54 protein-coding genes and 1 riboswitch (1 of these 55 cut by a window edge) are annotated in these 57,259 nt (G+C 71.9%); of the genes, 41 read left to right on the plus strand and 13 right to left on the minus strand.

The genetic code is table 11. The features are described 5' to 3' along the window. Positions 1-288 precede the first annotated feature (288 nt). Positions 289-1,122, minus strand: a complete 834-nt coding sequence (locus tag ABZ404_RS37255) for a methyltransferase domain-containing protein (protein ID WP_358835123.1) — start codon at positions 1,120-1,122, stop codon at positions 289-291. 165 nt (positions 1,123-1,287) lie between these two features. On the opposite strand from ABZ404_RS37255, the gene proS reads away from it, so the two are divergent. The 18 genes from proS (at position 1,288) to ABZ404_RS37345 (ending at position 16,927) form a co-directional block, all read left to right on the plus strand. After that, positions 1,288-2,700, plus strand: coding sequence for a proline--tRNA ligase (gene proS, locus ABZ404_RS37260; RefSeq protein WP_358835124.1), 1,413 nt, complete (start codon positions 1,288-1,290; stop codon positions 2,698-2,700). A gap of 260 nt (positions 2,701-2,960) precedes the next feature. Further along, positions 2,961-3,554 carry a hypothetical protein gene (locus ABZ404_RS37265; RefSeq protein WP_101390352.1) on the plus strand — a complete coding sequence of 198 codons (594 nt, stop codon included), beginning with the start codon at positions 2,961-2,963 and terminating at the stop codon, positions 3,552-3,554. A gap of 270 nt (positions 3,555-3,824) precedes the next feature. Beyond that, positions 3,825-4,265, plus strand: a complete 441-nt coding sequence (rpsP, locus tag ABZ404_RS37270) for a 30S ribosomal protein S16 (RefSeq protein WP_358835125.1) — start codon at positions 3,825-3,827, stop codon at positions 4,263-4,265. Between the two features lie 2 nt (positions 4,266-4,267). Further along, positions 4,268-4,507 carry an RNA-binding protein gene (locus tag ABZ404_RS37275; protein ID WP_358835126.1) on the plus strand — a complete coding sequence of 80 codons (240 nt, stop codon included), beginning with the start codon at positions 4,268-4,270 and terminating at the stop codon, positions 4,505-4,507. Positions 4,508-4,651: 144 nt separating this feature from the next. Next, positions 4,652-5,287, plus strand: a complete 636-nt coding sequence (gene rimM, locus ABZ404_RS37280) for a ribosome maturation factor RimM (RefSeq protein WP_358835127.1) — start codon at positions 4,652-4,654, stop codon at positions 5,285-5,287. Beyond that, on the plus strand, positions 5,287-6,108 hold the full coding sequence (gene trmD / locus ABZ404_RS37285) for a tRNA (guanosine(37)-N1)-methyltransferase TrmD (protein ID WP_358835128.1): 822 nt from the start codon (positions 5,287-5,289) through the stop codon (positions 6,106-6,108). Before rimM ends, trmD begins: the two co-directional genes overlap by 1 nt. Before the next feature lie 164 nt (positions 6,109-6,272). Further along, positions 6,273-6,623, plus strand: coding sequence for a 50S ribosomal protein L19 (rplS, locus tag ABZ404_RS37290; protein ID WP_358835129.1), 351 nt, complete (start codon positions 6,273-6,275; stop codon positions 6,621-6,623). Positions 6,624-6,701: 78 nt separating this feature from the next. Continuing rightward, entirely contained in the window at positions 6,702-7,475 is a 774-nt protein-coding gene (gene lepB, locus ABZ404_RS37295) for a signal peptidase I (RefSeq protein ID WP_358835130.1), read from the plus strand. Continuing rightward, positions 7,468-8,898 (plus strand): signal peptidase I, encoded by a 1,431-nt coding sequence (gene lepB, locus ABZ404_RS37300; RefSeq protein ID WP_358835131.1) that lies wholly within the window; start codon positions 7,468-7,470, stop codon positions 8,896-8,898. The genes lepB (ABZ404_RS37295) and lepB (ABZ404_RS37300) overlap by 8 nt, the downstream gene beginning before the upstream one ends. Beyond that, positions 8,789-9,736, plus strand: a complete 948-nt coding sequence (gene lepB, locus ABZ404_RS37305; RefSeq protein WP_358835137.1) for a signal peptidase I — start codon at positions 8,789-8,791, stop codon at positions 9,734-9,736. The genes lepB (ABZ404_RS37300) and lepB (ABZ404_RS37305) overlap by 110 nt, the downstream gene beginning before the upstream one ends. Positions 9,737-9,827: 91 nt before the next feature. Beyond that, complete coding sequence (gene lepB, locus ABZ404_RS37310; protein WP_358835132.1) at positions 9,828-10,565, plus strand: signal peptidase I; 738 nt, start codon at positions 9,828-9,830, stop codon at positions 10,563-10,565. Positions 10,566-10,638: 73 nt separating this feature from the next. Continuing rightward, a complete protein-coding gene (locus ABZ404_RS37315) occupies positions 10,639-11,166 on the plus strand; it encodes an NUDIX hydrolase (RefSeq protein ID WP_358835133.1) in 528 nt (175 codons plus the stop codon). A 13-nt stretch (positions 11,167-11,179) separates the two neighbouring features. Further along, complete coding sequence (locus ABZ404_RS37320) at positions 11,180-11,488, plus strand: DUF2469 domain-containing protein (RefSeq protein WP_003965949.1); 309 nt, start codon at positions 11,180-11,182, stop codon at positions 11,486-11,488. Between the two features lie 254 nt (positions 11,489-11,742). Then, positions 11,743-12,138: a YraN family protein gene (locus tag ABZ404_RS37325; protein ID WP_358835134.1), complete on the plus strand. Its 396-nt coding sequence runs from the start codon at positions 11,743-11,745 to the stop codon at positions 12,136-12,138. Beyond that, complete coding sequence (locus tag ABZ404_RS37330; protein WP_358835135.1) at positions 12,139-13,755, plus strand: YifB family Mg chelatase-like AAA ATPase; 1,617 nt, start codon at positions 12,139-12,141, stop codon at positions 13,753-13,755. A gap of 275 nt (positions 13,756-14,030) precedes the next feature. Further along, positions 14,031-15,200, plus strand: a complete 1,170-nt coding sequence (dprA, locus tag ABZ404_RS37335) for a DNA-processing protein DprA (RefSeq protein ID WP_358835138.1) — start codon at positions 14,031-14,033, stop codon at positions 15,198-15,200. A gap of 241 nt (positions 15,201-15,441) precedes the next feature. Then, a complete protein-coding gene (gene whiG, locus ABZ404_RS37340) occupies positions 15,442-16,284 on the plus strand; it encodes an RNA polymerase sigma factor WhiG (RefSeq protein ID WP_358835136.1) in 843 nt (280 codons plus the stop codon). 85 nt (positions 16,285-16,369) lie between these two features. After that, positions 16,370-16,927 carry a helix-turn-helix domain-containing protein gene (locus ABZ404_RS37345; RefSeq protein WP_358835139.1) on the plus strand — a complete coding sequence of 186 codons (558 nt, stop codon included), beginning with the start codon at positions 16,370-16,372 and terminating at the stop codon, positions 16,925-16,927. Between the two features lie 79 nt (positions 16,928-17,006). Here ABZ404_RS37345 and ABZ404_RS37350 read toward each other — a convergent pair whose 3' ends face one another. After that, complete coding sequence (locus ABZ404_RS37350; RefSeq protein WP_358836276.1) at positions 17,007-17,630, minus strand: M23 family metallopeptidase; 624 nt, start codon at positions 17,628-17,630, stop codon at positions 17,007-17,009. Positions 17,631-18,009: 379 nt separating this feature from the next. Between ABZ404_RS37350 and rpsB the strand changes: the two genes are divergently transcribed. From rpsB to ABZ404_RS37395, 9 genes are all read left to right on the plus strand, one after another. Further along, on the plus strand, positions 18,010-18,936 hold the full coding sequence (gene rpsB, locus ABZ404_RS37355) for a 30S ribosomal protein S2 (protein ID WP_358836275.1): 927 nt from the start codon (positions 18,010-18,012) through the stop codon (positions 18,934-18,936). A gap of 119 nt (positions 18,937-19,055) precedes the next feature. Further along, positions 19,056-19,892 carry a translation elongation factor Ts gene (gene tsf, locus ABZ404_RS37360; RefSeq protein ID WP_358836274.1) on the plus strand — a complete coding sequence of 279 codons (837 nt, stop codon included), beginning with the start codon at positions 19,056-19,058 and terminating at the stop codon, positions 19,890-19,892. A gap of 159 nt (positions 19,893-20,051) precedes the next feature. Next, positions 20,052-20,831, plus strand: a complete 780-nt coding sequence (gene pyrH, locus ABZ404_RS37365; protein WP_358836273.1) for a UMP kinase — start codon at positions 20,052-20,054, stop codon at positions 20,829-20,831. Positions 20,832-20,949: 118 nt separating this feature from the next. Next, on the plus strand, positions 20,950-21,507 hold the full coding sequence (frr, locus tag ABZ404_RS37370) for a ribosome recycling factor (protein ID WP_358836272.1): 558 nt from the start codon (positions 20,950-20,952) through the stop codon (positions 21,505-21,507). Next, positions 21,507-22,628: a phosphatidate cytidylyltransferase gene (locus ABZ404_RS37375; RefSeq protein WP_358836271.1), complete on the plus strand. Its 1,122-nt coding sequence runs from the start codon at positions 21,507-21,509 to the stop codon at positions 22,626-22,628. The genes frr and ABZ404_RS37375 overlap by 1 nt, the downstream gene beginning before the upstream one ends. A 102-nt stretch (positions 22,629-22,730) precedes the next feature. Continuing rightward, a complete protein-coding gene (gene rlmN / locus ABZ404_RS37380; protein ID WP_358836270.1) occupies positions 22,731-23,837 on the plus strand; it encodes a 23S rRNA (adenine(2503)-C(2))-methyltransferase RlmN in 1,107 nt (368 codons plus the stop codon). A gap of 32 nt (positions 23,838-23,869) precedes the next feature. Next, positions 23,870-23,979, plus strand: a riboswitch (TPP riboswitch). A gap of 76 nt (positions 23,980-24,055) precedes the next feature. Continuing rightward, a complete protein-coding gene (locus tag ABZ404_RS37385; RefSeq protein WP_358836269.1) occupies positions 24,056-25,153 on the plus strand; it encodes a thiamine ABC transporter substrate-binding protein in 1,098 nt (365 codons plus the stop codon). A 53-nt stretch (positions 25,154-25,206) separates the two neighbouring features. Beyond that, complete coding sequence (locus tag ABZ404_RS37390; protein WP_358836277.1) at positions 25,207-26,817, plus strand: iron ABC transporter permease; 1,611 nt, start codon at positions 25,207-25,209, stop codon at positions 26,815-26,817. Continuing rightward, entirely contained in the window at positions 26,817-27,839 is a 1,023-nt protein-coding gene (locus ABZ404_RS37395) for an ABC transporter ATP-binding protein (RefSeq protein ID WP_358836268.1), read from the plus strand. The genes ABZ404_RS37390 and ABZ404_RS37395 overlap by 1 nt, the downstream gene beginning before the upstream one ends. A gap of 592 nt (positions 27,840-28,431) precedes the next feature. On the opposite strand, the gene ABZ404_RS37400 is transcribed toward ABZ404_RS37395, so the two are convergent. From ABZ404_RS37400 to ABZ404_RS37425, 6 genes are all read right to left on the minus strand, one after another. Then, on the minus strand, positions 28,432-29,355 hold the full coding sequence (locus ABZ404_RS37400; RefSeq protein ID WP_358836753.1) for a hypothetical protein: 924 nt from the start codon (positions 29,353-29,355) through the stop codon (positions 28,432-28,434). A 143-nt stretch (positions 29,356-29,498) separates the two neighbouring features. Beyond that, on the minus strand, positions 29,499-30,620 hold the full coding sequence (locus ABZ404_RS37405) for a Rossmann fold nucleotide-binding protein (protein WP_358836752.1): 1,122 nt from the start codon (positions 30,618-30,620) through the stop codon (positions 29,499-29,501). Positions 30,621-30,679: 59 nt separating this feature from the next. Next, a complete protein-coding gene (locus ABZ404_RS37410) occupies positions 30,680-31,831 on the minus strand; it encodes a hypothetical protein (RefSeq protein ID WP_358836751.1) in 1,152 nt (383 codons plus the stop codon). Further along, the gene (locus ABZ404_RS37415) at positions 31,813-32,553 is read right to left on the minus strand and encodes an ATP-binding cassette domain-containing protein (RefSeq protein WP_358836750.1); all 741 of its coding nucleotides are present in this window, start codon (positions 32,551-32,553) and stop codon (positions 31,813-31,815) included. Before ABZ404_RS37415 ends, ABZ404_RS37410 begins: the two co-directional genes overlap by 19 nt. Positions 32,554-32,751: 198 nt before the next feature. Next, a complete protein-coding gene (locus tag ABZ404_RS37420; RefSeq protein ID WP_358836749.1) occupies positions 32,752-34,131 on the minus strand; it encodes an aspartate aminotransferase family protein in 1,380 nt (459 codons plus the stop codon). Next, positions 34,116-34,607, minus strand: coding sequence for an Lrp/AsnC family transcriptional regulator (locus ABZ404_RS37425; RefSeq protein WP_188275329.1), 492 nt, complete (start codon positions 34,605-34,607; stop codon positions 34,116-34,118). Before ABZ404_RS37425 ends, ABZ404_RS37420 begins: the two co-directional genes overlap by 16 nt. 179 nt (positions 34,608-34,786) lie before the next feature. Between ABZ404_RS37425 and ABZ404_RS37430 the strand changes: the two genes are divergently transcribed. The 3 genes from ABZ404_RS37430 (at position 34,787) to ABZ404_RS37440 (ending at position 38,172) form a co-directional block, all read left to right on the plus strand. Further along, positions 34,787-36,226, plus strand: a complete 1,440-nt coding sequence (locus ABZ404_RS37430; RefSeq protein ID WP_358836748.1) for a gamma-aminobutyraldehyde dehydrogenase — start codon at positions 34,787-34,789, stop codon at positions 36,224-36,226. A 161-nt stretch (positions 36,227-36,387) separates the two neighbouring features. Further along, positions 36,388-37,575 carry a spermidine/putrescine ABC transporter substrate-binding protein gene (locus ABZ404_RS37435; RefSeq protein WP_358991580.1) on the plus strand — a complete coding sequence of 396 codons (1,188 nt, stop codon included), beginning with the start codon at positions 36,388-36,390 and terminating at the stop codon, positions 37,573-37,575. 63 nt (positions 37,576-37,638) lie between these two features. Next, entirely contained in the window at positions 37,639-38,172 is a 534-nt protein-coding gene (locus ABZ404_RS37440) for a hypothetical protein (RefSeq protein WP_358837823.1), read from the plus strand. Positions 38,173-38,178: 6 nt separating this feature from the next. Here the strand turns inward: ABZ404_RS37440 and ABZ404_RS37445 are convergent, their stop codons facing one another. Both ABZ404_RS37445 and ABZ404_RS37450 read right to left on the minus strand, forming a co-directional pair. Beyond that, positions 38,179-38,871, minus strand: coding sequence for a glycerophosphodiester phosphodiesterase (locus tag ABZ404_RS37445; RefSeq protein ID WP_358991583.1), 693 nt, complete (start codon positions 38,869-38,871; stop codon positions 38,179-38,181). 20 nt (positions 38,872-38,891) lie between these two features. Further along, entirely contained in the window at positions 38,892-39,923 is a 1,032-nt protein-coding gene (locus ABZ404_RS37450) for an adenosine deaminase (protein WP_358835092.1), read from the minus strand. Between the two features lie 128 nt (positions 39,924-40,051). On the opposite strand from ABZ404_RS37450, the gene ABZ404_RS37455 reads away from it, so the two are divergent. Continuing rightward, positions 40,052-40,681: a DUF4190 domain-containing protein gene (locus ABZ404_RS37455; RefSeq protein ID WP_358835091.1), complete on the plus strand. Its 630-nt coding sequence runs from the start codon at positions 40,052-40,054 to the stop codon at positions 40,679-40,681. Positions 40,682-41,288: 607 nt separating this feature from the next. On the opposite strand, the gene ABZ404_RS37460 is transcribed toward ABZ404_RS37455, so the two are convergent. Further along, complete coding sequence (locus ABZ404_RS37460) at positions 41,289-41,837, minus strand: NADAR family protein (protein ID WP_358835090.1); 549 nt, start codon at positions 41,835-41,837, stop codon at positions 41,289-41,291. 181 nt (positions 41,838-42,018) lie between these two features. On the opposite strand from ABZ404_RS37460, the gene ABZ404_RS37465 reads away from it, so the two are divergent. The 8 genes from ABZ404_RS37465 (at position 42,019) to ABZ404_RS37500 (ending at position 51,871) form a co-directional block, all read left to right on the plus strand. Next, a complete protein-coding gene (locus ABZ404_RS37465) occupies positions 42,019-43,536 on the plus strand; it encodes a gamma-aminobutyraldehyde dehydrogenase (protein ID WP_358835094.1) in 1,518 nt (505 codons plus the stop codon). A gap of 81 nt (positions 43,537-43,617) precedes the next feature. After that, positions 43,618-44,868, plus strand: coding sequence for a spermidine/putrescine ABC transporter substrate-binding protein (locus tag ABZ404_RS37470; RefSeq protein WP_358835089.1), 1,251 nt, complete (start codon positions 43,618-43,620; stop codon positions 44,866-44,868). Between the two features lie 57 nt (positions 44,869-44,925). Next, the gene (locus ABZ404_RS37475; protein ID WP_358835088.1) at positions 44,926-46,080 is read left to right on the plus strand and encodes an ABC transporter ATP-binding protein; all 1,155 of its coding nucleotides are present in this window, start codon (positions 44,926-44,928) and stop codon (positions 46,078-46,080) included. Further along, positions 46,077-46,997 (plus strand): ABC transporter permease, encoded by a 921-nt coding sequence (locus tag ABZ404_RS37480; RefSeq protein WP_358835087.1) that lies wholly within the window; start codon positions 46,077-46,079, stop codon positions 46,995-46,997. Before ABZ404_RS37475 ends, ABZ404_RS37480 begins: the two co-directional genes overlap by 4 nt. Beyond that, positions 46,997-47,791, plus strand: coding sequence for an ABC transporter permease (locus ABZ404_RS37485; protein ID WP_358835086.1), 795 nt, complete (start codon positions 46,997-46,999; stop codon positions 47,789-47,791). The genes ABZ404_RS37480 and ABZ404_RS37485 overlap by 1 nt, the downstream gene beginning before the upstream one ends. Before the next feature lie 38 nt (positions 47,792-47,829). Beyond that, complete coding sequence (locus tag ABZ404_RS37490; RefSeq protein WP_358835085.1) at positions 47,830-49,251, plus strand: FAD-dependent oxidoreductase; 1,422 nt, start codon at positions 47,830-47,832, stop codon at positions 49,249-49,251. Positions 49,252-49,425: 174 nt separating this feature from the next. Next, entirely contained in the window at positions 49,426-49,884 is a 459-nt protein-coding gene (locus ABZ404_RS37495; RefSeq protein WP_358835084.1) for a hypothetical protein, read from the plus strand. Between the two features lie 154 nt (positions 49,885-50,038). Then, positions 50,039-51,871: a glycoside hydrolase family 18 protein gene (locus tag ABZ404_RS37500; RefSeq protein WP_358835083.1), complete on the plus strand. Its 1,833-nt coding sequence runs from the start codon at positions 50,039-50,041 to the stop codon at positions 51,869-51,871. Here ABZ404_RS37500 and ABZ404_RS37505 read toward each other — a convergent pair. Both ABZ404_RS37505 and gabT read right to left on the minus strand, forming a co-directional pair. After that, complete coding sequence (locus ABZ404_RS37505) at positions 51,822-52,634, minus strand: phosphatase PAP2 family protein (protein ID WP_358835082.1); 813 nt, start codon at positions 52,632-52,634, stop codon at positions 51,822-51,824. The genes ABZ404_RS37500 and ABZ404_RS37505 overlap by 50 nt on opposite strands. A 102-nt stretch (positions 52,635-52,736) precedes the next feature. After that, positions 52,737-54,071: a 4-aminobutyrate--2-oxoglutarate transaminase gene (gene gabT, locus ABZ404_RS37510; protein ID WP_358835081.1), complete on the minus strand. Its 1,335-nt coding sequence runs from the start codon at positions 54,069-54,071 to the stop codon at positions 52,737-52,739. Positions 54,072-54,452: 381 nt separating this feature from the next. Here gabT and ABZ404_RS37515 point away from each other — a divergent pair, with 381 nt between their 5' ends. Next, the gene (locus ABZ404_RS37515) at positions 54,453-56,822 is read left to right on the plus strand and encodes an ATP/GTP-binding protein (RefSeq protein WP_358991586.1); all 2,370 of its coding nucleotides are present in this window, start codon (positions 54,453-54,455) and stop codon (positions 56,820-56,822) included. Positions 56,823-56,923: 101 nt separating this feature from the next. Then, a protein-coding gene (locus tag ABZ404_RS37520) for a PucR family transcriptional regulator (protein WP_358991589.1) crosses the window boundary here: on the plus strand, positions 56,924-57,259 show its 5' portion. It continues 1,194 nt past the right edge of the window; 336 of the gene's 1,530 nt are visible here — the first part of the coding sequence; it begins with the start codon at positions 56,924-56,926; its stop codon lies off the right edge, out of view.

Here is a 57,259-nt window from a genome sequence, read left to right on the forward strand (position 1 = left end):
GCTGGAGGGCCCGATAAAAAAAAAAAAAAGGAATTGGGGGGTTTGCGGGGGGGGGGGGGGGCCCCGCCCCCCCCCCCCCCCCCACCCTCTGTTGTCCCACGGCCCCTTCGGCCCACCCGGAATGCCCCGCTCCGCCCGCTCTGGCGATAATCGCCGTACCGGCCGGCCACCGGCTCGACGCGCTCGCCGAGGCGCTGCCGAAGAACGAGACGCTGGAGGAGGAGGCCGCCTACCGCGCGGCGGGCATCGCGCGCGCGGCCGGGGCCGGCCTCTGAACGCCCCGGGGACTCAGGGCGTACGGGCGATCAGATAGCGGAACACGTTCGCCATCCACACCGTGCCGTCCGCGCGCAGATGCGGATGCAGCGCCTCCGTCAGCTCCTTCTCGACCTGGACCTGGTCGGTGGCCCGGGCCGCCGCGTCGAACAGGCCCGTCGAGAGCAGCCCGCGCACCGCGCTGTCGATGTCCGCGTAGCCGAAGGGGCACGCCACCCGCCCCGACCCGTCGGGCCGCAGACCGGCCCGCGACGCCAGGTCCTCCAGATCGTCGCGCAGGCTCGGCCGCCAGCGCGGGGAGTCGGTGAGCCGGGCCGCCACCCGCAGCACGCCCGAGGTCGCACACCGCTCCGGCGGACCCCAGCCCGCCAGCACCACCGTGCCACCGCGCTCGGCGAGCCCCACCGCGGCCTCCAGCGCCGTCCCCAGGCCGTCCGCGTCGCCCGCCGCACAGCCCACCGGCTCGAACGCCGTCACCAGGTCGTAGCGGGCCGCCGACGCGTCGGCGGCGGCCTCCGGGCCGCCCTCCAGGAGGCGGGCCCCGTCACGGCCCCACACCCCCTCCGGGCGCAGCCGCTCACGCGCCAGCGCGAGCCGCTCCGGCCGGGTGTCGACACCCGTCACGCGCGCGCCGCGCGTGGCCGCCATCAACAGGGCGAGCCCGGAGCCGCAGCCCAGGCCGAGCAGCCGGGTGGCGGCTCCCACCTCCAGCCGCTCGTACACCGCTTCGTAGAGCGGTACCAGCATCCGCTCCTGGATCTCCGCCCAGTCGCGCGCGCGGGCATACGCCTGCGCGGGCGGGGCCGAGGCCGCGGGGGACTGGTGCCGGACGAGCGTAGGTGTCATGGAAAGCGCCCCAATCCGCAGAAGACGTCAGCTGTGCGCTGATGGAAAGCCCCCGTGCACGTGCGGTCGCACTCCCCCCGTATGCCAGGGAACTCCGCATCCGCCATCCCGTCCAGAGGGAGGGCGATTCACGTTCGGGGCCACCGGGCCCGTACCATTCGCGCCATGGCAAAGGCACCCGTTCTCACGCCCCAGGCGGAAGACTTCCCCCGCTGGTACCAGGATCTGATCAACAAGGCCGAGCTCGCGGACAACGGTCCGGTGCGCGGCACCATGGTGATCCGACCGTACGGCTACGGCCTGTGGGAGCGGATGCAGCAGGAGATGGACGCACGCATCAAGGACGCCGGCGCCCAGAACGCGTACTTCCCGCTGTTCATCCCCCAGTCTTACCTGACTCGCGAGGCTGAGCACGTCGAGGGCTTCGCGCCCGAGCTCGCGGTGGTCACGCACGGTGGCGGCAAGGAGCTCGAAGAGCCCGTGGTGGTGCGCCCCACCTCCGAGACGATCATCAACGACTACTTCTCCAAGTGGGTGCAGAGCTACCGCGACCTGCCCCTGCTCATCAACCAGTGGGCCAACGTGGTCCGTTGGGAGATGCGCCCGCGCGTCTTCCTCCGTACGAGTGAGTTCCTCTGGCAGGAGGGCCACACCGCGCACGCCTCCTACGAGGACGCCCGCGACTACGCGGCGCGCATCCACAAGGACGTCTACGCGGACTTCATGGTCAACGTCCTGGGCATCGACGTCGTCCTGGGCCGCAAGACGGCCAAGGAGCGGTTCGCCGGCGCCATCAACACCCTCACGCTCGAAGGCATGATGGGCGACGGCAAGGCCCTCCAGCTGGGCACCAGCCACGAGCTCGGCACCAACTTCGCCAAGGCCTTCAACACCCAGTACCTCTCCAAGGAAGGCAAGCAGGAGCTGGTCTGGCAGACCTCGTGGGGCGTCTCCACCCGCATGGTCGGCGGTCTGATCATGTCGCACGGCGACGACAACGGCCTGCGGGTGCCGCCGCGCCTCGCGCACGTCCAGGTCGTCGTCATGGCGATCAAGGGCGACGAGGCCGTCACCAAGGTCCGCGAGATCGGCGCCCGCCTCAAGGCGCTCGGCATCCGCGTCCAGGTCGACGACCGCGTGGACACCCCCTTCGGCCGCCGCGCGGTCGACTGGGAGCTCAAGGGCGTGCCCGTACGCGTGGAGGTCGGCCCGCGCGACCTGGAGGCCGGCACCGCGATGCTCGCCCGCCGCATCCCCGGCGGCAAGGAGCCCGTCTCCCTCGACGCGCTCGGCGAACTGCTGCCCAAGGTGCTGGAGGAGGACCAGGCGCAGCTGCTGCGCGAGTCCCGCGAGCGCCGCGAGGCCCGCACCAGCGACGTGACCACCCTCGAAGAGGCCGCCGAGGCGGCCACCGCGGGCGGCTGGGCGCGCATCCCCTGGGCCACCCTCGGCGCCGAGGGCGAGGCCAAGCTCGCGGAACAGGCCGTGTCCGTACGGTGTCTGGTCGCCGAGGACGGGTCGGTCCCCGAGACCGACGACGCACCCGGTACCGTCGCCATCGTCGCCCGCTCCTACTGAGCGGCTCGCGGCCTGTTCCGGTCGGCCGAAAACGCCTCTTGCGTACCGGCCGGATTCTGGAATCCCGGCGCGTGGACATCATCTACGCGCCGGGGCGTACGCGCCGCTACGTACTACCTTGGTGCGAGCTGTGAGGCTTCTCCGCAGATCAGCGCACCCGCCCTCGTCCGGACGCATCAACGGCAACTGACGGGTACGTGCAAATTATTTGGGATGCCCCGGAATAGGAACACCGGGGCACTCCGGCTCGTTGTCACGACGTGAGCACGACACCACCTGTTCTCGCCGCAGAGCTGGCGCAGGCGTGGGCCGACATTCAGCGGTACCACCCCGAGCTGCCTGACCTTGCCGCGCCCGAATCCCTGATCGGAGAGTCGTCGTCCGCCTGCGGCGCCGAACTCTCCTTCGAGCGACTGCTCCACGAAGCAGTCCACGGCATTGCCGCCGCCCGGGGTGTCCGCGACACATCCCGGGCCGGGCGGTACCACAACCGCAGATTCCTGGCCATCGCCGAGGAGCTCGGCCTCGACCATCCCGAGGAACCGCACCCCAGCAGCGGCTTCTCCCTGGTCGCGCTGAACCCCGAGGCGAGGCGCCGCTACCGGCCGACCATCGAACGGCTCCAGCGGGCCCTCAAGGCGCACACCGTGGCCACCGCGGCCGACACCAAGCGCTCCTTCCGGGGCCCGGCCGCACGGCACGGATCCTCGGGCGGCGGCGTCCGCGTCAAGGCCGTCTGCGACTGCGGCCGCAACGTGCGCGTCGTCCCCTCCGTGCTCGCCCAGGCGCCGATCGTCTGCGGCGGCTGCGGCAAGCCCTTCCGTATCCCCGAGGTCGTGGCCGCGGCGAGCTGATCCGGGACCGGCCGCCCGACGGGGGCGGCGCGGGCCGTCAGGCGCGGACACACACGGGTGTGCCGCTGTGCCGCCGTGCAGCCCGGGGGTGCCCCACGGACCCCCGGCGTGCCCGGCGCCGGCGTGTGGCACAATGGACAGCTGTACTCGACAGCCGCACAGGAACCCTCTCGCCTCCGGCTGACGCGTCCATCGGGCACTTTGAGTACCGCAACCCCACGTGGCATCCCGTTGTGCCCAACCACGTCAAGACCAGGAGACACCACTCCAGTGGCAGTCAAGATCAAGCTCAAGCGCCTCGGCAAGATTCGCCAGCCGCACTACCGCATCGTCGTCGCCGACGCCCGCACCCGCCGTGACGGTCGCGCGATCGAAGAGATCGGTATCTACCACCCGACGTACAACCCGTCGCGCATCGAGGTCAACGCCGAGCGTGCGCAGTACTGGCTGTCGGTCGGCGCCCAGCCCACCGAGGCCGTCCTCGCCATCCTGAAGCTCACCGGTGACTGGCAGGCGCACAAGGGCCTCCCGGCCCCCGCGCCGCTGCTCCAGCCGGAGACCAAGGAGAGCAAGCGCCGCTCCTTCGACGAGTTCGCCAAGGCTCTCGAGGGCGACGACACCAAGGGTGAGGCCATCACCCCCAAGGCCAAGAAGGCTGACAAGAAGGCGGACGAGGCTCCGGCCGACGCCGCCGAGTCGACCGAGGCCTGAGCATGCTCGAGGAGGCTCTTGAGCACCTCGTGAAGGGCATCGTCGACAACCCCGACGACGTGCAGGTCGCCTCGCGCGCCCTGCGCAAAGGGCGCGTGCTGGAGGTCCGGGTCCACCCCGACGACCTCGGCAAGGTGATCGGCCGCAACGGCCGCACCGCCCGCGCCCTGCGGACCGTCGTGGGCGCCATCGGTGGCCGTGGGATCCGCGTCGACCTCGTCGACGTGGACCAGGTCCACTGACAAAGTTGGTTGTTTTACCAGATGCGCCGGCTCGGGCCGGGGAGGGCCACGCGGCCTCCCCGGCCCGCAGTCGTCTGTACAGCCGGAACCCGAGGGCTGTAGCCACCGAAACACCGTAGGCATCCGACAGGAAAGTTGAACGACGTGCAGCTGGTAGTCGCGCGGATCGGCCGCGCCCACGGCATCAAGGGCGAGGTCACCGTGGAGGTGCGCACCGACGAGCCGGAGCTGCGGCTCGCCCCCGGTGCCGTACTGGCCACCGACCCGGCCTCCACCGGACCGCTCACCATCGAGACCGGCCGCGTCCACAGCGGCCGCCTGCTGCTGCGCTTCGAGGGCGTACGCGACCGGACCGGCGCCGAGGCCCTGCGCAACACGCTGCTCATCGCCGACGTCGACCCCGAAGAGCGCCCCGACGAGGACGACGAGTACTACGACCACCAGCTCATCGACCTCGACGTCGTCCTCACCGACGGCACCGAGGTCGGCCGGATCACCGAGATCTCGCACCTGCCGTCCCAGGACCTGTTCATCGTGGAGCGGCCCGACGGCACCGAGGTCATGATCCCGTTCGTCGGGGAGATCGTCACCGAGATCGACCTCGACGAGCAGCGCGCGGTCATCGACCCGCCGCCCGGCCTGATCGACGACCGCGCGGTGATCGCCTCCGGCCGCGACGAGACCGAGGACGACGGGCCCGACGGGTCTGACGGGTCCGAGGGCGACCAGACCGACGGGAACACGACCGGTGGGGACGAGACCGACGGGGCCCGGAACTGATGCGGCTCGACGTCGTCACGATCTTCCCCGAGTACCTGGAACCGCTGAACGTCTCCCTCGTCGGCAAGGCACGCGCGCGTGGACAGCTCGACGTCCACGTTCACGACCTGCGGCAGTGGACCCACGACCGGCACAACACGGTCGACGACACCCCCTACGGCGGCGGCCCCGGCATGGTCATGAAGACCGAGCCCTGGGGCGCCTGCCTCGACGACGCGCTGGCCGACGGCTACGAGGCGGGGGCGCACGGCCCCGTCATGGTCGTCCCCACCCCCAGCGGACGGCCCTTCACCCAGGAACTCGCCGTCGAGCTGTCCCAGAGGCCCTGGCTGATCTTCACGCCCGCGCGCTACGAGGGCATCGACCGCCGCGTCATGGACGAGTACGCCACCCGGATCCCGGTGTACGAGGTCTCCATCGGCGACTACGTCCTCGCGGGCGGGGAGGCCGCCGTCCTGGTCGTCACCGAGGCCGTGGCCCGGCTGCTGCCCGGCGTCCTCGGCAACGCCGAGTCCCACCGCGACGACTCCTTCGCCCCCGGCGCCATGGCCAACCTCCTCGAAGGGCCGGTCTACACCAAGCCCCCCGAGTGGCGCGGACGCGGCATCCCGGACGTCCTGCTCAGCGGCCACCACGGCAAGATCGCCCGCTGGCGCCGGGACGAGGCGTTCCGCCGCACCGCCGAGAACCGGCCCGACCTGATCGAGCGCTGCGACCCCTCGGCCTTCGACAAGAAGGACCGCGAAGTGCTGTCCATCCTCGGCTGGGCCCCCGAGCCCGGCGGCCGATTTTGGCGCAGGCCGCAGGACGTGGAAGAATAAGCCGCTGCTGTACGCCCGGCCCATGCCCCTGCCACAGGGGGAAGGGCAATGCGTTCCCCGCGCACGCGGGAGTCGCCCCACGGCGGTCCGGTCGCGGACAGCACCTCGAACCCCATCACGAATTCCGCTGATGACCTGTGGCATCGGCGAGGAAGCAGAAGAACATGGCCAGCCTGCTCGACTCCGTCAACGCCGCGACGCTGCGCAGCGACGTCCCGGCCTTCCGCCCGGGTGACACCGTCAACGTCCACGTCCGCGTGATCGAGGGCAACCGCTCCCGTATCCAGCAGTTCAAGGGCGTTGTCATCCGCCGCCAGGGCGCCGGCGTCTCCGAGACCTTCACGGTCCGCAAGGTCTCCTTCTCCGTCGGCGTCGAGCGCACCTTCCCGGTGAACTCCCCGATCTTCGAGAAGATCGAGCTCGTCACCCGCGGTGACGTCCGCCGCGCGAAGCTGTACTACCTGCGCGAGCTCCGCGGCAAGGCCGCGAAGATCAAGGAGAAGCGCGACAACTGAGCTCCGGCTCGGCGGTGAGCTGCGGCCCACCACGCGCGCGTACGGGTCCACAGGCCGGGCGGATAGGCTCAGCCCCCGATGGACACCGAAGCACAGCACACGGAGCGCGACCTCCCCTCCACCCCTCAGCCGGGGCCGGAGCGGAGGTCGCGCTCCGCGCGTTTTCCCGCCCTCGCCGGCCACCTGGAAGGGCCCTGGCGCAAGAGCGCCGCCCTGCTCGCCCTCTGCCTGGTCTTCCTGCTGCTGCTCAGCCACTTCGTCATGCAGCCCTTCCTCATCCCCAGCGGCTCCATGGAGCCCACCCTGAAGGTGGGCGACCGGGTCCTGGTCAACAAGCTGGCGTACCGGTCCGGCGGCCGGCCGGCCCGCGGTGACGTCGTCGTCTTCGACGGCCGCGGCTCGTTCACGGACGAGCCCCCCGAGGGGAACCCGGTGGGCAGGGCCCTTCGTTCAGCGGTGGCGGCCCTGGGTCTGAGGGAACCGGCGGGGAACGTGTACGTGAAGCGGGTCGTCGGAGTGGGCGGGGACCGGATCGTGTGCTGCGACAAGGGCGGGAGGATCCAGGTGAACGGGACACCGGTGACCGAGGAGTACGTGCACCCGGGCGACGCCCCCTCCCAGGTGCCGTTCGACATCGTCGTGCCCGACGGCACCCTGTTCGTCCTGGGCGACCACCGCTCCCGCTCCAGCGACTCCCGCGACCACCTGGGCTCACCGGGCGGCGGCATGGTGCCGGTGGACCACGTGGTGGGCCGGGCCGACTGGATCGGCTGGCCGCTGGGCCGCTGGTCGGGGATCGACGGCTCCGGCGCCTTCGCGCGCGTGCCCGCACCGGGCGGCGCCCATGGGTAGCCGTGGACGCCCGCGCTCCTCGGCACCCCGGCCGGCGGACGAGCCGCTGCCCACGGGCACGCGGCCGACCTCGCGCGCGGCAGCGCGGGGAGCCAGGGGCGGTACGGGACGCGGCGACCTGCCGGGTGCGTCCCGCCGTCGTGGCAGGCCGGCCGAGGAGGCCGGGACCGGCCCGTTCACCGATCCGCTCACCGAACCCTTCGCCGCCTCCGGGCCGCCCCCGGCGTACGCGACGGGCCCCGCGGGCCCCGCGGGCCTCGCGGACCCGATCGACGCCGAGGAGCTCCTCCCGCCCGCCGGCGCCGTACCGGCGCCCACCCCCGCCCCCGCCCGGCCGCCCGGCCGCCGGGCCCAGCAGGGCCGGGCCGACCGGCGCAGGCTCGCCCGCAAGGTGAAGCGGCGCAGACGCCGGTCCGCGGTCAAGGAGATACCTCTGCTCGTCGGAGTGGCGGTGCTCATCGCCCTCGTACTGAAGACGTTCCTCGTCCAGGCCTTCGTGATCCCCTCCGGCTCCATGCAGGAGACGATCACCATCGGCGACCGGGTGCTCGTCGACAAGCTGACGCCCTGGTTCGGCTCCCGGCCGCACCGCGGCGACGTGGTCGTCTTCAAGGACCCCGGCGGCTGGCTGAAGGACGAGAAGAAGACCACCGGCGGCAGCGACCCCGTCGTCGTCAAACAGGTCAAACAAGCCCTGACCTTCATCGGTCTGCTGCCCTCCGACAACGAGCAGGACCTCATCAAACGGGTCGTCGCGGTCGGCGGCGACACGGTGAAGTGCTGCGACGGCAGTGGCAGGGTCATGGTCAACGGCACGCCCCTGGATGAGCCCTACGTCCACCCCGGCAACCCGCCCTCGGAGATCACCTTCGAGGTGAAGGTGCCCGAGGGGCGGCTCTTCGTGATGGGCGACCACCGCTCGAATTCGGCCGATTCCCGCTTCCACCTCGACGAGCCGTACCACGGCACCGTCTCCGAGGACGGGGTCATCGGACGGGCCGTCCTGATCGGCTGGCCCTTCGACCACTGGCGGTGGCTGGAGGAGCCCGGGACATTCGGCTCGGTGCCGGACGCGCCCGGCAGGTCGGACACCGCACTCGGCACGTCGCATAGGGTGTCCTCCCGGGATCCGGCTGCGGAACCCGGCAGATCACGTGAAGTGGCAGTACATACATCGATATCGGATGACCCGAAATCGAACGAAGCGATCCGGCTCCCGAGCCCTGCGGAACTCCCGCTCGTTATGGGAGTGGTGGGCCTGCGTCTGGCACGGCGCGGGCGGTGGCACGGAGTGAGGAGTGGATGTGGGGGATTTGGCGGTCGGCGCACGATCCGGACACGACGAGCCCGAGGAGCGGCCGGACGGGCCCGCCGACTCTCCCGCACAGGCTCAGGCCGGCGGTGGCGGTGGCGGCACCGTTGACGGCGGCTCGGGAGGTGACGGCGAGCCGGGCGACGGTTCGGACCGCGCCCCCAGGAAGCAGCGCTCCTTCTGGAAGGAGCTGCCGCTGCTCATCGGCATCGCGCTGATCCTCGCGCTGCTGATCAAGACCTTCCTGGTGCAGGCCTTCTCGATCCCCTCGGACTCGATGCAGGACACCCTCCAGCGCGGTGACCGGGTCCTGGTGGACAAGCTGACGCCGTGGTTCGGCTCCACGCCCGAGCGTGGCGAGGTCGTCGTCTTCCACGACCCGGGCGGCTGGCTGGAGGACCAGAAGCCGGCCGAGCCCAACGCCGCGCAGAAGTTCCTCAGCTTCATCGGCCTGATGCCGTCCGCCGAGGAGAAGGACCTGATCAAGCGGGTCATCGCGACCGGCGGCGACACCGTGGAGTGCAAGAAGGGCGGCCCGGTCAAGGTCAACGGCAAGGCCCTGAACGAGCCGTACATCTACCCCGGCGACAGCGCCTGCGACGACATGCCCTTCGGCCCGATCAAGATCCCCAAGGGCCGGATCTGGGTGATGGGCGACCACCGGCAGAACTCGCTGGACTCCCGCTACCACCAGGAGCTGCCCGGCGGCGGCACGGTCTCCGACGACAAGGTCGTCGGCCGCGCCTTCACCATCGCCTGGCCCCTCAACCGCATCGACTGGCTCGGCATCCCGGGCACCTTCGACCAGAAGGGCCTCAACGGCATGGCCTCGACGGCCCCCGTGGCGGCGGGGCTCGCGGGCGCGGTGCCGATCGTGCTGTGGCGCCGGCGCCGGCTCACCCGCCCGAGTGACGCGAACGAGGGCAGCGACCTCACCCGCGAGGGCTGACCGCGCGGATACCGCCGGGTAGGGTGCCGTCCCAGATCGTCGATCTCCGGAGCCCGCGCAGGACGCGGGCGACCGGGGGAGGAGCACTGGGATGAGCGCGACAGGACGCAACGACGACGGCCGCGGCCGCGGTCTCGGCCATCTGCTGTCGGGACTGGCCGTGGCCGTCGGCTGTGTGCTCTTCCTCGGCGGATTCGCCTGGGGCGCCGTCGAGTACAAGCCGTACACGGTGCCGACCCAGTCCATGAACCCCACCGTCAAGGCGGGCGACCGGGTCCTCGCCCAGCGCATCGACGGCACCGACGTCAAGCGCGGCGACGTGGTGATCTTCAAGGACAAGACCTGGGGCAACGTCCCCATGGTCAAGCGCGTCGTCGGCATAGGCGGCGACACGGTCATCTGCTGCGACCGGGGCGGCAAGCTCACCGTCAACGGCCGGGAGATCGACGAACCGTATCTGCACGACACGGCCGCCTCCACGACCAAGTTCCACGCCACCGTCCCCAAGGACCAGCTCTTCCTCCTGGGCGACGAACGTGACGTCTCGCTGGACTCCCGGGTGCACCTGGAGGACGCGGCGAACGGCTCCGTGCCGCGCTCCGCCGTCAGCGCGCGCGTGGACGCCGTGGCATGGCCGCTGGGCGGCATGCTGGAGCGCCCGACGGGCTTCAAGACCCTCCCGGGCGGCATCTCCCAGCCCGGCCCGCTGACCCTGGTGGTGGGCGCGGTGATCGCCGGAGCCGTACTGATCGTGGTGGGGGCGGCGTACGGGCCGCTGGCACGGCGGTTCGGGCGGCGCAGGGCGGGGGCCGGTGCCGGTGCGCGCTGAGGGCGGGGGGCCCGGGGACCCCGGGAACCCCGGGGAACCTGCGGAACCCGCGGAACCCGGGCCGGGCGGGGCCGTGCGGGAGTTCCGCAAGGTCGCCCGGGTCGTCCTGCTCGATCCGCAGGACCGCATCCTCCTGATGCACGGATACGAACCGGACGACCCCGCCCGGACCTGGTGGTTCACCCCGGGCGGCGGCCTGGAGGGCGACGAGACGCGGGAAGAGGCCGCACTGCGCGAACTCGCCGAGGAGACCGGGATCACCGAGGTGCGACTCGGCCCGGTGCTGTGGCGCCGGATGTGCTCGTTCCCCTTCGACGGCCGCCGCTGGAACCAGGACGAGTGGTACTTCCTCGCCCGTACCACCCAGACCGAGACCGCGCCGACGGGCCTCACCGAGCTGGAACGACGCAGTACCACGGGGCTGAGGTGGTGGACCTCCGCCGAACTGTCGGCGGCCCGTGAGACGGTGTACCCGACCAGACTCGCCGAGCTGCTGCGCACGCTGCTCGACGAGGGTCCTCCGCTGACGCCGGTGGTCCTGGCTCCGGAAATCGTCCAGGGGCCCGGGGGGCTGACGCACAATAGGGGGACGCACGGCTGAAGGGGAACATGCCATGAGCGCCGAGGACCTCGAAAAGTACGAGACCGAGATGGAGCTGAAGCTCTACCGGGAGTACCGCGACGTCGTCGGTCTGTTCAAATACGTGATCGAGACCGAGCGGCGTTTCTACCTCACCAACGACTACGAGATGCAGGTGCACTCGGTCCAGGGCGAGGTGTTCTTCGAGGTGTCGATGGCGGATGCCTGGGTCTGGGACATGTACAGGCCGGCCCGGTTCGTGAAGCAGGTCCGGGTCCTCACGTTCAAGGACGTGAACATCGAGGAGCTCAACAAGAGCGATCTGGAGCTTCCGGGGGGCTGAGGCCGAACTGGGCGGATGAGGTCGGCCTGATGGTCCGACCGGGTAGGTGGGACGGCCGACCCGCCTGGTCGCCCCGCCCCGGCTGAGGGTGCCGATTCCGTCGGGCCGTGGCCGTGGCCGTGGCCGTGGCTGGAGCCGGAGCCGTAGCCGTATCCGCAAGCGTCAACGGATCGCGGAGATTCCCCCTCGCGGGTGGCCGGGTTTTCCACAACGGTCCGGTTGTCCACCAAGATCCACAAGGTGGCGGCGGGTGCGTGACAGTCGGTGCCGGAGGTGGTGCCGAGATGAACGCACGAGGAGCGCTCGGACAGTACGGCGAAGACGTGGCGGCCCGCATGCTGGCCGACGCCGGAATGACCGTGGTCGCCCGCAACTGGCGGAGCGGCCGGACCGGAGAGATCGACATCGTCGCCCGCGACGGCGACGTCCTGGTGGTCTGCGAGGTCAAGACCCGCAGAGCGGGCAGCCCGTTCGAACATCCCATGGCGGCCGTCACCCCCGCCAAGGCCGAGCGGCTCAGGCACCTCGCCGAGCGCTGGCTCACCGACCACGGAGGACCACCGCACGGCGGCGTCCGCATCGACCTCGTCGGCGTCGTCCTGCCGCGCCGCGGCGCACCCCGCGCCGAGCACGTCCGGGGGGTGGCGTAGATGGGATTCGCCCGCACCTGCTCGGTGGCGCTCGTCGGCGTCGAGGGCGTCGTCGTGGAAGTCCAGGCCGACCTCGAACCCGGCGTCGCCGCCTTCACCCTCGTCGGCCTCCCCGACAAGAGCCTCAGCGAAAGCCGCGACCGCGTCCGCGCCGCCGTCGTCAACTCCGGCGGCGACTGGCCCCAGAAGAAACTCACCGTCGGCCTCAGCCCCGCCTCCGTCCCCAAGAGCGGCAGCGGCTTCGATTTGGCCGTCGCCTGCGCGGTCCTCGGCGCCGCCGAACGCATCGACCCCAGAGAACTCGCCGACCTGGTCATGATCGGTGAACTCGGACTCGACGGCCGGGTCCGCCCCGTACGCGGCATCCTGCCCGCCGTCCTCGCCGCCGCCGAAGCCGGATACGAGCAGGTGGTCGTCCCCGAACAGACCGCCGCCGAGGCGTCCCTGGTCCCCGGCATCTCCGTCCTCGGCGTACGGAGCCTGCGCCAGCTCATCGCCGTCCTCACCGACGAACCCGTCCCCCAGGAGGAACCCGACCAAGAGGGCCGACCCGACTCCATGCTCGCCGGACTCGTCGTCCCCGGCGCCGGCGTCGGCACGGGCCTCTCCGTCGACGCCGACACCAGCCCGCCCGACCTCGCCGACGTCGCCGGCCAGCGCACCGCCCGAACAGCCCTGGAAGTCGCCGCCGCCGGCGGCCACCACCTGCTGCTGTACGGACCGCCGGGCGCAGGCAAGACCATGCTGGCCGAACGCCTCCCCGGCATCCTGCCGCCGCTCACCCGCCAGGAGTCCCTCGAAGTCACCGCCATCCACTCGGTCGCCGGAATCCTGCCCCCCGGCAAACCCCTCGTCCACAAAGCCCCCTACTGCGCACCCCACCACTCGGCGACCATGCAGTCCCTCATCGGCGGAGGCAACGGCCTGCCACGACCCGGCGCCGTCTCCCTCGCCCACCGCGGCGTCCTGTTCCTCGACGAAGCACCCGAATTCACCGGCAAGGCCCTCGACTCGCTGCGCCAGCCGCTGGAAGCCGGACACGTCGTCGTGGCGCGCAGCGCCGGCGTCGTCCGCCTCCCCGCCCGCTTCCTCATGGTCCTCGCCGCCAACCCCTGCCCCTGCGGCCGCCACACCCTCCACGGCGCCGGCTGCGAGTGCCCCCCGTCCGTCATCCGCCGCTACCAGGCCCGCCTCTCCGGCCCCCTCCTGGACCGCGTCGACCTGCGCGTCGAAGCCGAACCCGTCCGGCGCGAGGACCTCCTCGCCCAAGGCGGCCGCGGCGAAACCAGCGCCCAGGTCGCCGAACGCGTCCTGACCGCCCGGGAACGCGCCGCCACCCGCCTCCAGGGCACCCCCTGGACCACCAACAGCGAAGTCCCCGGCCACGAGCTGCGCACCCGCTGGGTCACGGCCCCCGGAGCCCTCGCCGCCGCCGAAAGGGACATGGAACGCGGCCTGCTGACCGCACGGGGCCTCGACCGCGTCCTGCGCGTCGCCTGGACCCTCGCCGACCTCTGCGGCGACGACCGCCCCGACGACACCCACATCGGCCTCGCCCTGGAACTCCGCACTGGCATCTCCAGGGGCGCGCCCCTGCCCGTGGGAGGCGCGGGATGAGCGGGGGAGCGCCGGACAGGGGGGAGGGGAGCGGTCCCGGGGGTGTTTCCCGTGCGGCCGGGGATGGTCAGGCGCCCGGGACTGCTCTCGGGGGTGTGTCCCGTGCTGCCGGGGACGGTCAGGCGCGCGGGGCCGGACCCGGGGGCGGGTCTCGCGCGGTGGGGCACGACCACGCGCTCGGGACTGGTCCCGCGAGCGTGTCCCGCGTGGCCGGGGAGGGCCAGGCGCCCGGGACCGGACCCGGAGGTGTCTCCCGCGCGGCCGGGCACGACCAGGTGCCCGGCCGCACGGCCGAAGCACCCGAGCGGCTCGCGCGGGCGGCACTGACCAGGATCATCGAGCCGGGGGACGAGCGGGGCGGCCAATGGCTGCGCAAGTACGGAGCCGTGGAGCTGCTACGGCGTCTCACCTCCCCGGAAGACCCCGACGACCCCCTCACCGGAGTGAGCGCCGCCCGCCTCGCCGGATACCGCAGACGCGCGGCGAACGTCGACCCCGAGCGCGACCTGACCACCCTGGCCGCGCTCGGCGGCCGGTTCGTCTGCCCCGGGGACCACGAATGGCCCGGCCAGCTCGACGACCTCGGCGACGGCCGCCCCCTCGGCCTCTGGCTCCGCGGCCCCGCCGACCTGCGACTATGGGCGCTGAGATCCGTCGCTGTCGTCGGCGCGCGAGCCTGTACGCCCTACGGCGCCCACATGGGCGCCACCCTCGGCGCCGGCCTCGCCGAAAAAGGCTGGGTCGTCGTCTCCGGCGCCGCCGCCGGCGTGGACGGCGCCGCCCACCGCGGCGCCCTGGCAGCAGGCGGCGCCACCATCGCCGTCCTCGCCAGCGGAGTCGACGTCGTCTACCCCCGCGCCCACACCGAGTTGATCGGCCGCATCGCCCAACAGGGCGTCCTCGTAGCCGAGTTACCACCCGGCGACCACCCCACCCCCAGCCGGTTCGTCCTCCGCAACCGTGTCATCGCCGCCCTCACCCGGGGAACCGTCGTCGTCGAAGCCGAATACCGCAGCGGCTCCCTCGTCACCGCCCGCAACGCCCAACGGCTCGGCCGCCACACGATGGGCGTACCCGGCCCCGCCACCAGCGGCCTCTCCGCCGGAGTCCACGAACTGCTGCGCGGCGAAGCCGCACTCGTCACCGACGCCGACGAAATCATCGAACTCGTCGGAGAAATGGGCGACCTGGCCCCCGTACGCCGAGGCCCCGTCCTGCCCCGGGACCTCCTCGCCCCCGCCGCCGCACGCGTACTCGACGCACTACCCGCCCACGGCAACCTCGCCGTACCGGACATCGCCCGTGAGGCGGCAACGACTCCGGAGGAAGCCCTCGGCAGGCTGTACGAACTGCACTCCCTGGGCTTCGTCGAACGAGAAGGGGACAACTGGCGGTTGGCGTCAAGCCCGCTCACCACCCCCAGCACGCGGCGAGGCGGTGCTTGACCTGGAGCATTCGGGTGAAAAGGTAAGGCCGATGACCACCGAGGGCCGCCCACCGCCGCTTTCGGGGCCGACGCAACCGGCGACGGCCCCCACCCCCGCGCGCGCCCGTCCGCCCGCCCCGAGCCGCCCCGATCCCCCGGCGTTCGCGCACCGCAACGGGCCGGTCACGCTACGCTCACGAGAACCCCGCAGCAGAGACAATTCCCCGCTCACGTCACAGCAGAACGGCTCAAGGCAACGAATGCCCCAGCACACCTCCGGGTCTGATCGCACGGCAGCTCCCCCCGCTGCCCGCGCCGGCGGCACCGTGCGACCACCGGCGCCCTCATCCGTCGACGAACTGTGGCGCTCGTACAAGAACAGCGGCGACGAGCGCCTGCGCGAACAGCTCATCCTGCACTACTCGCCGCTGGTCAAGTACGTCGCGGGCCGCGTCAGCGTCGGCCTGCCGCCCAACGTCGAACAAGCCGACTTCGTCTCCTCCGGAGTCTTCGGACTCATCGACGCCATCGAGAAGTTCGACATCGAACGGGCCATCAAGTTCGAGACGTACGCCATCACCCGCATCCGCGGCGCGATGATCGACGAACTCCGCGCACTCGACTGGATCCCCCGCTCCGTACGGCAGAAGGCCCGCGCCGTCGAGCGCGCCTACGCGACCCTCGAAGCCCAGTTGCGCCGCACCCCCTCCGAGAACGAGGTCGCGGCCGAGATGGGCATCGCCGTCGAGGAACTCCACGCGGTTTTCAGCCAGTTGTCCCTCGCCAACGTGGTCGCGCTCGAAGAGCTGCTGCACGCCGGCGGCGAGGGTGGCGACCGGCTCAGCCTCATGGACACCCTGGAGGACACCGCCGCCGACAACCCCGTCGAGATCGCCGAGGACCGCGAGCTGCGCCGCCTGCTCGCCCGCGCCATCAACACCCTGCCCGAGCGCGAGAAGACGGTCGTCACCCTCTACTACTACGAGGGCCTCACCCTCGCCGAGATCGGCAACGTCCTCGGCGTCACCGAGAGCCGCGTCAGCCAGATCCACACCAAGTCCGTCCTCCAGCTGCGGGCCAAGCTGGCCGACGTCGGCCGCTGAGCCCCACCCCGCCGAACAATCCTCCCTCCGCGGATCACCGGCCCCGCCGTAGAGTGGAGCGGTGCCAAGGATTCGAGCGGCCTCAGTGGCCGAGCACCGCACGATGCAGCGCGCCGCCCTGCTGGACGCCGCACGCTCCCTCCTGTCCCAGGGCGGCACCGAAGCCCTGACCTTCCCCGCCCTGGCCGAGCGCACCGGGCTCGCCCGGTCCTCCGTGTACGAGTACTTCCGCTCCCGGGCCGCCGTCGTCGAAGAGCTCTGCTCCGTCGACTTCCCGCAGTGGGCCGCCGACATCGAGGCCGCGATGCAGCAGGCTGGCAGCCCCGAGGAGAAGGTCGCCGCGTACGTACGCCGCCAGCTGGAGCTCGTCGGCGACCAGCGCCACCGCGCCGTCGTCGCCATCTCCGCCAGCGAGCTGGACGCCGGCGCGCGCGAGAAGATCCGCGCCGCCCACGGCGGCCTCATCGCCATGATCGTCGAAGCCCTGGGCGACCTCGGCCACACCCAGCCCCGCCTCGCCGCGACACTCCTCCAGGGCGTGGTCGACGCGGCGGTCCGCCGCATCGAACTGGGCGCGGCGGAAGACCCGAAGGCGATCACGGAGGCGGCGGTGGCTATGGCGCTACGAGGCGTGGTCGGCTGATCCGGGGGGCCTCCCCCCCGCCCCCCTCCCCCCCCGCCCCCTCCCTCCCCCAACCCACCCCCCGACCCCCCTCCACCCCTCAGCCCCCTTCCACCCCCACCACCGGCAGCAGCCGTGAGTGCCCCCGGGGCACCAGCACCAGCGGGTTCAGGTAGTCATCGCCCCGTTTCAGCCCCCAGTGCACGCACCCCACCTCCCCGCAGTGGCGTGGTTCCGCCTCCACGGTGGCGACCGGCTGGCCCGCGCGGACGTGGTCGCCGGGGCGGACCAGTGGGTGGACCGGCTCGTACGTGGTGCGCAGCGGGGGGCTGCCCGAGCCGTTCAGGGTGATCGTCAGGACCCCCTTGCCGGCGACCGGGCCCGCGAACGTCACCCGGCCTTCCGTGACCGCCCGGAGCTGCGTCCCCGGAGGCGCGGCCAGGTCGACGCCTCGGTGGCCGGGGCCGTACGGGGTGGTCGGCGGGGCCCAGCCCCGGACGACCACCGGTGGCCCGGGGACGGGCCACACCGGCCCCACCCCCTCAGCCGCCGCTTCCGACCGGCTGCCCGCCATCCCCACAGGGGCGGCAAGCACCTGCGTCGGCTGTATCGGCCGTGTCGACCCAGCCGGCCCCCACGGCACCACTCCCGCCGCCCCCACGACTCCCACCAACCCGGCCACTCCCACTAACCTCCCCACTCCCGCCAGCCTCCCCACCCCCATCAATCTCCCCACCCCGCTCCAGCCAGGCTCCACCCCAGCCCCCGTCGTCGTACTGCGCGCCGTACGCGTTCTCGCCGCATCGGTTCCATGGGGAAAGGATCGCGAAGAAGGGCGTTTCGCGGTGATCATGGGCTGGGGCTGTGGACAACCGGGCCGTTGTGGACAGCGGCGTCACCCGGCACGGTGAGGGTCCCGTACACTTCTTGTGGCGATCCGGGTCACCGGGTCGACTTCGCACGCCCCGCCGGTGGTCCAGACCATCGGCCGCGTCTCTCGGTCCTTCACCTGTTCAGTCCGGTGCGGGGCACGGCGCACCGGGGCGTCAGGCGCGGCAGCCGCCCGGCGGCCGCGATAACCGAGTACCTCAAGGAGTACGGCCATGGCCGTCGTCACGATGCGGGAGCTGCTGGAAAGCGGCGTCCACTTCGGTCACCAGACCCGTCGCTGGAACCCGAAGATGAAGCGCTTCATCTTCACCGAGCGCAACGGCATCTACATCATCGACCTGCTCCAGTCGCTGTCGTACATCGACCGCGCCTACGAGTTCGTCAAGGAGACCGTCGCGCACGGCGGCTCCATCATGTTCGTCGGCACCAAGAAGCAGGCGCAGGAGGCGATCGCCGAGCAGGCGACGCGCGTGGGCATGCCCTACGTCAACCAGCGCTGGCTCGGCGGCATGCTGACCAACTTCTCCACCGTCTACAAGCGTCTGCAGCGCCTCAAGGAGCTTGAGCAGATCGACTTCGAGGACGTCGCGGCCTCGGGTCTCACCAAGAAGGAGCTCCTGGTCCTCTCGCGCGAGAAGGCCAAGCTGGAGAAGACCCTCGGTGGTATCCGTGAGATGTCGAAGGTCCCCAGCGCCGTCTGGATCGTCGACACCAAGAAGGAGCACATCGCCGTCGGTGAGGCGCGCAAGCTCCACATCCCGGTCGTCGCGATCCTCGACACGAACTGCGACCCCGACGAGGTCGACTACAAGATCCCGGGCAACGACGACGCGATCCGCTCCGTCACCCTGCTCACCCGCGTGATCGCCGACGCCGTCGCCGAGGGCCTCATCGCCCGTTCCGGCGCCGCGACCGGCGACTCGAAGCCGGGCGAGAAGGCCGCCGGCGAGCCGCTCGCCGAGTGGGAGCGCGACCTGCTCGAGGGTGACAAGAAGGCCGACTCCGAGGAGTCCACCGAGGCTGCGGCCCCCGCGGCCGAGGCCGTCGAGGCTCCGGCCGCCGAGGCCGAGAAGCCGGCCGCGGACGCTGCGGAGGCTCCGGCCGCCGAGGCGCCGGCCGCGGACGCCGAGCAGGCCTGACCTTCGGGTCCTCGCTTCGGCGGTGACGGCGGGGGCACACGCTGTGCCCCCGCCGTCACCCCGTAGCCCCGTAGATCTTTCAGACTTCGAGTCAGACTTCGAGAGAGAAACCCAGACTCATGGCGAACTACACCGCCGCTGACGTCAAGAAGCTCCGCGAGCTCACCGGCGCCGGCATGATGGACTGCAAGAAGGCGCTGGACGAGGCCGACGGCAACGTCGACAAGGCCGTCGAGGCGCTGCGCATCAAGGGCCAGAAGGGCGTCGCCAAGCGCGAGGGCCGTTCCGCCGAGAACGGCGCGGTCGTCTCCCTCATCGCCGAGGACAACACCTCCGGTGTGCTCCTCGAGCTGAAGTGCGAGACGGACTTCGTCGCCAAGGGCGAGAAGTTCCAGGCCACCGCCGCCGCGCTGGCCGCGCACGTCGCGAAGACCTCCCCGGCCGACCTGGACGCGCTGCTCGCGTCCGAGATCGAGGCCGGCAAGACCGTCCAGGCGTACGTCGACGAGGCCAACGCCAACCTCGGCGAGAAGATCGTCCTGGACCGCTTCGCGCAGTACGCGGACGGCTTCGTCTTCGCGTACATGCACCGCACCATGCCCGACCTGCCGCCGCAGATCGGTGTCCTGGTCGAGCTGGACAAGGCCGACGCCGACGTCGCCAAGGGCATCGCGCAGCACATCGCCGCGTTCGCCCCGAAGTGGCTGTCCCGCGAGGACGTCCCGGCCGAGGTCGTCGAGACCGAGCGTCGTGTCGCCGAGGAGACCACGCGCGCCGAGGGCAAGCCCGAGGCCGCACTCCCGAAGATCGTCGAGGGTCGCGTCAACGGCTTCTTCAAGGACGCCACGCTCCTTGGCCAGCCGTACGCGCTCGACAACAAGAAGTCGGTCCAGAAGGTTCTGGACGAGGCCGGTGTCACCCTGAAGCGCTTCACGCGTATCAAGGTCGGCATCTGAGTCCGTCCGGCGATCGACGGAAGACCCCGCTAGGGTCTGAGGCAGTCGTCGGCCGCGCTCGCGACGGACGACCGCAGATCTGACGAGGAGGCCATTGCCGCTCAGGGACACAGCACCCACCGGCAATGGCCTTCTTCGTATGTGTACGAGGAGATCCCCATGAATCAGGGCGCGGACGCCGCCACTCAGGCTGACCACAAGCGCGACGACGGCAAGGTGACCGGGCGCTTCATGCTGAAGCTCTCCGGTGAGGCGTTCGCCGGCGGAGGGGGTCTCGGCGTGGACCCCGACGTCGTGCACGCCATCGCCCGCGAGATCGCCAACGTCGTACGGGACGGGGCGCAGATCGCCGTCGTCATCGGCGGCGGCAACTTCTTCCGCGGAGCCGAGCTCCAGCAGCGCGGCATGGACCGGGCCCGCTCCGACTACATGGGCATGCTCGGTACGGTCATGAACTGCCTCGCCCTCCAGGACTTCCTGGAGAAGGAGGGCATCGACTCCCGGGTCCAGACCGCCATCACGATGGGTCAGGTCGCGGAGCCGTACATTCCGCTGCGCGCCGTGCGCCACCTGGAGAAGGGCCGCGTCGTCATCTTCGGCGCCGGCATGGGCATGCCGTACTTCTCCACCGACACCACGGCCGCCCAGCGCGCCCTGGAGATCGACGCCGAGGCCATGCTGATGGGCAAGAACGGGGTGGACGGGGTCTACGACTCCGACCCCCGCGTCAACCCGGACGCCGTGAAGTTCGACGCGCTGGAGTACGGCGAGGTCATCACCCGCGACCTGAAGGTGGCGGACATGACGGCCATCACCCTCTGCCGCGACAACAACCTCCCCATCCTGGTCTTCGAACTGCTCACCGCGGGCAATATCGCGCGCGCGGTCAAGGGTGAGAAGATCGGCACGCTCGTGAGCGACCAGGGCACCCGGGCCTGACCGGGGGATGGACAATCCCCTGACGGTCGGACACCGTGCAGGGAAAGACGCGGGTTACGCAGGGCCGTCGAGCAGCCGACACGACTCCCGGCCCACTCAAGACATGCAGGAGCAAGTGGTGATCGAAGCAATCCTCCTCGAAGCCGAGGAGAAGATGGAGAAGGCCGTCGTGGTCGCCAAGGAGGACTTCGCCGCGATTCGCACCGGCCGTGCGCACCCGGCGATGTTCAACAAGATCGTGGCGGACTACTACGGTGCGCTGACGCCGATCAACCAGCTGGCCTCGTTCTCGGTGCCCGAGCCGCGTATGGCGGTGGTGACCCCGTTCGACAAGAGCGCGCTGCGCAACATCGAGCAGGCGATCCGCGACTCCGACCTGGGCGTCAACCCGAGCAATGACGGCTCCATCATCCGGGTGACGTTCCCGGAGCTGACGGAGGAGCGCCGCCGGGACTACATCAAGGTCGCCCGGACCAAGGCCGAGGACTCCAAGGTGTCGATCCGCTCCGTGCGCCGCAAGGCCAAGGACGCCCTCGACAAGCTCGTCAAGGACAAGGAGTCCGGCGAGGACGAGGTCCGCCGTGCGGAGAAGGAGCTCGACGACACCACCGCGAAGTACGTCTCGCAGGTGGACGAGCTGCTCAAGCACAAGGAAGCAGAGCTGCTAGAGGTCTGATGAACGACTCTTCCTGGGGGGCTCCGCCGCGACCCGAGCACTGGGGGCCACCCGTCCAGGGGCCTTCCCAGGAGGTGCCTTCGGCGGGGGCTGCCTACGATGCGTATGACGCCCCGTCCCGGACACAGCCCATGCCCGCAGTGACCGACGGCGTGGGCACAGACGCCGTGGTCCGCGAAGAACGTGACCGGGGGACCGCTCGGGTGAGCGGCCCCCTGTTCCGCGAAGAGACGCCGCAGGAGCCCATGCCCAGCTCGGTACCACCTTCGACTCCGCCGCAGCCGCAGCGGCCCGCGCAGCCGGAGAAGAAGCGGGCGGGGCGCGACCTGCGGGCCGCGATAGGGGTCGGCGTCGGGCTCGGCGCGGTCATCCTGGCGTCGCTGTTCGTCGTCAAGGCCGTCTTCGTCGGTGTGGTCGCGGTGGCGGTCGTCGTCGGCCTGTGGGAGCTGGCCTCCCGGCTGGACGAGCGCAAGGGCATCAAGGTGCCGCTCGTGCCGCTCGCGGTGGGCGGCGCGGCGATGGTCGTCGCCGGCTACGCGCGCGGTGCCGAGGGTGCCTGGGTGGCGATGGCGCTGACCTCGCTCGCGGTGCTGGTCTGGCGGATGACGGAGAAGCCCGAGGGCTATCTCCGGGATGTCACCGCCGGGGTCTTCGCCGCGTTCTACGTGCCGTTCCTGGCCACGTTCGTCGCGATGATGCTGGCCGCCGACGACGGGCCGTGGCGGGTGTTCGTCTTCCTGCTGCTGACCGTGGTCAGCGACACCGGCGCGTACGCGATCGGCTGGCGGTTCGGCAAGACGAAGCTGGCGCCGCGCATCAGTCCCGGAAAGACCCGTGAGGGTCTGGTGGGCGCGGTGACGTTCGCGATGGCGGCGGGCGCGGTGTGCGTGCAGTTCCTCATCGACGACGGCCAGTGGTGGCAGGGCCTGCTGCTCGGTCTCGCGGTCGCGGCGAGCGCCACGCTCGGCGACCTCGGCGAGTCGATGATCAAGCGGGACCTCGGCATCAAGGACATGGGCACGCTGCTGCCGGGCCACGGCGGCATCATGGACCGGCTGGACTCGCTGCTGCCCACGGCGCCGGTGGTGTGGCTGCTGCTCGTCGCCTTCGTCGGCAGCTGAAAAGTCCGCAGGGAAGGCTCTGACCTGCGTGTTCATCGGTCGGGGCTCGTTGTCCACAGGACGGCGGGCCCCTTTCCGTATGTCTGAGACACTTGAGGGACCATGCCGAAGCCCGGAGAACTCACTTTCGTCGCCCCCCGCGGAGCCAAGAAGCCGCCGCGGCACCTCGCCGACCTCTCGCCCGCCGAGCGGAAAGAGGCTGTCGCCGCGATCGGCGAGAAGCCGTTCCGCGCCAAGCAGCTCTCGCAGCACTACTTCGCGCGGTACGCGCACGACCCGGCCCAGTGGACGGACATCCCCGCGGCGGCGCGCACCCGCCTCCAGGAGGAGCTGCTGCCGGACCTGATGTCGGTCGTGCGGCACATCTCGTGCGACGACGACACCACCCGCAAGACGCTGTGGCGCCTGCGCGACGGGACGCTGGTGGAGTCGGTCCTGATGCGCTACCCCGACCGGGTGACCATGTGCATCTCCTCGCAGGCCGGCTGCGGCATGAACTGCCCGTTCTGCGCGACCGGCCAGGCGGGCCTGGACCGCAACCTGTCGACCGCGGAGATCGTGCACCAGATCGTCGACGGCATGCGCGCGCTGCGCGACGGCGAGGTCCCCGGCGGCCCCGCCCGGCTGTCGAACATCGTCTTCATGGGCATGGGCGAGCCGCTCGCCAACTACAAGCGGGTCGTCGGCGCCATCCGCCGCCTCACCGACCCCGAGCCCGACGGCCTGGGCCTGTCCCAGCGCGGCATCACCGTCTCCACCGTCGGCCTGGTCCCCGCCATGCACCGCTTCGCCGACGAGGGCTTCAAGTGCCGTCTCGCCGTCTCGCTGCACGCGCCGGACGACGAGCTGCGCGACACGCTCGTGCCCGTCAACACCCGCTGGAAGGTCCGCGAGGTCCTGGACGCGGCGTGGGAGTACGCGGAGAAGTCCGGCCGCCGCATCTCGATCGAGTACGCGCTGATCCGCGACATCAACGACCAGGCCTGGCGCGGTGACCTGCTCGGCCGCCTCCTCAAGGGCAAGCGCGTCCACGTCAACCTGATCCCGCTGAACCCGACGCCGGGCTCGAAGTGGACCGCCTCGCGCCCCGAGGACGAGAAGGCGTTCGTCGAGGCCATCGCGGCCCACGGGGTGCCCGTCACCGTCCGGGACACCCGTGGCCAGGAGATCGACGGAGCGTGCGGACAGCTCGCCGCCTCCGAGAGGTAGTCTGAGCCCGAAAACCGCAGAGCTCGACATCTGTATTCCGACAGGGGAGCGCCACAGCGCTGAGAGTGCGACACCGTCAGGTCGCAGACCCTCTGAACCTCGCCCAGGTCATTCTGGGTAGGAAGTTCGGTCATCACTCAAGCTGTTGCGCCCCGCTCGCCGCCGCCCGGCGGGCGGGGCCGCGTCTCTTCCTGGTCACTCCAGGAGGAATCACCACCATGCGCAGTACGAAGAAGATGGCGGCCGCCGCGCTCGCCGCCGCCCTCGGCGTCAGCACGCTCGCCGCGTGCGGCGGCAAGGACGACGACAGCACCAAGACCGGCGGCTCCACCCAGTCCAAGACCGTCACCCTGGTCAGCCACGACTCGTTCGCCGCCTCCGACGCGGTGCTCAAGGAGTTCACCGCCAGGACCGGCTACACGGTCAAGGTCCTCAAGAGCGGCGACGCGGGCGCGGCCCTCAACCAGGAGATCCTCACCAAGGGCTCCCCGCGCGGCGACGTGTTCTTCGGCGTCGACAACACCCTGCTCTCGCGCGCCCTCGACCACCAGGTCTTCACCCCGTACGAGGCGAAGGGCCTCGCCGCCGTCCCCGCGGCCGTCCAGCTCGACAAGGACAAGCACCGCGTCACCCCGGTCGACACCGGCGACATCTGCGTCAACTACGACAAGAAGTACTTCGCGGACAAGAAGCTGGCTCCGCCGAGCACCTTCGCCGACCTGATCAAGCCCGCGTACAAGGACCTGCTGGTCACCGAGAACGCGGCGACCTCCTCGCCCGGCCTCGGCTTCCTGCTCGGCAGCGCCGCCCAGTACGGCGACGAGGGCTGGCAGGACTACTGGAAGAAGCTCAAGGACAACGGCGTCAAGGTCGTCGACGGCTGGGAGCAGGCCTACAACCAGGACTTCTCCGGCTCCGCCGGCGGCCACAAGGCCAAGGGCGACCGCCCGTTGGTCGTCTCCTACGCCTCCAGCCCGCCCGTCGAGGTCCTCTACGCCAAGCCGCAGCCCACCGACGCCCCCACCGGCGTCGCCACCGGCACCTGCTTCCGCCAGACCGAGTTCGCCGGACTCCTCAAGGGCGCCAGGAACGAGGCCGGCGGCAAGGCGTTCCTGGACTTCCTGATCTCCAAGAAGTTCCAGGAGGACATGCCGCTCACCATGTTCGTGAACCCGGTCCTGAAGGACGCCGCGCTGCCCGAACTGTTCACCCGGTTCGGCGCCAAGGTCACCGAGACGCACGACGTCGCTCCGGAGAAGATCTCCAAGAACCGTGAGCAGTGGGTCAAGACGTGGTCCTCGCTCGTGCTGAAGTAAGCCGCGCGCCCCGGGTGGGGAAGGCGCGCGCGCACGCGGTGCGGCTCGGCCTGATGGCCCTGCCGCTCGCGTTCTTCGGGCTCTTCTTCGCCTGGCCCGTGGCCGCGATCGTCGGCCGCGGGCTGCGCGTCGACGGCGTCTGGCAGCTCGGCCGGATCGGCGAGGTGATCACCGACCCCGACATCGGGCAGGTGCTGTGGTTCACCACCTGGCAGGCGCTCGCCTCCACCGCCCTCACCCTGCTGATCGCGCTGCCCGGCGCCTACGTCTTCGCCCGCCTGGACTTCCCCGGCCGCCAGCTGCTGCGGGCCGTGGTCACTGTCCCCTTCGTGCTGCCCACCGTCGTCGTCGGCACCGCCTTCCTCGCCCTGCTCGGCCGCGGCGGGCTGCTGGACGAGCTGTGGGGCGTACGGCTGGACACCACGGTGTGGGCGATCCTGCTCGCCCACGTCTTCTTCAACTACGCCGTCGTCGTCCGGACGGTCGGCGGCCTGTGGGCCCAGCTCGACCCGCGCCAGGAGGAGGCCGCCCGGGTCCTCGGAGCCTCCCGCCTCGCGGCCTGGCGCACGGTGACCCTGCCCGCCCTCGGGCCCGCCGTCGCCGCGGCCGCCCTGATGGTCTTCCTCTTCACCTTCACCTCCTTCGGCGTCGTCCAGATCCTCGGCGGCCCCACCTTCTCCACCCTCGAAGTGGAGATCTACCGCCAGACCGCCGACCTCCTCGACCTGCCGACCGCCGCCGTCCTCACCCTCGTCCAGTTCGCCGCGGTCGGCGCGGTCCTCGCCGTGCACGCCTGGACCGTACGGCGGCGCGAAAGCGCCCTGAAGCTCGTCGACCCCGCACACACCGCCCGCCGCCCGCGCGGCGCGGCCCAGTGGACGCTGCTCGCGGCGGTGCTCGCCGTGGTGGCCCTGCTGATCCTGCTGCCGCTCGGCGTGCTCGTCGCCCGCTCCCTCGACACCCCCGACGGCTACGGCTTCGGCTACTTCCGCTCGCTCCGGACCGTCGGCGAGGGCGGCACCTTCCTCGTGCCGCCGCTGGAGGCCGTGGGGAACTCGGTGCAGTACGCACTGGCCGCCACCGGCATCGCCGTGGCCGTCGGAGGGCTCGCCGCCGCGGCCCTCACCCGGCGCGGCGGCCGCCTCGTCCGCGGCTTCGACGCCCTGCTGATGCTGCCGCTCGGCGTCTCCGCCGTCACCGTCGGCTTCGGCTTCCTGATCACCCTGGACCGGCCGCCGCTGGACCTGCGCACCTCCTGGATCCTGGTACCGCTGGCCCAGGCACTGGTCGGCGTGCCGTTCGTCGTACGGACCATGCTTCCCGTGCTGCGCGCGGTCGACGGACGGCTGCGCGAGGCCGCCGCCGTGCTCGGCGCGTCCCCGTGGCGGGTGTGGCGCGAGGTGGACCTGCCGCTGGTGCGGCGGGCGCTGCTGATCGCCGCCGGGTTCGCCTTCGCCGTCTCGCTCGGGGAGTTCGGCGCGACCGTCTTCATCGCCCGCCCCGACCGCCCCACCCTGCCGGTCGCGGTGGCCCGCCTGCTCGGCCGGGCCGGAGACCTCAACTACGGGCAGGCCATGGCGCTGAGCACGATCCTGATGGTGGTGTGCGCGGTGTCCCTGCTGCTCCTCGAACGCGTACGCACCGACCGGACCGGAGAATTCTGATGCTGAGGCTCGACGGGGTGACGGTCCGGTTCGGCGAGCGGGCCGCGCTCGACGCGGTCGACCTGGAGGTCGCCGACCACGAGACGGTGTGCGTCCTCGGCCCCAGCGGCAGCGGCAAGTCCACGCTGCTGCGCGTGGTCGCCGGACTCCAGCCCGCCGACGCGGGGCGGGTCCTGCTCGACGGCGCCGACCAGACCGGGGTGCCCGTGCACCGGCGGGGGCTCGGCCTGATGTTCCAGGACCACCAGCTGTTCCCGCAGCGGGACGTCGCCGGGAACGTGGCCTTCGGGCTGCGGATGCGCGGAGTGGCGCGTGGCAGGCGGGACGAGCGGGTCGCGGAACTGCTGGAGCTTGTGGGGCTGCCGGGCGCCGGCCGGCGCGCGGTCGGCTCGCTGTCCGGTGGCGAGCAGCAGCGCGTCGCCCTCGCCCGGGCACTGGCCCCCGAGCCCCGGCTGCTGATGCTCGACGAGCCGCTGGGCCAGCTCGACCGTACGCTGCGGGAGCGGCTCGTCGTCGAACTGCGGGCGCTGTTCGGGCGGCTGGGGACGACCGTGCTGGCCGTCACGCACGACCAGGGCGAGGCGTTCGCGCTCGCCGACCGGGTGGTGGTGATGCGGGACGGGCGGATCGCGCAGAGCGGTACGCCGCTGGAGGTCTGGCAGCGGCCGGCCTCGGAGTTCGTGGCGCGCTTCCTGGGGTTCGAGAACGTGGTGGAGGCGACGGTGTCGGGGGAGGCGGCCACCACACCCTGGGGCAAGGTGGCGGTGCCGGCCGGCTCGGCGCAGGGCGCGGTACGGCTCCTGGTGCGGCCCGGGGGCGTCCTGCTGCTCCCGGCGGAGCAGGGGCTCAGCTGCGAGGTGGAGTCCCGTACGTTCCGGGGCGGCCATGTGGCGCTGCGCCTGCGCCCGCGCTCCGGGCCGCCGCTGGAGGCGGAGTGCGGGGTGCGGGAGGCGCCGGGGGTGGGGGAGTTGGTGGGGGTGGGGTTCGATGGGGCGGAGACGGTGGTGCTGGGGGGCGATTAGCCCCTCCCCGCCCCTTCCCTAAACCCTCCGGGGGTGGGTGGGGGCGAAGGGGTTTTCCGGGGGCTGCGCCCCCGACCCCCCGGCGGGGCCTGCGGCCCCTGCACCCCGCCTCGGGCTCCGCCCGTGCCCCGGCGCGGCCCGGTGGGCTGCGGGGCTCCGCCCCGGACCCCGCTCCTCAAACGCCGGAGGGACTGATGGTGCCGCACCAGGAGTTGCCCAGGGGCGCGGGGAACTGCGCGCCCAGCCCCCACCGGGCCGCAGACGAAGGGGTTCCGGGGGCCGCCTCGGCGCCCGTACCCGGAGTCGCCCCCGGCCCCCGCTGGCCCGCAGGCCAGCCAGCGCCCAGGAAGCCCCTTCACCCCTGGACCCCCAGGGGCGCGGGGAACTGCGGACCAACCCCCACCGGGCCGCAGACGAAGGGGTTCCGGAGGCCGCCTCGGCGCCCGTACCCGGAGTCGCCCCCGGCCCCCGCTGGCCCGCAGGCCAGCCAGCGCCCAGGGAGCCCCTTCACCCCCGGACCCCCAGGGGCGCGGGGAACTGCGCGACCAACCCCCACCGGCTCGCAGGCGAAATCAGCGCCCAGGGAGCCCCTTCACCCCCGGAGGGTTTCGGGAAGGGGCGGGGTGGGGGTGGCCCCCCGGTCCTCCTCGGCGGGTGCGCTCTCCGTTCCGAACCACGCCACCCCCACCGCCCCCCCGACCGCCAGCACGAACCCCGCCACCGCCAGCCACCCCAGCCCCGCCCGCGACGCGTCGCCCAGCCACAGCACGCCGATCGCGCCGGGCAGGACCGTCTCGCCGACCACCAGCGCCGCCGTCGCCCCGTTGACCGAGCCGATCTGGAGCGCCACCGTGTGCAGGTACATCCCGCCCGCCCCGGCCACCCCGATCGCGTACAGCGCGGGGTCCGCCAGCAGCCGGCCCACGTCGAAGGGGTCCACGCCGTTCAGGACGCGTACGCCGACGCCGAGCGCGCCGAAGCCCAGGCCCGACAGCAGGCCCGCCGCGATCGCCGCGCGGGCGCCCAGCAGGCGTACCGCCACCGCGCCGCCCGCCATCAGCAGCACCGACACCACCAGCAGCCACCAGTGCGTGGCCGGGGACGTGTGGCCGCCGCCCTCCGCGCCCGCCGCCGTGGCCAGCAGTACCAGGGCCGAGCAGACCACCGCGATGGATCCCCACTCCGCCCGGCTCAGCCGCAGGCCCAGCAGGCGCACGCTGAGGACCGCCGTGATCACCAGGTTGGCGCTGATGACGGTCTGGGAGAGGAAGAGGGGCAGCAGGCGGGCCGCCAGCGCGCCCAGGGCGAAGCCCACGAAGTCCAGGACCGTGCCGACCATGAACTCCCACGTCATCGCCGCCTTCGCGGTCGACGACAGGCTGGGGCCGCCGTGCTGGGTGCGGGCCGTCTCCGCCGCCTCGCGGCGCGCGGACTTCCGGGACCCGACGGCTTGCAGGACCGAGCCCGTGCCGTAGCAGATCGAGGCCGCGATCGCGGTCAGTAGGCCGATCAGCACCCAAAGCTCCGTTCACCGATGTGTGGGGGACCGGGCGTTCCCCGCTCCCGTGCTTCCCAGCGGCAGACGTGCCGGGGGCGTCCCGCGTTGCCCGGTGGGACGTATGGCCCGGTGTGACGTATGCCGTACCGCGGCCGGGCCGCTCAGGCCGACAGCCGCGCCAGTTCGGCGGCCGCCTCGTCCACCGAGTCCACCAGCGCGATCCGCGCGGCCATGGGACGGTCCTCGGCGAGCGCCCGCAGCAGCGGCCACGCCGGCAGGTGCCGCGTCCAGTGGTCCCGGTCCACCAGCACCATCGGCGTCGGCCCGCCCCGTGAGCCGTAGTAGTTCGGGGTCGCGTTGTCGAAGATCTCCTGTACGGTCCCGGCCGCGCCCGGCAGGAACACCACGCCCGCGTTGGAGCGGGCCAGGAGGCCGTCCTCGCGGGTGGCGTTGGCGAAGTACTTGGCGATGTGGCCGGCGAAGGCGTTCGGCGGCTCGTGGCCGTAGAACCAGGTGGGGATGCCGACCGAAAGCCCGCCCCGGGGATGGCGCCCCCGCACCTCGAAGGCGGCCCGCGCCCAGTCCGAGACCGACGGCGTGAACGAGGGCGCCTTGGCGAGCAGTTCCAGCGCCTCGCCGAGCACGGCGTCCGCGAACGGGGCGGTGTAGGCGCCCAGGTTCGCCGCCTCCATCGCGCCCGGCCCGCCCCCGGTCGCCACCGTGAACCCGGACCGGGCCAGGGTGCGCCCCAGCCGGGCCGCGCCCGCGTACGCGTCGGAGCCCCGGGCCATCGCGTGCCCGCCCATCACGCCCACCACCCGCGTCCCGGCCAGGAGTTCCTCCAGGGCGTCCGAGACGGAGTCGTCGTGGATGGAGCGGAGCATGGAGGCGAAGACGTCGCCGTCCGCCTTGGTGCGCTGGAACCAGGCGTACGAGCGGGCGTCCGGCGTGTGCTCGTAACCCTTGTCGAGGTCCTCGAACAGCTCGTCGGGGGTGTAGAGCAGACCCCGGTAGGGGTCGAAGGGCAGATCCGGTACGGGCGGGAAGACCAGCGCCCCGTCGGCCCGGACCTTGGCGGTGGCGTCCGGTGCCATCCGGCAGCCGAGGAAGACGGCGCCCGCGGTGTCGGCCGACAGGAGCACACTGGTGCGGTCCGTCAGGTCGAGGGACTGGAGGCGGTATCCGGCCAGCGTGCCGCGCGCGGCCACCTCGTCGAACTCGGCGACGGACTCGATCTCGCGGTCCCGTGCGTCCGGCACCCGCTGAAAGTCTTCACTGGCCATCGGGCCACCCTAGAACGTCACGGGACCCGCGGACCGGCCGGGTGCCCGCACGGCCCGGTTCAGCCGGTCAGGGGCAGGGCCGCGAGTTCCGCGATGCCCCAGGTCACCGGGGCGAACAGGGCCACGACCGCCGCCGCGCGCAGAGCGGCCGAGGCGCGCAGCAGTCTGGCCGGGGCGCCCAGGCGCAGCAGCGCCTCGGTGGTGTCGCCGCGCAGGTGCTTGGACTCCAGGGCCGCCGTCAGCAGCGTCGCCACCGAGCAGCTCGTCACCAGCGCCGCTCCCAGGCCGGTGAGCGGGCCGAAGGGCCGCGGGCCCGCCGCGTCGCCGTACAGCGAACCGGCGGCGATCATGGCGGACGCCACCGCGCACACCACGCCCAGCGGGCGTCCGATGCGGCGCGCCTCCTCCATCAGGACCCGTCCCGCGAGCAGCCGGGCCGCCCCGGGCCGCGCGATCTGGAGCAGCCGCCCGCACAGATGGGTCAGGGCCGGGCCCGCGACGGCGAGGCCGAGGGCGGTGAGGATCCAGCCGGCCAGCACTCCGGCGGGGCTGCTGTCGGGGTGGCCCGGCATGGGGAGCGCGGAGCCCGGGCCGCCCCGGCTCGCGAACGACTCGATCGCCAGGCCCGCCGTGATCAGGGTGATGCCCCAGGGCAGCCCCGAGGGGACGGAGGCGGGGGGCCGCTCCTTGCCGCGCGGGCGGGGCGCCTCCTTGCGCGGCCGCAGGGCGAGCCCGGCGGCCGCCGACGCGGCCACCGGCAGCACGGTCAGCAGGGTGAGGGCTGCGGCCAGCGGCAGCGGCCGGTCGGCGGCGAGCAGCCCGGCGGCCGCTCCGTCGAAGGGCAGCCCGGTGATGTCGCCGCGCAGGTGCAGATAGACGAGGAGGGCGACCGTGGAGCCGAGGGTGCAGGACACGGCCGTGGAGGCCGCCGCGATCGCGGTGAGCCGTGCGGGGCCCAGGCCCACCGCGGAGAGCCCGGGGCGGGGGCGGGTGCTCGGGTCCGTACGGGCCACGGCGACCGCGAAGTGGACGGTGGCGGCGAGCGGCACCGCGCACCACAGCAGCCGCAGCACCGAGCCGCCGGGGTGCGCCACCGCGTGCCCCAGGGTGCACAGGAGCAGGAAGCCGACGCCCGCGGAGGCCGCGGCCACCAGCAGGCGGCGCAGCAGGACCAGCGGGTGGGTGCCCCGGGCTAGGCGGAGAGCGAGCACGCGGCGCGGCCCTCCGGGTCGGGGGTGCCGGCGGGCCCCGCCGCGGTCACCCGGCGGCCGTCGAGCAGCCACACCGTACGGTCGGCGTGGCGGGCGGCGATCTCCGCGTCGTGCGTGGCCAGGACCGTGGTGATGCCGTGCGAGCGGGCCGCGGCCGTCAGGGTGCGCAGCACCTGGGCGCCCTCGGCGCGGTGCAGGGTGGCGGTCGGCTCGTCGGCGAAGAGCACCGCGGGGGCGGTGACCAGGGCGCGGGCGATCGCGACGCGCTGGCGCTGGGTGGTGGGCAGGGCGTGCGGGCGGCGACGCGCGCAGGCGCCGATGTCGAGCCGCTCCAGCCACTCCAGGGCGGCCTTCTTGGCGGTGCGGTGCGCGATGCCGCGCAGCAGCAGCGGCAGCGCCGCGTTCTCCCAGGCGTTGAGCTCGGGCACCAGGGTGGGTTCGGGGTCGATCCAGGCGAACCGGTCGCGCCGCAGCCGCTCGCGCGAGAGCGCTCCCATGGTGTGGACGGGGGTGCTGTTGAACCACACCTCGCCCTGGTCGGGGACGAGCTGGCCGGACAGGGCGCGCAGCAGGGTCGTCTTGCCGCTGCCGCGCGGGCCCTGGACGGCCAGGATCTCCCCTTCGCGGATGCCGAGGGAGACTCCGCTCAGGGCGGGCGAGCCACCGTGGGAGTGGTGCAGGGAACGTCCCCAGAGCACATCGTTGTCCGGCGGGGCCACCATGGCGTACACCTCGGTTCAGATCAGATTGCCTGCTCCCCCGTACGGGGGAACGAAGGCAGGGCCGATCGGTCACTGGGCACCGTAGGGACTCGTGCGCGCCGGTCCCGACAGCACGCGGCCCGGTGGCGCCCATCTCACTCGGATGGGGGCCACCGGGCCGGTGCGTTCAGACGAATCGCGCGGGAGGGCGCGGGGCGGCTACAGCTTCGTCCAGGCCTCGGTGAGGACCTGCCGCAGGACGCCCTCGATCTCGTCGAACGTCTTCTGGTCGGAGATCAGCGGCGGGGCCAGCTGGACCACCGGGTCGCCCCGGTCGTCGGCGCGGCAGTACAGGCCGTTCTCGAAGAGCGCCTTGGAGAGGAAGCCGTACAGGACGCGCTCGGTCTCCTCCTCGTTGAAGGACTCCTTGGTGTGCTTGTCCTTGACCAGCTCGATGCCGTAGAAGAAGCCGTTGCCGCGCACGTCGCCGACGATCGGCAGGTCGTGGAGCTTCTTGAGGGTGTCGAAGAAGGCGCCCTCGTTGTCGAGCACGTGCTGGTTGAGGCCCTCGCGCTCGAAGATGTCGAGGTTGGCCAGGCCCACGGCGGCGGAGACGGGGTGGCCGCCGAAGGTGTAGCCGTGCAGGAAGGTGTTGTCGCCCTTGTAGAAGGGCTCCGCGAGCCTGTCGGAGATGATGCAGGCGCCGATGGGGGAGTAGCCCGAGGTCATGCCCTTGGCGCAGGTGATCATGTCCGGTACGTAGTCGAACTTGTCGCAGGCGAACATCGTGCCCAGGCGGCCGAAGGCGCAGATGACCTCGTCGGAGACGAGCAGCACGTCGTACTTGTCGCAGATCTCGCGCACCCGCTGGAAGTAGCCCGGCGGCGGCGGGAAGCAGCCGCCGGCGTTCTGCACCGGCTCCAGGAAGACCGCGGCGACCGTCTCGGGGCCCTCGAAGAGGATCTCCTGCTCGATCTGGTCGGCGGCCCAGCGGCCGAAGGCGACCGGGTCGTCGGCGTGGATCGAGGCGCGGTAGATGTTGGTGTTGGGCACCTTGTGCGCGCCGGGGACCAGCGGCTCGAAGGGGGCCTTGAGCGCGGGCAGCCCGGTGATGGACAGGGCGCCCTGCGGGGTGCCGTGGTAGGCGACCGCGCGTGAGATGACCTTGTACTTCGTGTGGTTGCCGGTGAGCTTGTGGTACTGCTTCGCCAGCTTCCACGCGGTCTCGACGGCCTCGCCGCCGCCGGTGGTGAAGAAGACCTTGTTGAGGTCGCCCGGGGCGTAGTTCGCCAGGCGCTCGGCGAGCTCGACGGCCTTGGGGTGGGCGTAGGACCACACCGGGAAGAAGGCCAGCTCCTGCGCCTGCTTGTAGGCGGTCTCGGCGAGCTCGTGACGGCCGTGGCCGGCGTTGACGACGAAGAGGCCGGAGAGACCGTCGAGGTACTTCTTGCCCTTGTCGTCGAAGATGTAGGTGCCCTCGCCCCGCACGATGGTGGGAACGGGCGCGTTCTCGTACGACGACATGCGGGTGAAGTGCATCCACAGGTGGTCGTAGGCGGTCTGGCTCAGGTCCTTGCTCACGGCTATCGGGTTCCCCACATATAGGTCTGCTTCTTCAACTTGAGGTAGACGAAGCTCTCGGTGGAGCGCACGCCGGGGAGGGCGCGGATCCGCTTGTTGATGACGTCCAGCAGGTGGTCGTCGTCCTCGCAGACGACCTCGACCATGAGGTCGAAGGAGCCCGCGGTCATCACCACGTACTCGCACTCGGCCATCGCCGTCAGGGCGTCCGCGACGGGGTCGAGGTCGCCCTCGACGTTGATGCCGACCATCGCCTGGCGCCGGAACCCCACGGTGAGGGGGTCGGTGACGGCGACGATCTGCATCACGCCCTGGTCCAGGAGTTTCTGCACGCGCTGGCGCACGGCCGCCTCGGACAGGCCCACGGCCTTGCCGATCGCGGCGTACGGGCGGCGCCCGTCCTCCTGGAGCTGCTCGATGATCGCCAGGGACACGGCATCGATCGACGGGGACGATCCGTTTCCGGTCCTGGGGTCTGCGCTTCGACTGGCCACGAAGCCACTGTGCACGCGACTCGTCTGTCCCGCAACCCCAAAGCGATGAAATTCGTTGTTCCGTGACCGTGGAAGCACTGAATCCGAAGTTGGTGGGCGGCGGGTCTGTCGAAAGCGACACTTCACCGACTAAGGTGGGTTGTCTCACCCATCGGACACCGGACCGGGAGGCCAGCGAAGTGACCACCGAACTGCGTCGTTTGCGCAACTACATCGACGGAGAGTTCCGCGATGCCGCCGACGGGCGGACCATCGAGGTGGTCAACCCGGCCACGGGCGAGGCGTACGCCACCTCGCCGCTCTCCGGTCAGGCGGACGTCGACGCCGCCATGGCCGCCGCCGCCGCGGCCTTCCCGGCCTGGCGCGACACCACCCCGGCCGAGCGCCAGAAGGTCCTGCTGAAGATCGCGGACGCCTTCGAGGAGCGCGCCGAGGAGCTCATCGCGGCCGAGTCGGAGAACACCGGCAAGCCGCTCGCGCTGACCGCCAGCGAAGAGATCCCGCCGATGGTGGACCAGATCCGCTTCTTCGCGGGCGCCGCGCGGCTGCTGGAGGGCCGCTCGGCGGGTGAGTACATGGAGGGCATGACCTCCATCGTCCGGCGCGAGCCCGTGGGCGTCTGCGCGCAGGTCGCGCCGTGGAACTACCCGATGATGATGGCCGTGTGGAAGTTCGCCCCGGCCCTCGCCGCGGGCAACACGGTCGTCCTCAAGCCCTCGGACACCACCCCCGCCTCCACCGTCCTGATCGCCGAGATCATCGGCGCGATCGTCCCCAAGGGCGTCTTCAACGTCATCTGCGGCGACCGCGACACCGGCCGCGCGATGGTCGAGCACCCCACCCCCGCGATGGCCTCCATCACCGGTTCCGTCCGTGCCGGCATGCAGGTCGCCGAGTCGGCGGCCAAGGACGTCAAGCGCGTCCACCTGGAGCTCGGCGGCAAGGCCCCGGTCGTCGTCTTCGAGGACGCCGACATCGCCAAGGCCGTCGAGGACATCGCGGTCGCGGGCTACTTCAACGCCGGCCAGGACTGCACCGCCGCCACCCGCGTCCTGGTCCACGAGTCCATCCACGACGAGTTCGTCGCCGCGCTCGCCAAGGCCGCCGCCGACACGAAGACCGGTCAGCCGGACGACGAGGACGTGCTGTACGGCCCGCTCAACAACGCCAACCAGCTGAAGCAGGTCGCCGGCTTCATCGACCGCCTCCCGGCGCACGCCAAGGTGGAGGCGGGCGGCCACCGCGTGGGCGACAAGGGCTACTTCTACGCCCCGACCGTCGTCTCCGGCCTGAAGCAGGACGACGAGATCATCCAGAACGAGGTCTTCGGCCCGGTCATCACCGTCCAGTCCTTCACGGACGAGAAGCAGGCGCTGGAGTACGCCAACGGCGTCGAGTACGCCCTGGCCTCCTCGGTCTGGACGAAGGACCACGGCCGCGCGATGCGCATGTCCAAGTACCTGGACTTCGGCTGCGTCTGGATCAACACGCACATCCCGCTGGTCGCGGAGATGCCGCACGGCGGCTTCAAGAAGTCCGGCTACGGCAAGGACCTCTCGGCGTACGGCTTCGAGGACTACACCCGCATCAAGCACGTGATGACGTCGTACGAGGGCTGATCTCCCCCCGTAGGCACGGCACTTGTGGTGCGGCACCGGACGGGTGCCGCACCACGGACGTGTCCGGGGCCGCCACCGGTCGACAGGGTGTCGGCCCCGTCCCGTACGGCTGTACGGACCGTCCATTGCCCCGCGCCCCGGCGCCCCGGCATCCTTCCGGGGTGCGAGCGACCCCCTTGAACCCCCTCTCCCGCCGCCGTCTGCTGCGCGCGCTCGGCGGCGGCGCCGCGGCGGCCGCGCTCGCGGGCTGCGGAGTGCCCGCGGCCTACGTCGCGCCCGGCGAGCGCGGAGCGCGCGACCGCTCGGCCACCGACCGCCGGCTCACCTTCGCCAACTGGCCGCTGTACATCGACACCGGTGAGGACGACAAGTCCAGGCGGCCCACCCTCGACGCCTTCACCGAGCGCACCGGGATCTCCGTCACGTACACCGAGGAGATCAACGACAACGACGAGTTCTTCGGGAAGATCAGCCCGGCCCTGATGAACCATCAGCCGACCGGCCGGGACATCGTCGTCGTCAGCGACTGGATGGCCGCGCGCTTCGTCCGGCTCGGCTGGGTGCAGGAGATGGACCGCTCCCGCCAGCCGAACGTCGCCCGGCACCTGGACCCGCAGCTGACCGCGCCCGGCTTCGACAAGGGGCGGCTGCACAGCGTGCCCTGGCAGTCCGGGATCACCGGCATCGCGTACAACAGGAAGAAGCTCGGCCGCGAGATCAGGCACACGAGCGACCTGTGGGACCCGCGCCTGGCCGGCCGGGTCACGCTGCTGTCCGGGCTCGACGAGTCGTTCGCGCTGCTGATGCAGGGCGACGGCGTCGATGTGACCCGGTGGACCGCGGACGACTTCCACCGGATGTGCGACCGGGTCGAGAAACAGGTGCACAACAAGCAGATCCGCCGCTTCACCGGCAACGACTACATCAAGGACCTCTCCACCGGCGACGTACTGGCCTGCCAGGCGTACTCGGGCGACGTGATCCAGCTCCAGGCGGACAACCCCGACATCGCGTTCGTGGTGCCCGAGGAGGGCGCCGAGCTGTGGGCGGAGTCGATGATGATCCCCAACCTGGCCCGCCACAAGGCCAACGCGGAAGCGCTGATCGACCACTACTACGACCCGGCGGTGGCCGCGGAGCTCGCGTTCTGGGTCAACTACGTCTGCCCGGTCCCGGCCGCCCGCGAGGTGCTGGCCGCCTCCAAGGACAAGGAGCGCGCCGAACTCGCCGAGGACCCGCTGGTCTTCCCGGACGCCGAGATGCGCCAACGGCTCGCGATCGCCCGGGACATCACGCCGGGGGAGCGGGTGGAGTTCGCGAAGAGGTGGAACGCGATCGTGGGGCTGTAGAGGGCTCCGCCGGGCGGCCGGGAGGGATTTGAACGCGTTCAAACCGGGGCGTAGGCTGCGATCATGAGTGAGCCAAGAGCTGTCCTCCTGCGGCGCATACGCCTGTGGCTGGTCGTCTTCATCGTGTGTCTCGTGCTCAGCGGGCTCACCGCGTTCCCGCTGGTGCACGAGCTGCACTGGACGCAGAGCCTGGTGCGGTCCACGCCGCTCGGGGAATGGTTCCCGGGGCTGGCGGGCTGGATCGACCGGGTGCGCGAGGGGCTCGACGCGACGGACGAGAAGTACCCCTTCGTCCTGTACGGGACGGACTGGCTGGCCTTCGCGCACCTCGTCATCGCCGTCGCCTTCTACGGGCCCTACCGCGACCCGGTGCGCAACATCTGGGTGATCGAGTTCGGGATGATCGCCTGCGCCGGGATCATCCCGCTGGCCCTGATCTGCGGACCCGTCCGGGGGATCCCCTTCTGGTGGTCGGTGATCGACATGTCGTTCGGGGTGTTCGGCGTGATCCCGCTGTACGTCGTACGCCGCAAGATCAAGGAGCTGGAGGCGCTGACGGCGCCGGCCGCCGGGGTGCCGGCGGCGGCGCCGGTGTGAGCGCGGTCAGGCCCTACCCGCCGCCGCGAGGACCGCGCGCAGCGCGTCCAGCCGGTTGGTGGTGATGGCGTCCACGCCGTGCCCGACGAGCCGCCGCATGGTCCGTTTGGTGTCCGCCGTCCACACCGACACCAGCATGCCGTCGCGGTGGATCCGCGCCGCCAGCTCCGGACTCATCAGCCCGAAGCGGTAGTTGAGCCAGCGCGGCCTCACCGCCGCGATCAGCTCGGGGCGCGGCGGGGCCGGCGTCGTCCAGGTCAGGGCGATCTCGGCGGACGGGTCGGCCGAGCGGACCTTCAGCATGGCGGACGCGCCCGCGCAGTACGAGACGCGGTCGCCCGCGCCGCACTCGCGCACCGTGGCGACGACCGCGCGCACCGCCGCGTCGGTCGCGCCCGGCAGGTCGATCATCAGCCGGTGCGTCCCCGCCGCCGCCAGGGCCGCGCGCAGGGTGGGCACGCCGGAGCGGGTCAGCTCGCGCACGTCCTCGTACACCAGGGAGGACAGCGGCCGGTCATGTCCCCACAGGCGCTCCAGCGTGTCGTCGTGCAGCAGGACGGGGACGCCGTCGCGGGTGAGCCGTACATCGATCTCCACCACGTCCGCGCCCCGCTCCAGCGCCGAGTGGATCGACGGGAGCGTGTTCTCGCGGACGCGGTAGGGGTCGCCGCGGTGGGCCACGGCAGTCACGGTGCGCATGGGCCCATTGTGGTCGGGCGTTACCGCGCGAGCCACCGCGCGGTGTAGTCGTCGATCTCGGCGGCGAGCCGGGCCTTGCCCGCCGCGTCCAGGAAGGACGCCTCGACGGCGTTCTTGGCGAGGCCGGCCACCCCGCGCTCGTCCAGCTCCAGCAGACGGGCGGCGACCGCGTACTCGTTGTTGAGGTCGCTGCCGAACATCGGCGGGTCGTCGCTGTTGACCGTGACCAGCACTCCCGCCCGGACCATCTCCTTTATCGGGTGCCGCTCGATGTCGGTGACGACGCGGGTCGCCAGGTTGGAGGTCGGGCAGACCTCCAGGGCGATCCGGTGGTCGGCGAGGTGCTGGAGGAGGTCGCGGTCCTGGGTGGCGCTGGTGCCGTGGCCGATGCGCTCGGCACGCAGGTCGCGCAGGGCGTCCCAGATGGACTGCGGGCCCGTGGACTCGCCCGAGTGCGGTACCGAGTGCAGCCCGGCGGCGATGGCCCGGTCGAAGTAGGGCTTGAACTGCGGGCGCGGTACGCCGATCTCGGGACCGCCGAGGCCGAAGGAGACCAGGCCGTCGGGGCGGACGGCGTCGTCGGTCGCGAGCCGGGTCGTCTCGGCCGCCGCCTCCAGACCGGCCTCGCCCGGGATGTCGAAGCACCAGCGCAGGACCGTGCCGAGCTCCTTCTCGGCCGCCTTGCGGGCGTCCTCGATCGCGTCCATGAAGGCGCGCTCGTCGATGCCGCGGCGGGTGGAGGAGAAGGGGGTGATGGTCAGCTCGGCGTACCGGATGTTCTGCCGGGCCATGTCGCGGGCCACCTCGTACGTGAGAAGCCGCACATCCTCCGGGGTGCGGATCAGGTCGACGACCGAGAGGTAGACCTCGATGAAGTGCGCGAAGTCGGTGAACGTGAAGTAGTCCGCGAGGGCCTCGGGGTCGGTGGGGACCTTCGAGTCCGGGTGATGGGCGGCGAGTTCGGCGACGATACGGGGCGAGGCCGAGCCGACGTGGTGCACATGGAGTTCCGCCTTGGGCAGCCCCGCGATGAACGGGTGCAGATCGGTCATGGTTCTTCCTCCGCGGCTGTCGGCTTCGCTCGTCGGGGATCATGTTAGGCCGGGCGGATCGCCCGGATCCCGCGGATCGGGCCGCGGGCCGGAGCCTTAGCATGTCGGAACCACGATGGGGGAGGCCCATGTCAGACAACCGCGATCAGTCGTCCGAGGGCGCGGAGCCCGTGGACCCGTGGGCGCCGCCGGAGCAGAAGGTTCCGCTGTCGAAGCCGGTGCACGACCAGCCGACGGTGACGTCGATGCCGGCGGCGGGGGCGCCGCCCGCGGCCGGGCCGGTGCCGCCGCCGCCCACGGCTCCGGGTGGGCCCGGGGCGCCGGGGGGTTACGGCTACCCCGCGTATCCCGCCTACACCGGTTACCCGGGTTACGGCCACCCCGGCCACCCGGGCCATCCCGGCTGGACCGGCATGGCCGCGCCGCTCAATGGCTTCGGCACGACGGCGCTGGTGCTGGGCATCCTGTCGGTGGTGCTGTTCTGCCTCTGGGGCCTCGGGATCGTGCTCGGCATCCTGGCGCTGATCTTCGGGTTCCTGGGGAGGGGCCGGGCGAAGCGGGGCGAGGCCACGAACGGGGCGCAGGCGCTGGCCGGGATCATTCTCGGGGCGGTGGGGGTTGTGGTGAGCGCGGTGTTTCTGGGGCTGATGATCTGGGCGGTGACGAATGATGAGGATGGGGATGACTCAACGCGGTACGACGACCCGTTCGCGACGTCGCTGGTGCTGAGGGACTCCCCCACCCCGCCCCTTCCCTAAACCCTCCGGGGGTGGGGGGGTGTTCCCAGGGGGCTACGCCCCCCGACCCCCCGAGCGGGGGCTGCGCCCCCCGACCCCCCGAGCGGGGGCTGCGCCCCCCGACCCCCCGAGCGGGGGCTGCGCCCCCTGCACCCCTGGTAGGGCTCCGCCCCCGACCCCCCGAGCGGGGGCTCCGCCCCCTGCACCCTGCCGTTTGGGGTGAGCCGCCGGGCCAGGGTTCTCCGGGACGCGAGTGACGAGGACTTCGCCCCCGCACCTGAGCGGGGCTCCGCCTCTGCACCCCGCCCCGTCGCGCGGACGGGCCGGCCCACCCGCACCCCGCCGAGGATCCGCCACCCCGCACCCCATCCCCCTAGGGGCGCGGGGAACTGCGCGACCAGCCCCCACCGGCCCGCAGGCGAAAGCACCCCGGGCCGCACCCGCACCCGCATCCCCCCGAAGGCACGCCCCCCAGGGGCGCGGGGAACTGCGCGACCAGCCCCCGCCGGCCCGCAGACGAAAGCACCCCGGGCCCCCGGCACCCCCCCACCGCCCCGCAACACAAATCCCACCCCCCCAAGGCGCCCGCCGCCCGAGGGCTTCAGGGAAAGGGCGGGGTGGGGGAGGATCACGCGCCCCGCAGCACCCCCCGCGCCTCCATCAGCGCGAACCCCAGCAAGTTCTCCCCCCGCCACCGCCGCGGATCCGACGCCTCGGGGGCGTCCGCCGGGAGGCCGATTCCCCAGATGCGGTCCAGGGGGCTCGCCTCGACCAGGACGCGGTCGCCCGTCGTCAGCAGGTACTCCCTCAGCGCCTCGGACTGGCCGAACTTGTGGAGGGAGCCCGCCAGCACGATCCCGTACCGCTCACGCCTCCACACCTCCTCCTCGTACCCCCGCACCAGCCGCCCCGCCTTCTTCGCCTCCGCGGGGGTCCGTGCGGTCAGTGCCGCGCGCTCCGCCTCCGGGTCGGCGAACAGGCGGGCCTTGGCGGCCATCATCCAGTGCTCCGCCGTCGCGTAGTCGACGCCGTCCACCGTGAACGGCGACGGCCACCACTGGCTGAGACAGCTCGGTCCGAGCGTGCCATCACGGCGCGGCGTGTGCCCCCAGAAGTGCAGGAACTTCAGCCGCTCACCATCCTTGACCTGCGCGATCAATTTGTCGATCTTCTCCATACACGCGAGTCTGGCATCCGCCACTGACACTCCGTACGGGTATTTATGGCCGGACCCGACACATGGTCGACAGATTCCGTCGCGTAACCAAAAGGCAACAACGGAATCACTTGTTGGCCAGGTGCCGCTCTGTCAGGATCGGCACTCAAATCGAGCTGGAGCTACGGAGACCGTGAGCGAGATGGGCAACAGCAGCAGCAGTCGCTTCCCCGCGCAGGACCGTTTCGACGGCGGCGCCCAGTACATCGGCGGGCGTCTCACCCCGGGCACCTCCGGGCGCAAGCAGGACGTCGTCGACCCCGCCCGTGGTGAGGTCGTGTACACGTACGAGCTGGGCGGGAGCGGCGATGTGGACGCCGCCGTCGCCGCCGCCAAGGACGCCTTCCCGGGCTGGTCGGGCGCCACCCCCGCCGAGCGCTCCGACGCCCTGCACCGCTTCGCCGCCGTCCTCGCCGAGCGCGCGGAGGAGTTCGCGCGGGCCGAGTCCCTCCAGTGCGGCAAGCCGATCAAGCTCAGCCGGGAGTTCGACGTCCCCGGCACGGTCGACAACACCGCCTTCTTCGCCGGGGCCGCCCGCCACCTCCAGGGGCAGTCCGCCGGGGAGTACTCGGGCGACCACACCTCGTACGTCCGCCGTGAGGCGCTCGGTGTCGTCGGCTCCATCGCCCCCTGGAACTATCCGCTCCAGATGGCCGCCTGGAAGGTCCTCCCGGCCATCGCCGCCGGCAACACCATCGTCCTCAAGCCCGCCGAGATCACCCCGTTGACCTCCCTTCTCTTCGCCGAGGCCGCCACCGCCGCCGGGATTCCCGACGGGGTCGTCAACATCGTCTGCGGCGCCGGGCGGGACGCCGGGGAGCATCTCGTCGGGCATCCCGACGTCGTGATGACCTCCTTCACCGGGTCCACCGCCGTCGGCAAGCGCGTCGCCGAGATCGCCACCGCCACCGTCAAGCGGACCCATCTGGAGCTCGGCGGCAAGGCCCCCTTCGTCGTCTTCGACGACGCCGACCTGGAGGCGGCCGTCCACGGCGCGGTCGCCGCCTCCCTCATCAACTCCGGCCAGGACTGCACCGCCGCCACGCGCGCGTACGTACAGCGGCCGCTCCACGACGCCTTCGTGGCCGGGGTCGCCGATCTGATGGCGACCGTCCGGGTCGGCGATCCCTTCGACCCCGCCACCGACCTGGGCCCGCTGATCAGCCACGTCCACCGCGACCGGGTCGCCGGGTTCGTCGAGCGCGCCCGCTCCTACGCCCGGATCGTCACCGGTGGCGCGGCCCCGAAGAGCGAGGGCGCCTTCTACGCGCCCACCCTCATCACCGGTGCCCCGCAGGACAGTGAGGTCGTCCAGTCCGAGATCTTCGGGCCGGTGCTCACCGTCCTTCCCTTCGACTCCGACGACGAGGGCATCCGGCTCGCCAACGACACGCCGTACGGCCTGGCCGCATCCGCCTGGAGCCGGGACGTCTACCGGGCGGGCCGCGCCACCCGCGAGATCAAGGCCGGGTGCGTGTGGGTCAACGACCACATTCCGATCATCAGCGAGATGCCGCACGGCGGCTACAAGGCAAGCGGCTACGGAAAGGACATGTCGGCGTACTCGTTCGAGGAGTACACGCAGGTCAAGCATGTGATGTACGACAACACGGCGGTCGCCGCGAAGGACTGGCACCGCACGATCTTCGGGGACCGATAAAGCATCCGATCAGCGGCGCCGCGCCGCGTGGCGGCCGTCCGACCAGCGGGCGCCACCTCCACCCGAAAGGGCACACAGCGCATGGAGAGTTACGAGCCGGACCGCCTGTCCGGGGCCCAACTGGCCGCCATACAGCGCAGCCTGACCAGCGGCCGGGGCGCCCTGACCCGCCGCTCGCTGATGCGGGCCACCGGCTTCGGCGCGCTCGCCGTCGGCGGCCTGGCGGGGCTCGCCGGCTGCGGGATCCCGGCCGCCAAGAAGGACGGCGGCCAGGCCCCGGCCTCGGACGACCACTCGGCCCAGGAGAAGGTGATCAGCTTCTCCAACTGGACCGAGTACATGGACGTCAGCGACGACAAGAAGCACCGGCCGACGCTCGACGCCTTCACCCGGCGGACCGGTATCCAGGTCAAGTACACCGAGGACATCAACGACAACGTCGAGTTCTTCGGGAAGATCAAGCCGCAGCTCGCGGCCGGGCAGGACATCGGCCGCGACCTCATCGTCGTCACCGACTGGCTGGCCGGGCGGCTCATCCGGTTCGGCTGGGCGCAGAAGCTCGACGCCTCGAAGCTGCCGCACGCCTTCGCCAACCTCTCCGCGCCCTTCCGCACCCCCGACTGGGACCCGGGCCGGGCCTACTCCTACCCCTGGACCGGCATCCCCACGGTCATCGCGTACAACGCCAGGGCGACCGGCGGGCGGACCGTCGACTCGGTCACCCAGCTCCTCGACGACCCCACCCTCAAGGGCCGGGTGGGCTTCCTCACCGAGATGCGCGACACCGTCGGGATGACCCTGCTCGACATGGGCAAGGACCCGGCGAACTTCACCGACGCCGACTACGACGCGGCGATCGGAAGGCTCCAGAAGGGCGTCGACAAGAAGCAGATCCGGCGCTTCACCGGCAACGACTACACCGGCGACCTGGACAAGGGCGACCTCGCCGCGTGCGTGGCCTGGGGCGGCGACGTCACCCAGCTGCGGACCGACAACCCCGACATCAAGTACGCGATCCCGGCGGCCGGCTACATGCTCTCCAGCGACAACCTGCTGGTCCCCGCCAAGGCCCGGCACCGGGCCAACGCCGAGCGGCTGATCGACTACTACTACGAGCCGGCGGTCGCGGCCCAGCTCGCCGCGTACATCAACTACGTGTGCCCGGTCGACGGCGTACGCGAGGCGCTCACCAAAATCGACCCGGAGCTCGCCGAGAACACGCTGATCCTGCCCGACAAGGCCATGGCCGCCAAGGCGCACTCCTTCCGCTCGCTCAGCAGCGAGGAGGAGACGAAGTACGAGGAGAAGTTCGCCAAGCTCATCGGCGCCTGACCACCCCCCGCCTGAAAAACCTCCCCTCGTCCCTCTCCACCCCTGGGATCGCAACCCATGACTGACGACAAGAACGACGGCGGCGACGTCCGCCTCACCGGGATCAGCAAGACGTACGGCTCCTTCACCGCCGTCCATCCGCTCGAACTGACCGTCCCGCAGGGCTCCTTCTTCGCCCTCCTCGGCGCCTCCGGGTGCGGCAAGACCACCACCCTGCGCATGATCGCCGGACTGGAGGAGCCCACCACCGGGACCGTCTTCCTCGGCGACAGGGACGTCACCGGTCTGCCGCCCCACAAGCGGCCCGTGAACACCGTCTTCCAGTCGTACGCGCTCTTCCCGCACCTGAGCGTCTCCGAGAACGTCGCCTTCGGGCTGCGCCGCCGGGGCATCAAGTCGGTGAAGAAGCAGGTCGACGACATGCTGGAGCTCGTCCAGCTCGGCGACTTCGCGGGGCGCAAGCCCCACCAGCTCTCCGGCGGCCAGCAGCAGCGCGTGGCGGTCGCCCGCGCGCTCATCAACCACCCGCAGGTGCTGCTCCTCGACGAGCCGCTCGGCGCCCTCGACCTCAAGCTGCGCCGCCAGATGCAGCTGGAGCTCAAGCGCATCCAGACCGAGGTCGGCATCACCTTCGTCCACGTCACCCACGACCAGGAGGAGGCCATGACCATGGCCGACACGGTCGCGGTGATGAACGGCGGCCGGGTCGAGCAGCTCGGCGCCCCCGCCGACCTCTACGAGAACCCGAGGACCACCTTCGTGGCGAACTTCCTCGGCACCTCCAACCTCATCGAGGCCGAGATCGTCGAGACGAGCGGCGAGTCCGTCCTGGTCAGCGCGGGCGGCGCCAAGCTGCGGCTGCCCCGCGGACGATGTCAGGCCCCCACCGCCAGCGGCGGCAGGATCCTCGTCGGTGTGCGCCCGGAGAAGATCTCCCTCGCCCACCGCGAGGACGAGGGCTCGACAGCGGAAGGCCGCAACCGGATCCCCGGCCGCATCGTCGACTCCTCCTTCATCGGCGTCTCCACCCAGTACGTCGTCGACTCCCCGGCCGGCCGGGGGCTCGCGGTGTACGAGCAGAACGTGGAGCGGCGCGCGGGACTCCTTCCCGGTGCCGAGGTCGTCCTGCACTGGAACCCGGCGCACACCTTCGGCCTCGACGCGGCCCAGGCGATCGACGCGGGCGTGGAGAAGGTCGAGGACGCCGCGTGAGCGCCCTGACCGAGGCGCCCCCGGCCGCCGACCTCCCCGTACGCAAGGCGTCGGCGCGCAGGCGCCTGGTGCCCTACTGGCTGCTGCTGCCCGGCATCCTGTGGCTGATCGTCTTCTTCGCGCTGCCGATGGTCTACCAGGCCTCCACCTCGGTGCAGACCGGCTCCCTGGAGAAGGGCTTCCAGGTCACCTGGCACTTCCAGACCTACTGGGACGCCTTCGAGGAGTACTACCCGCAGTTCGTGCGCTCGCTGCTGTACGCGGGCACGGCGACCGCGCTGTGCCTGCTGCTCGGGTATCCGCTGGCGTATCTGATCGCCTTCAGGGCGGGCCGCTGGCGCAATCTGATCCTGGTGCTGGTCATCGCCCCGTTCTTCACCAGCTTCCTGATCCGCACCCTCGCCTGGAAGACGATCCTCGCGGACGGCGGGCCGGTGGTGCACACGCTCAACTCGCTGCACGTGCTCGATGTGACCGGCTGGCTGGGGTTCACCGAGGGCGACCGGGTGCTGGCCACGCCGATGGCGGTGGTCTGCGGCCTCACGTACAACTTCCTGCCGTTCATGATCCTGCCGCTGTACACGTCCCTGGAGCGGATCGACCCCCGGCTGCACGAGGCCGCCGGCGATCTGTACGCCACGCCCGCGACCACGTTCCGCAAGGTGACCTTCCCGCTCTCCATGCCGGGTGTCGTCTCGGGCACGCTGCTCACCTTCATCCCGGCGAGCGGCGACTACGTCAACGCCGAACTGCTCGGCTCCACCGACCAGAAGATGGTCGGCAACGTCATCCAGTCGCAGTTCCTGCGGGTCCTGGACTATCCGACGGCCGCCGCCCTCTCCTTCATCCTGATGGCGATCGTGCTGGTCATGGTCACCGTCTACATCCGCCGAGCCGGGACGGAGGACCTGGTCTGATGCGCTGGCTCCGACGCAATGTGATCGTCATCGCGGGGCTCGCCACCCTCGCGTACCTGATCCTGCCGAACGTCGTGGTGATGGTGTTCTCGTTCAACAAGCCGAACGGGCGCTTCAACTACTCCTGGCAGCGGTTCTCCACCGACGCCTGGCAGGACCCGTGCGGGGTCGCCGACATGTGCGGCTCCCTCTCGCTCTCGCTCCAGATCGCCACCTGGGCCACCGTCGGCGCGACCGTGCTCGGCACGATGATCGCCTTCGCGCTCGTGCGCTACCGGTTCCGGGCGCGCGGCGCGATCAACTCGCTGATCTTCCTGCCGATGGCGATGCCCGAGGTCGTCATGGCCGCGTCCCTGCTCACGCTCTTCCTCAACCTGGGCGCGCGGCTCGGCTTCTGGACCATCCTCATCGCCCACATCATGTTCTGCCTGAGCTTCGTGGTCACGGCGGTCAAGGCGCGGGTGATGTCGATGGACCCGCGCCTGGAGGAGGCGGCGCGCGATCTGTACGCCGGGCCGTTCCAGACGTTCACGCGGGTCACCCTGCCGATCGCCGCCCCCGGGATCGTCGCGGGCGCGCTGCTCGCCTTCGCGCTCTCCTTCGACGACTTCATCATCACCAACTTCAACGCGGGCTCCACCGTGACGTTCCCCATGTTCGTCTGGGGATCCGCGCAGCGGGGCACGCCCGTTCAGATCAATGTCATCGGTACGGCGATGTTCGTCATCGCCGTCGTGGTCGTCGTCGCCGGCCAGCTCGTGGCGAACCGGCGCGGCAACCGTGCGAAAGCCTAGGCAGTAACCGACCGAACCCTTCGAGGGAGTTGGAAGTCATGGCCGTCACCCGAGCCATGCGCAGTGCGGCAGCCCTTTCCCTGACGGACGCCCAGCCCGTCCCCTTCTGGCTGGAGGACCCGGGCAGGCCCGGGGCGCTCCCCGCCCTCGCGGGCGACGAGCGGTGCGACCTGCTCGTCGTCGGCGGCGGCTACAGCGGACTGTGGACCGCGCTCCTGGCCAAGGAGCGCGACCCCGGCCGCGACGTGGTCCTCATCGAGGGCAAGGAGACCGGCTGGGCGGCCTCGGGCCGCAACGGCGGCTTCTGCGCCGCCTCCCTCACCCACGGGCTCGGAAACGGTCTGGCCCGCTGGCCGCAGGAGCTGCCCCGGCTGGAGAAGCTGGGCGCGGCCAACCTCGACGCGATCGAGACGGCCGTCGCCCGGTACTCCCTGGACTGCGACTTCGAGCGCACCGGCGAGATCGACGTGGCCACCGAGCCGCACCAGCTCGACGAGCTGCACGAGATGTACGAGGAGGCGGTCGGGCTCGGCTTCGAGGGGCTCGATCTGCTCGACCAGGACGCGATGCGGGCCGAGGTCCACTCGCCGACCTTCCTCGGCGGCCTCTGGGACCGTCGCGGCGTGGCGATGCTGCACCCCGCCAAACTCGCCTGGGGCCTCAAGCGGGCCTGTCTGGATCTGGGCGTACGAATCTACGAACACACCCCCGGCCTCGATCTGGTGGCGGCCGGACCGGGCATGGCGGTGCGCACTCCGTACGGGCGGATCCGCGCCCGGCGGGTCGCGCTCGGCACCAATGTGTTCCCGTCGCTGGTCAAGCGGGTGCGGGCGTACACCGTGCCGGTCTACGACTACGCGCTGATGACCGAGCCGCTCAGCGCGGAGCAGCTGGCCTCGGTCGGCTGGAGGAACCGCCAGGGGCTCGGCGACTCCGCCAACCAGTTCCACTACTTCCGGATCACCGCCGACCACCGCATCCTGTGGGGCGGCTACGACGCGATCTACAAGTACGGGGGGAAGGTGCGGGCCGAGTACGAGGACAGGCCCGCCACCTACCTCAAGCTGGCCGAGCACTTCTTCCGGTGTTTCCCTCAGCTGGAAGGGCTGCGTTTCAGCCACGCCTGGGGCGGGGCGATCGACACCTGCTCGCGCTTCTCGGCGTTCTTCGGGACGGCCCACGGCGGGAAGGTGGCGTACGCCGCGGGGTACACCGGCCTCGGCGTCGGCGCGACCCGCTTCGGCGCGGACGTGATGCTCGACCTGCTGGCGGGGGAGCGGACCGAGCGCACCGAACTGGAGATGGTCCGCAAGAAGCCGCTGCCGTTCCCGCCGGAGCCGGTCGCCTGGGCGGGCATCGGCATCACCAAGTGGGCCCTGGCCCGCGCGGACGCCAACGGCGGGCGCAGAAACCTGTGGCTGAAGGCGATGGACCGGGCGGGTCTCGGCTTCGACAGCTGACCGTCGCGTATCCGACGGGATCATTCGCTCCCCTCCACGCGGGGGGCGCACAACCCGTGATCATGAGCGCCCCGGTTCACTACCGCCAGGTAGCGAAACCCGCGTCATAGCCGGCCCCGGCCCCGCTCTCCCCTCGTGACAGCGACTTCGCGTTCACGAAAGGAAGACCGGGTGATGAATGCCTCCGGGCCCAGGACAGCGGTGGAATGGCTGGCGTCGGTGGCGCCCGATCCCGACGCCTGCCGGTGGGAGTGGGAGCGCAACCCCCTGGGGGTCGCCCTCCTCCCCGCCGGCAGGCGCTGGGACGTACTGATCCTGCCGGGCGAGCTGGGGCACGCCGCCCTGGACGTGCTGCTCCGGCTCGTCGACCGGCCGGGGCCCGTCCTCGCCGACTTCGGCGACGCGCGGCTGGGGTTCTTCGTCCCGCCGGGCACGGCCGCGCGCTGGCTGGGCACCGGGGTGCGCGGGGCCGGGCAGGGGACCTGGATCGTGGTCCCCTACCCCGGCCGGGTCAGCGGCGGGGTGCGCTGGCTGGTCCCGCCCGACGGCTCGGGCGTCCTCACCGATCCCGCGCTGCTGGAACTCGCGATGCACGAGGCGGCGGCGTACCTCGCACGGGACGGACGGGACTGAACGGGTGCTGTCCGGAAGGGACGGCCTCCTGCGCGAGGCCTTGACAACCCGATTGGTCTGGACCACATTGTGGCGGGCTCGGCCTCATCCCCGCCATCCCCGGATCCGCCCCCGCCCGCTCGCGGATCCGGTCCCCCCATGCCCGGAGGACGTTGTGGACCGCACCCGAAGGCTTGCCGGCACCTCCAGACCCAGCCGCCTCCTCGCCGCCCTCACGGCGGCGGTCCTCGCCGCGGGCGCCCTGGTCGCCTCCGCGCAGACCGCCCGCGCGGCCGACCCCGAACTCGCCCGCAACGGCGGCTTCGAGGCCGGCCTCGACGGCTGGAGCTGTACGGCGGGCAGCGGCGCCGTGGTGACCTCACCCGTGCACGGCGGCGCCAAGGCGCTCAGAGCCACCCCGTCCGGGAGCGACAACGCCCAGTGCTCCCAGACCGTCGCGGTCAGGCCCGGCTCCACGTACACCCTGAGCGCCTGGGTGCAGGGCAGCTACGTCTACCTGGGCGCCACCGGCACCGGCACCACCGACGCCACCGCCTGGACCCAGTCCGCCCCGTCCTGGCAGCAGCTGCGCACCACCTTCACGACGGGCGCGGCCACCACCTCGGTGACCCTGCACACCCACGGCTGGTACGGCACCGGCGCCTACCACGCCGACGACGTGAGCCTGCTGGGCCCGGACGGCGGCCCCGGCCGGGCTCCGGCCGCCCCCACCGGCCTGACCGCGGGCTCCGCGACCTCGTCCAGCATCGGCCTGAGCTGGGCCGCCGTGCCCGGCGCCACCGGCTACTCGGTCTACCGGGGAGGTGCCCAAGCCCTCTCGGTGAGCGGGACCTCGGCCACCGTCACGGGCCTGACCGCCTCCACCGCGTACACCTTCCAGGTCACCGCCACCAACGCGGCCGGGGAGTCGGCGAAGTCCGCCACCGTCACCGCCTCCACCACCAGCGGCGGCGGCACCCCCGGCGGCGGTCTGCCCGCGCACGCGCTCGTGGGCTATCTGCACGCCAGTTTCGCCAACGGCTCCGGCTATCTGCGGATGGCCGACGTCCCCGACTCCTGGGACGTGATCGACCTGGCCTTCGGCGAGCCGACCACCCTCACCTCCGGCGACATCCGCTTCCGCCCCTGCCCGGTGAGCGAGTGCCCCGGCGTGGAGCCGGCCGCCGACTTCAAGGCCGCGATCCGGGCCAAGCAGGCCGCGGGCAAGAAGGTCCTGATCTCTATCGGCGGCCAGAACGGCCAGGTCCAGCTCACCACCGCGGCCGCCCGCGACACCTTCGTCGCCTCCGTCTCGAAGATCATCGACGAGTACGGCCTCGACGGCCTCGACATCGACTTCGAGGGCCACTCGCTCGCGCTGAACACCGGGGACACCGACTTCCGCAACCCGACGACACCGGTCGTCGTGAACCTCATAGCGGCGCTGAAGACCCTCAAGGCCAGGTACGGGCCGGGTTTCGTGCTGACGATGGCCCCCGAGACGTTCTTCGTGCAGCTCGGATACCAGTACTACGGCTCCGGTCCCTGGGGCGGGCAGGACCCGCGTTGCGGCGCCTATCTGCCGGTCATCCACGCCCTGCGCGACGACCTGACGCTGCTGCACGTCCAGGACTACAACTCGGGGCCGATCATGGGCCTGGACAACCAGTACCACTCGATGGGCGGCGCGGACTTCCCCGTCGCGATGACCGACATGCTGCTCACTGGCTTCCCGGTGGCGGGCGACAGCAGCCGGATGTTCCCGGCCCTGCGCCCCGACCAGGTGGCCATAGGACTGCCGGCGTCCACCAACGCGGGCAACGGCCACACCGCCCCGGCCGAGGTCACCAAGGCGCTGGACTGCCTGACCAGGCAGGCGAACTGCGGCTCGTACCAGCCGCACGGGAGCCGGCCCGGGCTGCGCGGGCTGATGACGTGGTCGGTCAACTGGGACCGGTTCAACGGCGGCGAGTTCTCCCGGAACTTCGACGCGTACCCATGGAGCTGAGCAGCAGGAGCATCCCGCACAGGCAGCCGCTCGCCAGGACGTCCAGAGGCCAGTGGTAGCCGTGCAGCACCAGACCGATGCCCGTCGCCGCGGTGAGCACGCCCGCGGTGGCGGGCATCACCCATGGGCGGCGGACGGCGGCGCACCGGGTGAGCAGCAGGGCCGCGCCGCCGTAGGCCACCATCGCGGTGGCCGTGTGGCCGGACGGGTAGTAGCCGGTGTCGGAGGTGAGCGGGCCCGCACGGTCGGTCCACGTCTTCAGCGGCACGACCAGGGCCGGGACCAGCGCCATCGTCACCGCCGCCACCAGCGCGTCTTGGCGCGCGCCGCGCCGCACCGCGTAGACGAGGGCGAGGGCGAGGACCGGCAGGGCGACGGGCAGGGAGCCCAGGTCGGCGAGGACCTGGGCCAGGCCCTGGGGGCCGCGGCCCGCGAGCTGCCCGCCGACGCGCTCGTCGAGCCGGCGCAGCGGGCCGTCGGAGACGACCTGCCAGGTCAGCAACGCGAAGAGCGCCGCGAGAGCGGCACAGGCGGTGAGGAGGAAAGCCGGCCGTCCCGGAACAGGGGGGGAGGTTCCGGGACGGCCGGTCGGACCGGTGTGCCGTACGCCCCGGGGGGTGTGGGGCGGACGGCCATCCGATCGGTGAGGAGTTCCGGAGCCAGAGGCACCGGCGGTGTGCGCCAGGGCACGACCAGAACGAGGCTGAGGACGCGCCGCCCTGGAGCCGCCCGCGGTTCCCCGCGGGCGAGGTGTTTCTCTCATCTGCAGAAACCGTACGGCAGAGGGAGGGGGGACGACAGCCGGATTCCCATCCCGCCATCGGCCCCCCACACGTTCTTCACAGGCCGCGGGCGCGTCCTGTGATCAGAGCGCGGCGAAGGCCTGCTCGATGATGTCGAGGCCCTCGTTCAGCAGGTCCTCGCCGATGACGAGCGGCGGCAGGAAGCGCAGCACGTTGCCGTAGGTGCCGCAGGTCAGGACCAGCAGGCCCTCCGCGTGGCAGGCCTTGGCGAGCGCCGCGGCGGCGGCCGCGTGCGGCTCCTTGGTGGCACGGTCCTGGACCAGCTCGATCGCGATCATGGCGCCGCGGCCGCGGATGTCGCCGATGATGTCGAACTTCTCGGCCATGGCGGACAGACGGCCCTTCATGACCTCCTCGATCCGCTTGGCCTTGCCGTTGAGGTCGAGCTCCTTCATGGTCTCGATCGCACCGAGGGCGCCGGCGCAGGCCACCGGGTTGCCGCCGTAGGTGCCGCCGAGGCCGCCCGCGTGCGCGGCGTCCATGATCTCGGCGCGGCCGGTCACGGCGGAGAGCGGCAGACCGCCCGCGATGCCCTTGGCGGTGGTGATCAGGTCCGGGACGATGCCCTCGTCCTCGCACGCGAACCACTGGCCGGTGCGGCAGAAGCCGGACTGGATCTCGTCGGCGACGAAGACGATGCCGTTGTCCTTGGCGAACTGGGCGATCGCGGGCAGGAAGCCCTTGGCGGGCTCGATGAAGCCGCCCTCGCCGAGGACCGGCTCGATGATGATCGCGGCGACGTTGTCGGCGCCGATCTGCTTGGTGATGTTGTCGATCGCCTGGGCGGCGGCCTCGGGGCCGCAGTTCTCGGCACCGGTCGGCCAGCGGTAGCCGTAGGCGACCGGGACGCGGTACACCTCGGGCGCGAACGGGCCGAAGCCGTTCTTGTACGGCATGTTCTTGGCGGTCAGCGCCATCGTCAGGTTGGTACGGCCGTGGTAGCCGTGGTCGAAGACGACGACGGCCTGGCGCCTGGTGTACGCACGGGCGATCTTCACCGCGTTCTCGACGGCCTCCGCGCCACTGTTGAACAGGGCGGACTTCTTGGCGTGGTCGCCCGGGGTCAGCTCGGCGAGGGCCTCGGCGACCTCGACGTACCCCTCGTACGGCGTGACCATGAAACAGGTGTGGGTGAAGTCCGCGAGCTGCGCGGAGGCGCGGCGCACGACGGCCTCGGCGGAGGCGCCGACGGAGGTCACGGCGATACCGGAGCCGAAGTCGATCAGACGGTTGCCGTCGACGTCCTCGATGATGCCGCCGCCCGCGCGCGCGGTGAAGACGGGCAGGGTGGAGCCCACGCCGGCTGCGACCGCGGCGAGGCGGCGGGCCTGCAGCTCCTGCGACTTGGGGCCGGGGATCGCGGTGACGATGCGGCGCTCCTGCGGGATCGCGGTCATGAGGGCTCCTGGAGGATCTGGGGGTGTGCGGACGCGGGTGTGCTGGACGCTTCCTTGGCTTTCTTCGCAGGCTAGGGCCCGGCGCGGGGTGCGGGCATGCTCCGTAGGGGAGTGGTGAAGCCGTGTCGTTGTCCTTCGCGGACATAGCGAGCGCCCCCGGTGTGGGCCCGGTCCTCGTCCGCGGGCCGGTGGGGGCTGGTCGCGCAGTTCCCCGCGCCCCCGTGAATGCCGCTGCGCGGCAATCCGGCGGGTGCCCCGGGGGCACAGTCACGAAGACCGGGCCCGAACAGCCGCGTGCTGACCCCCCGTAGCCCCCCGGTTGCGTTTAGATTGGCCGCTGGACTCGGTTACGGACCTGGCTGGTCAGGGGGCGAAGGGTCGATGGACACCGAAGGCACGCACGACGCGCGGGGCACGGAGGCGCGGCCGGTGCCGCGCCCTGCCGCGCCCCCGCCCGTCCCGGCCCGGCCGCCCGCCTTCCCGCCGCAGCCCGCCGGGCCCCCCGGGCGCCCGGCGCTGGGGGAGTGGCTGCGCACCCCGCGCGCCGCCGCCGAACCGGGCCTGTGGCGGTACGGGCACCGGCCGCGCCCCACCGAGGCCGTCCACCGCGTGCCGGACCGGGCGCTGCTCGGCGGCGCGGTGATCGCGCTGCTCGCGGCGGTCCTCGCCTGGTCGCTGTGGCGCAACGGGTACGTACCGCACCGCAGGGTGCCGCTGGAGCTGTTCACCCCGTCCGACTGGTGGGCCCCCTTCCACCCGAGGCCCCCGGCCGCGCTCACCGCGCTCGCCGCCTACAACAGCCTGGTCGCGGTCGCGCTCATCTACGTCTTCGGACACTTCGGCAACTGGCGCGAGGTCTTCCGGCGGTACGCCGTGGACCACCCGCAGCCCGCCCGCGCGGTCCGCACCGCGCTCGTCGCCGTCGCCCTGGCCTGGTTCGTGATCTGGGCCGACGACTGGCTCCCCTTCTACTCCCTCGCCTTCGGCGTGGTCCCGCACGCGTGGATCTTCAGCGACGACCCGGTGGCCACCAAGGACGCCACCGACACGGTGACCACCGTCTACCACCTGCTGGTGGTCGCGGCCGCCCTGTTCGTGTGCGGCCGGGCCGGCGACTGGGCCGGGCTCCTGCGCGAACGCACCGGCCGCGCACCCGCCGCGCCCCCGGGCGCGACGCCCGCCGGCCGCGGCCCCGCCGACTGGCCCCAGCTGCGCGACGCCGGACAGCACACCGCCGCAGACCGGCTGGCCGCCGACGCCGAGAGCGGCCGGATGAACGACGTGGACTGCGCCCGGATCCGCCGCGCCTGGACCTCGGTGGTCGCCGACCCGGCCCGGCTGACGGCCTTCACCGACGCGGTGCTGCGCGACGGCTCCCGCGCCTGTCTGCACCCCTCCGGCGACCGCGACCTGCCCGCCCGCGCCGCCACCCACGACCTGCTCACCTCGCAGGTGCGCATCGGCCGGTACGCGGACCTGGAGCACAACCCGCCCGCCCGCCGGGGCGCCGGCGCGGCCGTCGACCCGGCGGCGCTCGGCACCTCGCTGCTCGCCGTCGGCCCCTCCGGTGCGGGCAAGACCCGCCACCTGGTGCGGCCCGTGGTGGAGTCGCTGGCGCTCCAGGCCCTGGCCGGGCAGGCCGCCGTGGTCGCCGTCGGCGCCGCGGGCACCCCGCTGGGCGCGGACGAGGCGTACGACGTGATCGTCCGGCCCGGCGACCCCGCCTCCGCGTACGACCTGGACCTCTACGGCGGCACCCTCGACCCCGACGAGGCCGCCGCCCTGCTCGCCGAGGCCTGCGCCGGGGACCTGCCCGACGCCGACGTGCGGCGCGCCGCCACCGCGTTCGCCCAGCTCCTCGGGCCCTACCGGGCCGCGTACGGCCGCTTCCCCTCGGTGCCCCGGCTGCGCGAACTCCTGGACGGCGCCGGCGACGCGCTCGACGAGCTCCGCGCCGACCTCGACCGTGACGCGCACCCGGCGCTCCACCGCGAACTCGACGCGCGCGCCCGGAACAGCGGTCTCCCCGGCGACCCGGGCCCGGTCCTCGCCGACCGGCTCGCCCCGCTGGACCGGCCCGCCTTCGCCGCGTTCTTCGACACCACGGGCCACAGCCGCCCGTTCTCGCTGCGCGCCCTGGAGCACCCCGTACGGGTCCGGGTCGACCTGCCCGAGCGGGCGCACCCGGAGGCGGCGCGGCTGCTGAACCGGCTGCTGCTGGTCCAGTTCACGACGAACGCCCTGGCCCGCCAGGACCGCTCGCTCTTCGCCTGCCTGGTCCTGGACGACGCCACGCACGCGGTGACCGCCGGCTCCGTACGGGCCCTCCAGCGGCTGCGCCAGGCCAACGCCGGGGTGGTGCTCACCCTGCGCGCCCTGGCCGACGTGCCCGAACGGCTGCACACCTCGCTGCTGGCCTCGGTCGGCTGCCACATGGCGTTCCGGGGCGTCACCACCTGGGACGGGCAGCTCCTGTCGCAGCTGTGGGGCACCGAGTGGGTGGAGACGACCGAGGTCGCCCAGCACGCCGTCTTCGCCGACCAGCCGCTCACCCGCGCGCTGCACTCGCTGCGCAAGCTGGCCACCGGCAAGGCGGTGACCCGGGACGCGGTCACCGTCCGCAAGGTCGAGCGGGAACGCTGGTCGGCCTCCCAGCTCGCCCACCAGGTGCCCGCCGGGCACGCGGTGCTCTCGCTCACCGAGGTCGGGGGCGAGCACGCGCCGCCGCTCCTGGTGGACCTGCGGGGCTGAGGGGGCGCCGGGACCCCGCCGTCCTGGCAGAATCGGGGTGCGCCGTTCATACGGGATGGCGCATTCCCCCGGTCCCTCCCCGAAGGTCGTCGAAGCCGCCCATGCCGCCCACCCTCGCCTCCCTCGTCCAGCACTCGGCGCTGAAGCTCACCGTGCGCGCGGGCGAGGACCGGCTGGACACGCCGGTGCGCTGGGCGCACGTCAGCGAGCTCGCCGACCCCGTCCCGTACATGGAGGGCGGCGAACTCCTCCTCATCACCGCGATGACGCTGGACGCCGAGGACCCCCAGACCATGCGCCGCTATGTGCGCAGGCTCGCCGGCGCCGGGGTCGTCGGGCTCGGCTTCGCGGTGGGCGTCAGCTACGAGAGCGTGCCGGACGCGCTGCTCGAAGCGGCCCGGGCGGAGGACTTCCCCCTCCTTGAGGTGCCGCGCCGC

Source organism: Streptomyces sp. NPDC005878, assembly GCF_040629815.1.
Classification (GTDB): Bacteria; Actinomycetota; Actinomycetes; order Streptomycetales; family Streptomycetaceae; genus Streptomyces.

Coding starts and splice junctions, on each gene's coding strand:
- ABZ404_RS37495 (WP_358835084.1), top strand. CDS start 49,426: ATGAATGCCTCCGGGCCCAGGACAGCGGTGGAATGGCTGGCGTCGGTG.
- rlmN (WP_358836270.1), top strand. CDS start 22,731: ATGCCGAAGCCCGGAGAACTCACTTTCGTCGCCCCCCGCGGAGCCAAG.
- rpsB (WP_358836275.1), top strand. CDS start 18,010: ATGGCCGTCGTCACGATGCGGGAGCTGCTGGAAAGCGGCGTCCACTTC.
- ABZ404_RS37390 (WP_358836277.1), top strand. CDS start 25,207: ATGGCCCTGCCGCTCGCGTTCTTCGGGCTCTTCTTCGCCTGGCCCGTG.
- ABZ404_RS37320 (WP_003965949.1), top strand. CDS start 11,180: ATGAGCGCCGAGGACCTCGAAAAGTACGAGACCGAGATGGAGCTGAAG.
- ABZ404_RS37475 (WP_358835088.1), top strand. CDS start 44,926: ATGACTGACGACAAGAACGACGGCGGCGACGTCCGCCTCACCGGGATC.
- ABZ404_RS37350 (WP_358836276.1), bottom strand. CDS start 17,630: ATGGGGGTGGGGAGGCTGGCGGGAGTGGGGAGGTTAGTGGGAGTGGCC.
- ABZ404_RS37470 (WP_358835089.1), top strand. CDS start 43,618: ATGGAGAGTTACGAGCCGGACCGCCTGTCCGGGGCCCAACTGGCCGCC.
- ABZ404_RS37465 (WP_358835094.1), top strand. CDS start 42,019: ATGGGCAACAGCAGCAGCAGTCGCTTCCCCGCGCAGGACCGTTTCGAC.
- rplS (WP_358835129.1), top strand. CDS start 6,273: ATGGCCAGCCTGCTCGACTCCGTCAACGCCGCGACGCTGCGCAGCGAC.
- ABZ404_RS37395 (WP_358836268.1), top strand. CDS start 26,817: ATGCTGAGGCTCGACGGGGTGACGGTCCGGTTCGGCGAGCGGGCCGCG.
- gabT (WP_358835081.1), bottom strand. CDS start 54,071: ATGACCGCGATCCCGCAGGAGCGCCGCATCGTCACCGCGATCCCCGGC.
- ABZ404_RS37515 (WP_358991586.1), top strand. CDS start 54,453: ATGGACACCGAAGGCACGCACGACGCGCGGGGCACGGAGGCGCGGCCG.
- trmD (WP_358835128.1), top strand. CDS start 5,287: ATGCGGCTCGACGTCGTCACGATCTTCCCCGAGTACCTGGAACCGCTG.
- ABZ404_RS37450 (WP_358835092.1), bottom strand. CDS start 39,923: ATGACCGATCTGCACCCGTTCATCGCGGGGCTGCCCAAGGCGGAACTC.
- ABZ404_RS37460 (WP_358835090.1), bottom strand. CDS start 41,837: ATGGAGAAGATCGACAAATTGATCGCGCAGGTCAAGGATGGTGAGCGG.
- ABZ404_RS37485 (WP_358835086.1), top strand. CDS start 46,997: ATGCGCTGGCTCCGACGCAATGTGATCGTCATCGCGGGGCTCGCCACC.
- ABZ404_RS37255 (WP_358835123.1), bottom strand. CDS start 1,122: ATGACACCTACGCTCGTCCGGCACCAGTCCCCCGCGGCCTCGGCCCCG.
- ABZ404_RS37505 (WP_358835082.1), bottom strand. CDS start 52,634: ATGAGAGAAACACCTCGCCCGCGGGGAACCGCGGGCGGCTCCAGGGCG.
- proS (WP_358835124.1), top strand. CDS start 1,288: ATGGCAAAGGCACCCGTTCTCACGCCCCAGGCGGAAGACTTCCCCCGC.
- tsf (WP_358836274.1), top strand. CDS start 19,056: ATGGCGAACTACACCGCCGCTGACGTCAAGAAGCTCCGCGAGCTCACC.
- lepB (WP_358835130.1), top strand. CDS start 6,702: ATGGACACCGAAGCACAGCACACGGAGCGCGACCTCCCCTCCACCCCT.
- ABZ404_RS37375 (WP_358836271.1), top strand. CDS start 21,507: ATGAACGACTCTTCCTGGGGGGCTCCGCCGCGACCCGAGCACTGGGGG.
- ABZ404_RS37405 (WP_358836752.1), bottom strand. CDS start 30,620: ATGGCCAGTGAAGACTTTCAGCGGGTGCCGGACGCACGGGACCGCGAG.
- ABZ404_RS37440 (WP_358837823.1), top strand. CDS start 37,639: ATGAGTGAGCCAAGAGCTGTCCTCCTGCGGCGCATACGCCTGTGGCTG.
- ABZ404_RS37445 (WP_358991583.1), bottom strand. CDS start 38,871: ATGCGCACCGTGACTGCCGTGGCCCACCGCGGCGACCCCTACCGCGTC.
- ABZ404_RS37275 (WP_358835126.1), top strand. CDS start 4,268: ATGCTCGAGGAGGCTCTTGAGCACCTCGTGAAGGGCATCGTCGACAAC.
- pyrH (WP_358836273.1), top strand. CDS start 20,052: ATGAATCAGGGCGCGGACGCCGCCACTCAGGCTGACCACAAGCGCGAC.
- ABZ404_RS37490 (WP_358835085.1), top strand. CDS start 47,830: ATGGCCGTCACCCGAGCCATGCGCAGTGCGGCAGCCCTTTCCCTGACG.
- whiG (WP_358835136.1), top strand. CDS start 15,442: ATGCCCCAGCACACCTCCGGGTCTGATCGCACGGCAGCTCCCCCCGCT.
- ABZ404_RS37330 (WP_358835135.1), top strand. CDS start 12,139: ATGGGATTCGCCCGCACCTGCTCGGTGGCGCTCGTCGGCGTCGAGGGC.
- ABZ404_RS37415 (WP_358836750.1), bottom strand. CDS start 32,553: ATGGTGGCCCCGCCGGACAACGATGTGCTCTGGGGACGTTCCCTGCAC.
- lepB (WP_358835131.1), top strand. CDS start 7,468: ATGGGTAGCCGTGGACGCCCGCGCTCCTCGGCACCCCGGCCGGCGGAC.
- ABZ404_RS37455 (WP_358835091.1), top strand. CDS start 40,052: ATGTCAGACAACCGCGATCAGTCGTCCGAGGGCGCGGAGCCCGTGGAC.
- ABZ404_RS37385 (WP_358836269.1), top strand. CDS start 24,056: ATGCGCAGTACGAAGAAGATGGCGGCCGCCGCGCTCGCCGCCGCCCTC.
- lepB (WP_358835132.1), top strand. CDS start 9,828: ATGAGCGCGACAGGACGCAACGACGACGGCCGCGGCCGCGGTCTCGGC.